Source organism: Brevibacillus sp. AY1, from assembly GCF_029870785.1.
GTDB classification, from domain to species: domain Bacteria; phylum Bacillota; class Bacilli; order Brevibacillales; family Brevibacillaceae; genus Brevibacillus; species Brevibacillus invocatus.
In genome coordinates this window covers 57672-115342 of the sequence record NZ_JAFLPN010000011.1, presented here as the reverse complement: position 1 = coordinate 115342, position 57671 = coordinate 57672, and the positions used below count along the sequence as shown (strand labels likewise).

At 49.4% G+C, this 57671-nt stretch carries 50 protein-coding genes, 1 pseudogene and 1 riboswitch (2 of these 52 cut by a window edge); of the genes and pseudogenes, 13 read left to right on the top strand and 38 right to left on the bottom strand.

Annotated elements, in window-relative coordinates; all coding sequences use genetic code 11:
- Positions 1-149 carry the beginning of an SNF2-related protein gene (locus JZI27_RS11725; RefSeq protein WP_280207614.1) on the bottom strand. It extends 2737 nt beyond the left edge of the window, so the window shows 149 of its 2886 coding nt (coding positions 1-149); it begins with the start codon at positions 147-149; its stop codon lies beyond the left edge, outside the window.
- A 165-nt stretch (positions 150-314) separates the two neighbouring features.
- Here JZI27_RS11725 and JZI27_RS11720 point away from each other — a divergent pair, with 165 nt between their 5' ends.
- On the top strand, positions 315-3332 hold the full coding sequence (locus tag JZI27_RS11720) for a TrlF family AAA-like ATPase (protein ID WP_280207613.1): 3018 nt from the start codon (positions 315-317) through the stop codon (positions 3330-3332).
- Between the two features lie 31 nt (positions 3333-3363).
- Here JZI27_RS11720 and JZI27_RS11715 read toward each other — a convergent pair whose 3' ends face one another.
- The 17 genes from JZI27_RS11715 to JZI27_RS11635 form a co-directional block, all read right to left on the bottom strand.
- On the bottom strand, positions 3364-3714 hold the full coding sequence (locus tag JZI27_RS11715) for a hypothetical protein (protein ID WP_024985358.1): 351 nt from the start codon (positions 3712-3714) through the stop codon (positions 3364-3366).
- Between the two features lie 382 nt (positions 3715-4096).
- Positions 4097-4270 carry a helix-turn-helix domain-containing protein gene (locus JZI27_RS11710; protein WP_081787824.1) on the bottom strand — a complete coding sequence of 58 codons (174 nt, stop codon included), beginning with the start codon at positions 4268-4270 and terminating at the stop codon, positions 4097-4099.
- Between the two features lie 158 nt (positions 4271-4428).
- Positions 4429-6066, bottom strand: coding sequence for an amidohydrolase (locus JZI27_RS11705; RefSeq protein WP_280207612.1), 1638 nt, complete (start codon positions 6064-6066; stop codon positions 4429-4431).
- Positions 6067-6089: 23 nt separating this feature from the next.
- Entirely contained in the window at positions 6090-6992 is a 903-nt protein-coding gene (locus JZI27_RS11700; RefSeq protein ID WP_245996989.1) for an APC family permease, read from the bottom strand.
- Positions 6916-7248 carry a hypothetical protein gene (locus JZI27_RS11695; protein WP_251243011.1) on the bottom strand — a complete coding sequence of 111 codons (333 nt, stop codon included), beginning with the start codon at positions 7246-7248 and terminating at the stop codon, positions 6916-6918. The genes JZI27_RS11700 and JZI27_RS11695 overlap by 77 nt, the downstream gene beginning before the upstream one ends.
- Before the next feature lie 98 nt (positions 7249-7346).
- A complete protein-coding gene (locus JZI27_RS11690) occupies positions 7347-7943 on the bottom strand; it encodes a TetR/AcrR family transcriptional regulator (protein ID WP_122909893.1) in 597 nt (198 codons plus the stop codon).
- A gap of 130 nt (positions 7944-8073) precedes the next feature.
- Positions 8074-8352, bottom strand: coding sequence for a hypothetical protein (locus tag JZI27_RS11685; RefSeq protein ID WP_280207611.1), 279 nt, complete (start codon positions 8350-8352; stop codon positions 8074-8076).
- A gap of 82 nt (positions 8353-8434) precedes the next feature.
- Positions 8435-9358, bottom strand: coding sequence for an ABC transporter permease (locus tag JZI27_RS11680; protein WP_251243013.1), 924 nt, complete (start codon positions 9356-9358; stop codon positions 8435-8437).
- 19 nt (positions 9359-9377) lie between these two features.
- Positions 9378-10232 (bottom strand): ABC transporter permease subunit, encoded by an 855-nt coding sequence (locus JZI27_RS11675; protein ID WP_280207626.1) that lies wholly within the window; start codon positions 10230-10232, stop codon positions 9378-9380.
- A gap of 208 nt (positions 10233-10440) precedes the next feature.
- Positions 10441-10899: a chemotaxis protein CheX gene (locus tag JZI27_RS11670; protein ID WP_280207610.1), complete on the bottom strand. Its 459-nt coding sequence runs from the start codon at positions 10897-10899 to the stop codon at positions 10441-10443.
- 39 nt (positions 10900-10938) lie between these two features.
- Positions 10939-11370: a hypothetical protein gene (locus JZI27_RS11665; protein ID WP_122909889.1), complete on the bottom strand. Its 432-nt coding sequence runs from the start codon at positions 11368-11370 to the stop codon at positions 10939-10941.
- A gap of 127 nt (positions 11371-11497) precedes the next feature.
- Entirely contained in the window at positions 11498-15259 is a 3762-nt protein-coding gene (locus JZI27_RS11660; protein WP_280207609.1) for a S8 family serine peptidase, read from the bottom strand.
- Between the two features lie 204 nt (positions 15260-15463).
- Positions 15464-16468, bottom strand: coding sequence for a proline racemase family protein (locus JZI27_RS11655; RefSeq protein ID WP_280207608.1), 1005 nt, complete (start codon positions 16466-16468; stop codon positions 15464-15466).
- A gap of 25 nt (positions 16469-16493) precedes the next feature.
- A complete protein-coding gene (locus tag JZI27_RS11650; RefSeq protein WP_280207607.1) occupies positions 16494-17933 on the bottom strand; it encodes an aldehyde dehydrogenase family protein in 1440 nt (479 codons plus the stop codon).
- A 15-nt stretch (positions 17934-17948) separates the two neighbouring features.
- The gene (locus tag JZI27_RS11645; RefSeq protein ID WP_280207606.1) at positions 17949-18833 is read right to left on the bottom strand and encodes a dihydrodipicolinate synthase family protein; all 885 of its coding nucleotides are present in this window, start codon (positions 18831-18833) and stop codon (positions 17949-17951) included.
- A gap of 31 nt (positions 18834-18864) precedes the next feature.
- Positions 18865-19890, bottom strand: a complete 1026-nt coding sequence (locus tag JZI27_RS11640; protein ID WP_122909884.1) for a 4-hydroxyproline epimerase — start codon at positions 19888-19890, stop codon at positions 18865-18867.
- Positions 19887-21086 (bottom strand): NAD(P)/FAD-dependent oxidoreductase, encoded by a 1200-nt coding sequence (locus JZI27_RS11635; RefSeq protein ID WP_280207605.1) that lies wholly within the window; start codon positions 21084-21086, stop codon positions 19887-19889. Before JZI27_RS11635 ends, JZI27_RS11640 begins: the two co-directional genes overlap by 4 nt.
- 179 nt (positions 21087-21265) lie before the next feature.
- On the opposite strand from JZI27_RS11635, the gene JZI27_RS11630 reads away from it, so the two are divergent.
- Entirely contained in the window at positions 21266-22972 is a 1707-nt protein-coding gene (locus tag JZI27_RS11630) for a sigma-54 interaction domain-containing protein (RefSeq protein ID WP_251243020.1), read from the top strand.
- 216 nt (positions 22973-23188) lie between these two features.
- Here the strand turns inward: JZI27_RS11630 and JZI27_RS11625 are convergent, their stop codons facing one another.
- Positions 23189-24856, bottom strand: a complete 1668-nt coding sequence (locus JZI27_RS11625) for a peptide ABC transporter substrate-binding protein (RefSeq protein WP_280207604.1) — start codon at positions 24854-24856, stop codon at positions 23189-23191.
- A gap of 223 nt (positions 24857-25079) precedes the next feature.
- Positions 25080-26147 (bottom strand): M24 family metallopeptidase, encoded by a 1068-nt coding sequence (locus tag JZI27_RS11620; protein ID WP_122909881.1) that lies wholly within the window; start codon positions 26145-26147, stop codon positions 25080-25082.
- A 146-nt stretch (positions 26148-26293) separates the two neighbouring features.
- On the opposite strand from JZI27_RS11620, the gene JZI27_RS11615 reads away from it, so the two are divergent.
- The 3 genes from JZI27_RS11615 to JZI27_RS11605 are packed head-to-tail and all read left to right on the top strand — an operon-like array spanning position 26294 to position 28098.
- Entirely contained in the window at positions 26294-26563 is a 270-nt protein-coding gene (locus tag JZI27_RS11615; protein ID WP_122909880.1) for a (2Fe-2S)-binding protein, read from the top strand.
- Complete coding sequence (locus JZI27_RS11610) at positions 26564-26911, top strand: (2Fe-2S)-binding protein (RefSeq protein ID WP_122909879.1); 348 nt, start codon at positions 26564-26566, stop codon at positions 26909-26911.
- Entirely contained in the window at positions 26896-28098 is a 1203-nt protein-coding gene (locus tag JZI27_RS11605; RefSeq protein ID WP_280207603.1) for an NAD(P)/FAD-dependent oxidoreductase, read from the top strand. The genes JZI27_RS11610 and JZI27_RS11605 overlap by 16 nt, the downstream gene beginning before the upstream one ends.
- 89 nt (positions 28099-28187) lie before the next feature.
- Here JZI27_RS11605 and sdhB read toward each other — a convergent pair whose 3' ends face one another.
- Genes sdhB through JZI27_RS11590 form a run of 3 tightly spaced genes read right to left on the bottom strand, consistent with a single transcriptional unit; the run spans position 28188 to position 31343 of the window.
- Complete coding sequence (sdhB, locus tag JZI27_RS11600; RefSeq protein ID WP_183185136.1) at positions 28188-28940, bottom strand: succinate dehydrogenase iron-sulfur subunit; 753 nt, start codon at positions 28938-28940, stop codon at positions 28188-28190.
- A gap of 15 nt (positions 28941-28955) precedes the next feature.
- Positions 28956-30713 (bottom strand): succinate dehydrogenase flavoprotein subunit, encoded by a 1758-nt coding sequence (gene sdhA / locus JZI27_RS11595; RefSeq protein WP_251243024.1) that lies wholly within the window; start codon positions 30711-30713, stop codon positions 28956-28958.
- A gap of 18 nt (positions 30714-30731) precedes the next feature.
- On the bottom strand, positions 30732-31343 hold the full coding sequence (locus JZI27_RS11590; protein ID WP_122909875.1) for a succinate dehydrogenase cytochrome b558 subunit: 612 nt from the start codon (positions 31341-31343) through the stop codon (positions 30732-30734).
- A gap of 325 nt (positions 31344-31668) precedes the next feature.
- On the opposite strand from JZI27_RS11590, the gene JZI27_RS11585 reads away from it, so the two are divergent.
- Positions 31669-32121 carry a DUF2507 domain-containing protein gene (locus JZI27_RS11585; protein ID WP_122909874.1) on the top strand — a complete coding sequence of 151 codons (453 nt, stop codon included), beginning with the start codon at positions 31669-31671 and terminating at the stop codon, positions 32119-32121.
- Positions 32122-32174: 53 nt separating this feature from the next.
- Here the strand turns inward: JZI27_RS11585 and JZI27_RS11580 are convergent, their stop codons facing one another.
- From JZI27_RS11580 to JZI27_RS11530, 11 genes are all read right to left on the bottom strand, one after another.
- Positions 32175-33416: an aspartate kinase gene (locus JZI27_RS11580; protein WP_280207602.1), complete on the bottom strand. Its 1242-nt coding sequence runs from the start codon at positions 33414-33416 to the stop codon at positions 32175-32177.
- A gap of 210 nt (positions 33417-33626) precedes the next feature.
- Positions 33627-33814, bottom strand: a riboswitch (Lysine riboswitch).
- 84 nt (positions 33815-33898) lie between these two features.
- Complete coding sequence (gene uvrC / locus JZI27_RS11575) at positions 33899-35680, bottom strand: excinuclease ABC subunit UvrC (protein WP_280207601.1); 1782 nt, start codon at positions 35678-35680, stop codon at positions 33899-33901.
- Between the two features lie 159 nt (positions 35681-35839).
- Positions 35840-36154, bottom strand: coding sequence for a thioredoxin (trxA, locus tag JZI27_RS11570; RefSeq protein ID WP_122909871.1), 315 nt, complete (start codon positions 36152-36154; stop codon positions 35840-35842).
- A 313-nt stretch (positions 36155-36467) separates the two neighbouring features.
- On the bottom strand, positions 36468-37427 hold the full coding sequence (locus tag JZI27_RS11565; protein WP_122909870.1) for an electron transfer flavoprotein subunit alpha/FixB family protein: 960 nt from the start codon (positions 37425-37427) through the stop codon (positions 36468-36470).
- A 20-nt stretch (positions 37428-37447) separates the two neighbouring features.
- Positions 37448-38215, bottom strand: coding sequence for an electron transfer flavoprotein subunit beta/FixA family protein (locus tag JZI27_RS11560; protein ID WP_122909869.1), 768 nt, complete (start codon positions 38213-38215; stop codon positions 37448-37450).
- 92 nt (positions 38216-38307) lie between these two features.
- The gene (locus JZI27_RS11555; protein ID WP_122909868.1) at positions 38308-39081 is read right to left on the bottom strand and encodes an enoyl-CoA hydratase; all 774 of its coding nucleotides are present in this window, start codon (positions 39079-39081) and stop codon (positions 38308-38310) included.
- Between the two features lie 114 nt (positions 39082-39195).
- Positions 39196-39783 carry a TetR/AcrR family transcriptional regulator gene (locus tag JZI27_RS11550; protein ID WP_122909867.1) on the bottom strand — a complete coding sequence of 196 codons (588 nt, stop codon included), beginning with the start codon at positions 39781-39783 and terminating at the stop codon, positions 39196-39198.
- Positions 39784-39944: 161 nt separating this feature from the next.
- Positions 39945-41645: a long-chain-fatty-acid--CoA ligase gene (locus JZI27_RS11545; RefSeq protein WP_122909866.1), complete on the bottom strand. Its 1701-nt coding sequence runs from the start codon at positions 41643-41645 to the stop codon at positions 39945-39947.
- Positions 41646-41815: 170 nt separating this feature from the next.
- Entirely contained in the window at positions 41816-42820 is a 1005-nt protein-coding gene (locus tag JZI27_RS11540) for an LCP family protein (RefSeq protein WP_122909865.1), read from the bottom strand.
- Positions 42821-43046: 226 nt separating this feature from the next.
- Entirely contained in the window at positions 43047-44222 is a 1176-nt protein-coding gene (locus JZI27_RS11535) for a thiolase family protein (RefSeq protein ID WP_122909864.1), read from the bottom strand.
- Positions 44223-44290: 68 nt separating this feature from the next.
- The gene (locus JZI27_RS11530; protein ID WP_122909863.1) at positions 44291-45226 is read right to left on the bottom strand and encodes a 50S ribosomal protein L11 methyltransferase; all 936 of its coding nucleotides are present in this window, start codon (positions 45224-45226) and stop codon (positions 44291-44293) included.
- Positions 45227-45564: 338 nt separating this feature from the next.
- Between JZI27_RS11530 and csaB the strand changes: the two genes are divergently transcribed.
- Entirely contained in the window at positions 45565-46668 is a 1104-nt protein-coding gene (csaB, locus tag JZI27_RS11525) for a polysaccharide pyruvyl transferase CsaB (RefSeq protein ID WP_122909862.1), read from the top strand.
- Between the two features lie 40 nt (positions 46669-46708).
- The gene (locus JZI27_RS11520; protein ID WP_122909861.1) at positions 46709-47560 is read left to right on the top strand and encodes a class I SAM-dependent methyltransferase; all 852 of its coding nucleotides are present in this window, start codon (positions 46709-46711) and stop codon (positions 47558-47560) included.
- Positions 47561-47646: 86 nt separating this feature from the next.
- On the opposite strand, the pseudogene JZI27_RS11515 reads toward JZI27_RS11520, so the two are convergent.
- A pseudogene (locus JZI27_RS11515) lies at positions 47647-47745 on the bottom strand (VOC family protein); the annotation flags it as partial.
- A gap of 282 nt (positions 47746-48027) precedes the next feature.
- Between JZI27_RS11515 and JZI27_RS11510 the strand changes: the two are divergent.
- Positions 48028-48408, top strand: coding sequence for a hypothetical protein (locus JZI27_RS11510; RefSeq protein WP_280207600.1), 381 nt, complete (start codon positions 48028-48030; stop codon positions 48406-48408).
- 48 nt (positions 48409-48456) lie between these two features.
- Here the strand turns inward: JZI27_RS11510 and JZI27_RS11505 are convergent, their stop codons facing one another.
- Positions 48457-50094, bottom strand: a complete 1638-nt coding sequence (locus JZI27_RS11505) for a putative polysaccharide biosynthesis protein (RefSeq protein WP_122909859.1) — start codon at positions 50092-50094, stop codon at positions 48457-48459.
- A gap of 184 nt (positions 50095-50278) precedes the next feature.
- On the opposite strand from JZI27_RS11505, the gene JZI27_RS11500 reads away from it, so the two are divergent.
- Positions 50279-51655, top strand: a complete 1377-nt coding sequence (locus JZI27_RS11500; protein WP_280207599.1) for a phenylacetate--CoA ligase family protein — start codon at positions 50279-50281, stop codon at positions 51653-51655.
- Here the strand turns inward: JZI27_RS11500 and murJ are convergent.
- Positions 51630-53156, bottom strand: coding sequence for a murein biosynthesis integral membrane protein MurJ (gene murJ / locus JZI27_RS11495; protein ID WP_280207598.1), 1527 nt, complete (start codon positions 53154-53156; stop codon positions 51630-51632). The two genes, JZI27_RS11500 and murJ, sit on opposite strands and share 26 nt — an antisense overlap.
- Positions 53157-53324: 168 nt before the next feature.
- On the opposite strand from murJ, the gene JZI27_RS11490 reads away from it, so the two are divergent.
- From JZI27_RS11490 to JZI27_RS11480, 3 genes are read left to right on the top strand one after another with little or no spacing between them, the layout of a single operon-like run.
- Complete coding sequence (locus JZI27_RS11490) at positions 53325-54587, top strand: O-antigen ligase family protein (protein ID WP_251243032.1); 1263 nt, start codon at positions 53325-53327, stop codon at positions 54585-54587.
- Between the two features lie 4 nt (positions 54588-54591).
- Positions 54592-56217: a hypothetical protein gene (locus JZI27_RS11485; protein WP_280207597.1), complete on the top strand. Its 1626-nt coding sequence runs from the start codon at positions 54592-54594 to the stop codon at positions 56215-56217.
- The gene (locus JZI27_RS11480; RefSeq protein WP_280207596.1) at positions 56210-57025 is read left to right on the top strand and encodes a hypothetical protein; all 816 of its coding nucleotides are present in this window, start codon (positions 56210-56212) and stop codon (positions 57023-57025) included. The genes JZI27_RS11485 and JZI27_RS11480 overlap by 8 nt, the downstream gene beginning before the upstream one ends.
- Before the next feature lie 46 nt (positions 57026-57071).
- Here the strand turns inward: JZI27_RS11480 and JZI27_RS11475 are convergent, their stop codons facing one another.
- Positions 57072-57671: the final stretch of an MFS transporter gene (locus JZI27_RS11475; RefSeq protein WP_251243035.1), read on the bottom strand. It continues 651 nt past the right edge of the window; 600 of the gene's 1251 nt are visible here — the last part of the coding sequence; its start codon lies off the right edge, out of view; its stop codon occupies positions 57072-57074.

Sequence of the window (57671 nt, the reverse complement as noted above, 5' to 3'; positions counted from 1 at the left end):
CGAAAGGCAAACAATGCCGCTTCAACTTGATGAGGATTAAGATCAACTGTTGCATTAATCAAAGACTGGCTTAAACGACTTACTGTATTAGAAGCACTCTGCTTGGTTAGCTCGTATGCAAAATATTGACTGTGAAATGCTGTACTCATTTCAAGCGTCTCCCTGATTTCCTATTCTAATAGCCCTAGGGGACTTATTCGACAAGATAGGTCTGTTTTCCTTGTTTTAAGCGGACAAGTGTCGTTTCTAGGAGGAAAATGTAACCAGCTGTAGAACTTTACTACAGTAAGTGTTAGTTTAAGGAGGAATCTTAAATGAATTATAAGAAAGGATCAATGTGGGCAAAGTGGGATTTACACGTCCATACTCCGAGTTCAATAATAAACCATTATTCTGGATCCAACCAAGATGAGATATGGGAGAATTACATACAGGAATTGGAAAATTTACCTTCTGAGATTAAAGTTCTTGGAATCAACGATTACATCTTTATAGATGGTTATCGCAAAGTAAAACAATATAAGGATAATGGTCGATTATCTAACATCGATTTACTGCTGCCTGTTGTGGAATTACGGCTTAACAAGTTTGGAGGAACGAAAAACAAACTCAGTCGTGTAAATTTCCATATCATCTTTTCTGATCAAGTCGAACCTGACATAATTGAACAGTGCTTTCTAAATGCATTGACTAGAAACTATGAACTCTCGCCTCAGGCAAGAGATAAGCAAATACAGTGGAACTCTGTTGTTAATAGAAATACGCTCACTCAGTTAGGACAAATGATTAAATCTACCGTTCCAGAGGAGCAACTAATTCACTATAAAAGTGACCTCGAAGAAGGCTTTAATAATCTAAATTTAGATAAGGATAAAATCCTTGAAACTCTACAACAACATCATTTTCAAGGGAAATACATCACTGCTGTCGGTAAAACAGAATGGGCTGATATTAAGTGGAATGAGGGATCCATAGCTGATAAAAAAGACATTATTAATGGGGTCGATTTAGTCTTTGTATCCTCGTATTCCGCAGATGACTATTATAAAGCAGTCACTTCGCTAAATGAAGCAGGAGTAAATGATCGATTACTTGATTGCAGTGACGCACATTACAATTCTTCTTCATCTGAAAAAGATAGGTTAGGGAATTGCTTCACATGGCTTAAAGCAGATACAACATTCCAAGGATTGAAACAAGTACTAAACGAATGGAAAGAGCGAGTCTATGTTGGTGATATGCCACCTAAGCTTCTATCAGTTAATAATAAAAAAGGGAAATTTATCAAAACGATTTCTGTAAACAAAAAAAGTAATATTACTGGCTGGTTTGATAACGAGATTATTCATCTAAATCATGATTTAGTTGCGGTAATTGGGAACAAAGGAAACGGAAAAAGTGCCTTAGCAGATATCATCGGTTTAGCAGGAGGAACGAAAAATACCAGTGAGTTTTCTTTTTTAACAAAAGGACGATTCAGACAAGGGAATTTAGCAAAGAATTTTGAAGCCGTAATTGAATGGGAAAATGAGGTAGTAGAAAAAATCCCGCTTGATGAAAATCCAAAAGAACATGCAATCGAGAAGGTCAAATACCTGCCACAACGATATTTGGAAACATTATGTAATGTTGAAGATGATAAATTTGAAAACGAATTGAAAAAGGTGATTTTTTCCCACGTGGAAGAAAAGGATAAGCATCAGAAATCTTCACTTAACGAATTAATTCGTTATAAAAGTGAAACAATAAAAGATTCTATTAGATTATATTCTGAGCAATTGCTCCATATCAATGAACAATTAATCGAGCTTGAGAAAAAAGCAACTTCCAATCATATTTCAGCTGTTCAGGAACTACTGAAGAACAAAGAGCAGGAACTTGAAGCTCATTTAAAACAGCAACCCATGGAAATTCAGCCCCCTAATACTACTTCAAGTCAAAGTGGGGAATTAGCTGAATTATCTAAAAATATTGATGAAAGTAAGAATTTACTTCAAACATTGAATGAGACAATTGAAGCTAAGAAAACAGAACACACTGATATTAAAAATAAGATTTCATTGGCTCAACGGCTTGAAGAGAAAATCAAAAATTTTGAGATGCAATATTCCTATTTTTTGAGCAACTGCTCCGATGAAGTTGATTCGCTAGGATTGAAAATTGAAGATATTGTTACTCTTAATGTCGATTTCACTTCATTAAGAAAAATTCAAGCTGACTTAGGCAACAAGGATAATCAACTAATGAATGAACTAGACATTGATAACGGCAATAGCAGCAGTGTATTTATACAAAAACAAAAACTGGAGTCAATAATAAAGGAAAGTCAAAATAAATTAGACGAACCTACCCAGAAATATCATTTTTACAAAAAACTGCTTTCAGAGTGGGAACAAAAGAAGGCCGATACAATAGCTGAAATCACAAAATTAAAGGCGAATATTTCATCACTTCAAAATGAAATTCCTAATGATATTAAGAATCTTAAACATTTAAGAGTTGAGAAAACTAAGGAAATTTTTAATGAAATAACTAAAATATCAAAAATATACTCGACTTTATATAAACCTGTTCAAGAATTTATCGATAACCACTCACTTACTGAATCGGATTTTGAATTAAAATTCGAAGTGTCGATTGATGGAAGCGCAGTTTTAGAAGGGATACTGGAAAAAATAAATCAGGGTGTAAGAGGAAAGTTTTATGGTTCTGAAGAAGGAAGAAAATTACTGCAATCGTTAATTGAGGACACTAATTTTAATAGTATTGATTCCACTATTACTTTTATTGAAAAGATAATGTCAAATCTAAGTACTAACCCTAATCAACCAGACCTTTTAAACATCGAAACACAATTAAAGAAAAACTCTAATGTATTGGATTTCTATCAATATTTATTCTCGCTCAATTATTTAAGACCGTTTTACAGTTTAAAACTTGGTGATAAAGAAATTACAAAATTATCTCCAGGTGAAAAGGGAGCATTACTTTTGGTTTTCTATTTATTGGTTGACAATGATGATATCCCTTTAATTATTGATCAACCAGAAGAAAATTTGGATAATCAATCAGTTTTTAAAATGCTTGTTCCATGCATAAAAGAAGCAAAAAAAAGAAGACAGATTATAATGGTAACCCATAACCCAAACTTGGCTGTAGTATGCGATGCGGAACAAATCATTCATGCACAAATAGACAAGACTAATAACAACTGCATCAGTTATAAATCTGGTGCAATCGAAAATTTAGAAATGAATAAATGCATTCTTGATATTCTTGAGGGAACAGAACCTGCCTTTTCGAACAGAAAATCTAAGTATTTATTGTTTTAAAAAATGCGATAGGCGAGGATTAATCTCCTCCCTATCGCAGATAATAATTTCCAATAACTATATATTTTTCCTTTATCAACAAGTGCAGGGACTTCTTCTCTTGATTATGAATATTAATTCCGAAGTACCCCCCCTTCTTATTATCATAACTTACACAATAAGTTTTTTCTCCATTAGACAATAGATCCGCCTCATACACTTCGTTTTTTTGACTATCCATTAATTCGGTTGATTGTATTACATGAACATCTTCGATATCATATACATTCTCTAAATTTCCCCTGAAATGAACCGATATTTTCTTATTTCTGAAGTCAATTAACGATATGGGATAAAGCTTCTTATCAAATTCATCGATTATTTTGAGCTTAAACTCTCTCACCAAAATCCCCCCATAATTCAAGGTATTCAACTACTCCCAGTGTGATGATAGTTGTTATTATCGTGAATATAGGGAAATAAAATCAAGTTCGTTATTGACTTAAGTCTGCTTCCTGTTCCTTCAGGTGATGATGTAACCATGCGATTCAATAATGGTGGTGATAATATCCACTGAAATATTAAATTGTCCAATATTTTGGAGCCATGTCTTTAAACAAAATCAAGTCTGAACCATTTGGCAAACCGAATAGTTCATTCTTCACGTCCACTCAAATATCATTCCCCACGACAACAGAATTCCCCCTAAAAAGGCTTCTACATGCTCAGTACTAACATACCCTTTATAATCTAATAACCCAATTAAATTAAGGCTTTCAGGCGTTTTAAAATGGGTGTATTTCAAACCACATCACATTACTTATGTGATTGCGCACAGTCTTTTCGCTTATGAAGAGTTGTCCGGCAATCTCCTTGGTTGTCTTATCCTGGACCAAGAGTTCAAACACTTCTCTTTCGCGATTCGTTAACAACGGCTTGGTTTGGTCGCTACCCTTCAATCGTGCCACCCCTCCTTGTGGGCTCTACAGGAACAAGGTTGAGGGATTACAGAGTCACCTTATCCTATGTTGGGGGGTGGGTGATGGTGCCGGAATTTCAAGCATTTTAGGCTTTTGCCATACATCCTATTCCAAAAATGGGCAATGGGTTCCGCATGTTACTCCGCGAAACTCTCCTTTTTATAGACGATTTGTCCATTCACCATCGTCAAGCAGACCTGCGTCTCCAAAATTTCCTCGACAGGCACCGCAAAGAGGTTGCGATCCAGGACGATAAGATCCGCCAGCTTTCCCGGTTCCAATGTACCCAGCTCATGCTCGCGGAACGATCCGTAGGCAGATCCCCAAGTATAGGCACGCAAAGCTTCTGCAAGAGTTACGCGCTCTTTCGGATGCCAGACCTGATCGACCTGACCGCTGCTGTCGATGCGGGTGACTGCGCGGAAGATTTCGAGCATGGGTTCAAGCGAGGCAATGGGGAAGTCCGAGCCCAAAGCCAGCACCGCTCCCGTTCTCTGCAAGGTTTGAAGTGCAAATACGTAATGGTCGCGCTCCTTCCCGATCCGCGAGGTGTACACTCCCCTCTCCGACTGAGCGAGATGCTCCGGCTGCATGGACGCAATGACCCCCAGCTTGGCAAAGCGATGCACGTCATAGGGATGCAGAACCTCGATATGCTCGACGCAATGGCGTGAATCCCGCTTCCCATTGACCCGCTGCGCCTCCTCAAATGCATCCAGAGCAAGCCGAATCGCTCCGTCTCCGATGGCGTGAAAGCGAATCTGAAACCCTTCCCGATCTGCTTCCACGACCCATTCCTTGATCACCTCAGGAGGGTATGTCGTGCTGCCTTGTGTTGCCGGGTTATCTGAATAGGGCTCGAGCAGGTAAGCCGTATACCCGGTGATGACCCCGTCGATGAACTGTTTCAGACCCGTAAATTGTAAAAATGGCGACTGGTACTGTGCCCGCAGCTGTTTGGCCCGATCCAAATCTCCATCCAAAGCTGGGAGCAGATGAATGCGAACCGACAGCTCTCCGCTCTCCTCGCACTCGCGAAACAGCTCGTAGTTGACGAGCTTTCGGTTCAACTCCAGCCCATACAAATCATTGACAGAGGTTACTCCCAGCTGCCCTGCCTGCTTCAAAAACGAGTGAAGCAGCTCCTTCTGCTTGTCGATGGAAAAATCGAACGCGAGCTCTCCGCAAGGCATGATGGCGCCCTCGTACAAGATGCCCGTCGGCTCCCCGTCTTCATCCTTTTCAATCATTCCGTATTCCGGATTCTCCGTATTGCGATCGATCTGCACCAGCTCCAGCGCCTTGCTGTTTACCCATGCGTAGTGGCCCTCTGCATGAAATAGCAGCACAGGCCGATCCGAAACTACTTCATCCAGGTCCCGTCGATTTGGCAAACGCTGCTCTGTCCAATAGCCAGAATCCCAGGCAAAGCCAAGTATCCATGGATCTTCCGGCCGCTCTTGCGCGAACGCTCTGACCTGTTCGACCGCTTCCGCGCAAGAACGAGCTGCGACCAGATTGATGCTGTTCATGGCTACACTACCCATCATGAGGTGAAGGTGAAAGTCGTGAAAGCCCGCCATCACCAGCTGATCCTGCACATCGATGATTTGTGTCGCATCGTTTTTCCAGACCTCGACCTCTTCCTTTGTCCCGACTGCTGCAATCCTGTTTTCACAAATGGCGATGGCTGCTTGCACGGGATGATCCTCCAAGCCTGTAAACACCGCATTACTGAAGATGATCGTATCTGCGAATCGTCTCGCTGAACACATCGTAACATCCACTCCTTAGCCCTTTAGTTGAATGATTCAGCTTCCTCAAAATGAAGGGAAGGCGGAGGCTGCCGGAACAGCTTCGTCAGGTAGAGCAAATACCCCAGCCCCACCAAAAACCAGCAGCCGCCGAGAATCAGGGCTGTAGCCCCGAGGTTCATCCAAAAAACACCTGTGAAGAGGGCACCTACTAACGGCAAAAGCAGGTACAGGATAATCCCTTTTCCCGAACGTTGTTGATGCCGAATATAAAAGTGGAAGATGACGGCGATATTGACAAATACGAACGCCAGCAACGCGCCAAAGTTGATCAGAGCCGTCGCGGTCAGCATATCCAAAAAATTGGCCATCATGGCGACCACCGCGATCACGATGATATTCCATACTGGCGTGCGAAAACGTGGCGACAAGTATCCAAAAAAGCCTTTTGGCAGCACGCCTTCCCGTCCCATCGCATACAAGATACGTGCTCCACTAGCACCCGAAGCAACAGCAGAAGCCACCGCCGCCAAGACGACGACTGCGAGGAAGAACGCGGACAACAGATTTCCACCGATTTGCATGAATAGCTCCATCCCGGCAGAATCAGGACTGCTAAAAGCCTGGAAATTTGGCTGTACCAGCTGGGCGAAGTAGGTAACGATGACAAACAGCGTCCCCCCAAGTAGTGTGATCAGCATGACGGCTTTTGGCATGGTTTTCTCCGGCTCGATCGTCTCTTCCGCCAAAGTCGTCACTGCGTCAAAGCCAAGAAATGAAAAACAGAGAAGTGGCAAAATAGCTAGGAGTGATGGAAAGGAAACCTGTGGATCAAAAAACGGCTGCGAGGATAGAAGCGTCCCTGCTCCCTCACCATTCAACAGATCTCGCATGCTGATGGCAACGAAAAGCACGCAGACGAGTACTTGCAGTAACACGAGTACCATATTCAGATTTGCCGCTAAAGGAATAAGCACCACCAGCAGCCGGGTACACTTTTACCAGCTGCCCGTAGCTGTAGGCAGTGACCAACATAATGCACAGGGCAAATACATAGCCGGTAGGCACCATCCCATTGGTTTCAGAAAGCGCGATTCCATAGGTGGCAAAGACCGTGATCGGTGCCATGAAGGCCATTCCAAACAAAACCGTATGGCGAAGAGAGAGGCTTCGCTTTAAAGAAGGCTGTTGTGGTTGTCCCACATGAATCGTTCCCCTTTCCAACTAACGAATGTTCGTTAGGCAAATTATAAGCAAGCTCTCTCTTATGTGTCAAAGAAAATTTGGAATATTCTACTTTTTCATATTCCTTCACATCGCTCCGCCTGCAGTCCTCGCCAAAAATGCTCCCAAATGCTTGTGATTCTCGCTTCCATTTGCTTTGGTTCGTAGACGTGAATTTGCATCAGAATGCCATCCATCATGCAGTAATAGGCAGCAATCAGCTGCTCCACCGGTCTCTTGCAGACAACCCCTTCCTCGATTCCCTGTTCCAATACTTCCGTCAGCACAGCAGACAACGCATCCTCCGAATGAAAAAATCCGTCCATGATCGATTCCTGCAAAAAAGGCGGAGGAAGAATCAAGGTCTGCTTTAAAAACAAGGTTCTTGCCTCATTCTCCAAGTAGAACTGACAGCTTCTCAGAAAGATCTTGTGCAGCGTTTCCTTTACGGATGTCCCCCTTCGCTCTGCAGCCAAGCGTTTTACATGCTCGACGATCTGCCAGTTTACCTCATGAAAAATGGTCACAAACAGCTCTTCCTTGCCTTTAAAGTGGGAAAACAGTGATGGTGTCTTAATTCCGACCTGCTCGGCAATCTGAGCCAACGTTGTTCCCGAGTAGCCATGCTTGCTAAACAGCTCCAATGCGGCTTGCTTGATCTTCTCTTTTGTCATAGATTCACCGTATATATCCCTTCCTGTTCTTCAATAGCTGTTTCTACAAGTAAGCGTAAACTCCTTCGTTCATGCGGTGAGTGATAGAAAAACCCTCCTCCGTCACCGAAGGAGGGGGCGCTTATCTTAGCTATTCCTTGAACTGGAAAGAGCTTTTGATGCTCTCAACATCTATAAACATCTCCAGATACTCCTGCTTGCTGGCTTCGTCATCCGGTATGTATTGCACATCTGTTGGTGTAGCCCACGAGAAGATAGTGTCATTCTTTTCACCAAGCTTGGTGAGATGTATGATTTGGCTTAACGCTTCGCCCCGGTCTACTCGCTCAAGATCCTGGCTGCTGGTACATGCTGTTATGAACACCAGTGCCAAAATCATCAGCAAACCATAGCGGAGAACAGAATTCATGCAGATTTGCTCCTCTCTATTGCTAACCTGCATGATTGGACGGTAGAAATCAGGTAGTCGTTTCCAATTCCAGTGCACGGCTTTAGATGAATGGCGTACGGTTGTAGCTTTGCTCGAATTTATCACGCAGTCCCTTTGCGAGGAGCGTAAACGAACCGATTGCCAAAATAAAGGCAATAAGGGGTGACAGGAATATCCAGATGGCATTGCCGTAGACAAAGGATCGATAGGAACCAAGCAGTCCCGCCCACTCATTGGTAATGGACTTGTAAATTACCGGATCCAGCGTCATGTAAGTACCGCCAACAAAAAGATCAAACATGCCGAGCAGGCCCATCAGTGTCATGATCGCGATCATCTCCGTCACCAGTATGATGACCAGCTGCTCCTTTAGATGCGGAAGGATGTGACGAAAAATGATTTGTTCACGGCCAGCCCCAAGAGACACTGCTGCAAGCACATACTGCGTTTCCTTGATCTGCTCGGTTTTCTGGCGAATGGATGCTGCCACACTCGGTACACCCAGGATCGCGACGGTGAAGATAAACATCGTTACCAGACCAGACGTAGAGAGTTCAGAGTTGATATTCACCCCTACCAGCAGGAAATAGACGGGAATGAAGATCGGCATGTAGCTCCACGCGTTTTCAATAGACAGCCACCACGCTTGCGGCTTGTCTTGTATCCCGATATACAGACCCAGAATGGTACCGAGAACTAGACGAATGAAGGAAATCGCAATCGTTACGAACACCGTATAGGGTGCCCCGTACAACAACAAGGTGAGTAAGTCAGCGCCCCATTTGTCCGTCCCTAGCCAATGCGCTTCGGATGGCGGCAGTGGAGGATACGTGATGACTGTTTTTCCGTCGACGACCGTACTGCTCAGTCTTTCCTGAAAATCCACTTCATAAGGAGCGATATGTGGACCTACCAGACCCAGGATGATGAGCAGGGCTACCAGAATACTTCCTATCCACAATGACCAACTGAATCGTTTTTGCATACATGCCCCTCACTCTTGCCTATTTATAGACCACTACTCGTTCAAACAGGTACAGAATCACCCGAATTAACAGATATACCAGCAAGGAAAGAAAGATAATACCCATGAGACCCATGACTGCTGAATTGAACTGATAAGCGGAGCTTTTGCTGAAAATAAAGCGGGTTAGCCCGACCACATTCAGCAAATACTCGACAATAAAAAGGTTAGCTACGGTGATCGCGATGGTCTTTTTCAAATCTGCGAGCAAAAACGGCTTGATATTTTTATACACGTGATGAATCAAGACATGCCAAATGCTCATTCCTTTGGCCAAAGCCGTTTTAATGTAATCCTCGCCGCCAATCTGGACGTACTTGAGACTGATCACCTTGAGCAGAAAGATCGTCGGTCCGATGGAGAGAAGCAAGATCGGAAACCACGAATTGGCTGCATCGCTGGTTGGTGACAGTGTAATAATTCGTATGCTGGTCAGCTTGTAAAAACTGACGGCCGCTAAGATTGATAGAAAAATCAGAATAAAGTCAGGAATCGTAGAAACGAGGTCTAGCAGCCTTTGAAACTTGCGTACGAACCCAAAACGCTGCAAAAACAAGCCGAACATTAAACCAGCCAAAACGGCAATCAATACGCTTGTAAACAGCAATTCAAATGTGCTGATCGCGAAAGGCAGGATATCTGCTGCAATGCTTCGCTCGTAATCTCCTAAATAATAGGTGCCTAGTGATCCGCCTGCAATCTGTTGAATCAGATAGACGCTGTGAGACACTACTTTTTCCGGGGCAAAGACGACCTCTTCCTTGACCGTGGTCAACATGATCGGACCGCCACAAATGACGATGACGAGGAAGAATACCCCTAAAATCTGCTTCACATATGCCAACCCTTCATACCCCCTTGCTCATTCCAACAATACACTATATAAAAAAAATCATCCAGACAACAAAAAATATTTTATCTTTTTTTATTATTCTATTAAATGCTTACTGCCAGCTTCATGTACTCGGCTTTTTCCTTCCCTATTGAAAGAAAAAAGGGTGTCGCCGAAAGCAGTCTAGCTACCTTCAGGAACACCCTCCGCTTTATTCCGCCACAACCAGTTGAATCTCCATTCTTCCCATGTCCTGCAAATCCAGAGGAGCAGTCAGGGCCGTTCCCGTCATTTGCTGCAGATCAGCCTGAAGCAGAAAATGAGGAGGCGTGATATCAATGACAATTCCTTGATTGGACAATATCGTACTGGCATTGCCCGAGATCATGTTTCCCAACTCCGAAATCGCACTTTTCCCCATATCGTCCATTTCCTGAATCGGATAACCCCCCATCATGGCAGAAACGATACGGAGCGCCAGATCATCCTGTATGCCAAAAAACACTTCGCCCTGCACATGTCCGGTCATCCCGATCCGAAGCCAGGTATGTCCTTCCCGAAACGTCCATTCCTGCATCTCCAGTTCTCCTCGGGCTATGCTCACTTGGCATACCTGCTGGATCACGAAGGAAGCAGATTCCAAAAAAGGATGTAAGTACTGCACTTTCATTAGGTCCTCTTCCTTTCCCGGGCAATTATGCCTTTGTACCTAATCATAAAGTCGATTTTTGCCTGAATCAATAGCTTCGCGAAAAATGGCAGGGACAGAAGTCCGTATGCACGGAATGCCCGGAAACCATTCCTCCACTTTCGACCCAGTTCGAAAGGTATAAATACACTTGCTCGTTCTCAAGTCCAAAACCTCTACCCCGATTTCGTGACGGCTGAGCTGCCACATGGGAGGTGTCAACGTTTCGAAGGCAAACACAGTATCCCCGAAAGCGTAGCATTCCTCCAAGCAACGCCGAGAGGAATACTCATCGTCGGCTTCGAGCAAGTGAATCGGTTCAATCCCAAACTGTTGAATCAAGTGAATGCGATCCAGCCTCTGCTCCTGCTTTTTTTTGCTGACTGTGCGCCGCGGCGACAGGACCGGATATTCCCTCTTCACATATTCCCAATTAATGCCGTGAAAAAACATGTTTTTTCCTCCAATCGTCAAAAACTTGGCAACTACCGGGTATTCCTCGATGAGAAAGGACGTTTTTCACAGAAAAAAGCCCAGCCTTTGCGTCTTACCGCCGCTACACTGGGCATGAAATCAATTTTCACTTCTTTTTGCCAACGACGATCATCTCAGCGTGTGCTTCCCGTCCCAGCGCATCCGTTGCGATCACCGACAATTTCTGCTTGCCTTCCTCGACGTGATCCAGCAGTAAGCGGAATTCTCCACGATCGTTAATATCAGCCTGCATGCGGCGATCGTTGTACACCATTTGCAGTTGAATCGCTCCTGACCCTACGACTTTCCCTTCGATCGGAAGCGTCTCTCCTTCTACACCCTCGACCTGTTTTTGCGGCAGGCTTAGTGTGGGGGCTGGAATAGAGCGTGCCTGGTAAGTAAAGCGCTGTTCGCCGTGATTGAGAACAACAGAACCCGTAGTGGCGTCCACATAGCCGTAGACGACCAGTTCACTCCGATTGCCAGCTCCATCCTTGCCTTCGATGAGGATTCTGTTTTCTCCCTGCTTCAAGGATAGGGTATGCGTCATGTATTTTTGTACCGGCTTTTCCAACTGATCCTCTTCGAAGCTGGAAATGATCTGTCCATTGACGCTCACCTGTCCCTTGTAGCTTTGATCGCGATACATGAACCGGATTGGAATCATCATGCGTTTGGTTCCGGGGTCAAAGGTCATATCCTCAGCACCATCATTTTGGAACTGCAAGAGGGGTGGCGTCATATCGACGACCACACGCTGCGTAAACTGCCGCTTGTTTCCGTACATATCCTGTGCCTGAAAAGCCACGTAGTGAATCCCTTCCGTCAGTCGCAGTACGGTCTGAAACGAACCGTCTACCTCGACTTTGACCGGATTCTTATTGATCGACAGCCGTACTCTGTCCATCATGTCTTCACCCGTGACCTTCCCGCTGATGGCCAGATCAGGCTGGTTCGTGATCTTCAGGTAACTGAACAGGTCATCAGGAAATTCCACGAATGGCGGAGTCGTATCGCTTTGTCCATTTACATGCACGACGCTGATGTTTCCTGCGTAATCAGAGGCGACGACACTCATCTTTTTATCCGGTTGATTGACACTCGTGCTCGTCACCTCCGGAGAGTAAGGTCCCCCTACCTTTTTCCCGTTCACGTAAAGCAAATAGCTCTGGACATCCTTGTCCTTACTGCTCCACTGCACGCGATTACCCGTTACCGAGGCGGAGATAACCGGAGCTTTCGTATCGACACGGACAGGCATCGTCAACGTTTGCCAGTTGGCATTTCGCCCATCGATCTTTGCTTTGATCACAAACTGGTACATCCCGTCCGGAACCTTTTCGTAGACGCCCTTTTCCGGTGAAAAGCTCTTGCCGTCCCAGCTCCATTCTTCCCGTTCCGTAAAGTAATACGGCGTACCCAGCTTGGATTGATCGTACTTGCTTACTTTTTCGTCCCGTATCAGCGAACGGATGAGCTTTCCCTGTTGATCGGTGACTTCCACAGTAACCTGGCGAGCATTTCGCAAAAAAGTGATCGACGGCGCTGCTACATCGTAATGGCCGTCACCATTTGGTGAAAAGGCGATTTTATCCGGATCGATCTTTGGCAATCCGTCTTCTGATACACCCGATACCCCCAGATAATCCCGGTATTTCCACTTGTCATTTCCCTTGTCATGATGCCAAGTTGTCTTTACGCCGGTCCGTTTCTCCTGGCTACCTGCCTTCCACATCGGCTCATCCATGATACGAGGTGCGTCCCAATTGCCATAGAAGCCCATGTAAGGCACGCGCAAATCAGGCAGCTCCTTGTCTACGGATTCGAACAGGACAAACCCTTCGGCAAACTGATTGGCATCCGTTCCCTTTGGAATTTGCAGGGTCAGCTTTACCTCAGCACGTTGTCCAGGAACTACAGTTACTTGTTGCGCGGAAATCTGCAGCTTGGCCCCTGCAAGTGGTGCTGCCGTCAGCATATTGATCCCGTCTTTTTTCAGATCCGTTAATACGCCGAACTCATCCTTGAGCTGGTAGGAAACCGGTTTTTGACCAAATTTATTGTCCACAAACAAGGAAAAAGTCGTCGATTCCCCGATTTCTCCCAAGGAAACGCCAGCCTTCCCTTTCTGATCGACCACGATGACAGGGGTTTTAATCGCTTTAGCCACCTGCATCATCCCTGCTCCCTGTACGCGAGGCGTGTAAGGTTTCTTCTCTGCCTTTCCTCGATCAGAGGCGGGGGTGGCTTCCTGCGGTTCGAGAATCGGCATGGCTGTATTCATCGCCGCCGCCTTCAATGTTTCCACGAGTGGCCTTCCTTGCAGCTTGCGGCCCTGCTTTTGATAGGCCTGCTTCATCAATGCCATGCCTCCTGCGACGTGTGGAGTTGCCATCGACGTGCCGCTTTTGACCGCATAGTCCGCATCCCGTACCGTGGATAGAATGCCGCCGCCTGGCGCTGAAATTTCCGGTTTAAATTGTAGATCGGGAGTTGGCCCCCAGGATGAAAAGGCCGAGAGGGTACCACCGTCCGGATAAGGCATCGGGTTTTGCGCATACTCCCCGTCGAAGGTAAGGGTTACTTTCTTCCCCTTTTTCAAAGCCTGAGCCATCTGTTCACCCATCTGCTTGAGAATGGCGACCGCAGGAATGACCTTGAGATGGTCAGCGCTGATAATGATCGGGCCGGGCTCATTGTTGTAAATCACTGCCCCGACTGCACCTGCCTCTTTGGCAAGACGCAGCTTTTCATCAAAGGAGATGTCTCCTCGCTCTAGCAGTACGAGTTTCCCTTTCACCGAGACGTTGTAGTCTTCTTTCTTACCTTTGCCCATGTAGACCATCTGATAGGGCGTAGGTAAAGTCGTCACCGGGTTCAATGCGGCACCGTTCCCAGCCTGCCCGTGGAGATAGACGACTCTCTCAATCCCGGATACCCCTTGAATCCGAAAGCTGTGCCCCGCAAGTGTAGTCGCATTGACCGAGGCAACCGATAAAGCATCAGGAGCCAGCCCAGGTGAGCCAATCATGGCCACGTCAGGATTTTGTGCGCGTACCTTGTCACTCCCGAAATACGCGTCATTGCCTGCAGCGGCTACCACGATCACCCCGTTGTCCACCGCTTTTTTGATCGCATATTGCTCTGTATTCGTCTCGTCGACGTAGCCCGCAGACGACCCTAGACTTAGATTGATAACATCTGCTTTTTTGGCAATGGAATCGCTGATTGCAAATAAAATGGACTCGCTTAGACCAGGCACTTCACCCTGGTAGTTGGAAAAGACCTTCTGACTCATCAGTTGCGCTTCAGGTGCTACGCCTGTCACTTTGCCGTTGGCGGCGATGATGCCCGCTACATGTACGCCGTGCTGGGACTCCCCTACGTCTTCCGTAATTTGATTGCGATCCGCCCAGTTGTAGCCAGCTAATACTTTTTTTGTCGATCCAGACTTTTGCTGCGCCAAACGCTTGTCTTTGGGTGGAGGAAAATCCGGATGCTTCGGATTAATTCCAGTATCGATGACCGAAACCAGCGTACCTTCCCCTTTTACACCCGCTTCCTCCCATGCTTTTGTCGCTTCGATCATATCCAGGGTCGTATTGGATGCTTGAGGCATCTGCTCCCCCAAGATGCGATTCTCCGTATGAATCCACTCGTCCGCCCGAAACGTGTGATGACCTTTTGTTGTTGCAGACGAGCTCGGAGCTGTATGTAAGGTGCTTTTTGCACCGTACAGATCTTGAATCACCTGCTCATATAAAGGGAACGATTCCCCTGATGTTTCTGCTACCGCCTGCCATGAGTCCACCGCTGATGTCGGAAGCAAAACGAACGCCAACCCGATGCTGATAATCTGTTTTTTCATTGTTTGCCCCCTTTAGGAAAAGGATTCCTCTCTTTCAGTTTTCACTGGGAGGCACTGTCGTATTCTCCTTTCCGCTATTTCGTGCGATTTTTGGACACCCTGCAAAAACGCCTGAGCCGGCCACTGCTGGCGATCTCCGCGGGGAAAGAGTCATTTTTCAAAAAAAAAAACGGCTGAATTCTGGATTCAGCCGCAGATCTATATTTATCGGAGCAAAAAACCTTTCGCTAACGGATCGACAGGGTCCACGACAAATTGGTGCAGACCGGTTATGAAGGCCTTGCCCTCGATCACGGGAATCACGGCCTCGAAGTCTCCCACCTGCAGCGTCTCCTTTACGTGGCCGATGAATTGGCTGCCCACAATTCCTTCATGGACAAATCTTTCTCCTTGCCCTAGCTGGCCTCTTGCAAACAAGACAGCAAGCCTCGCTGCCGTCCCTGTCCCGCATGGAGAGCGGTCCACCTGTTTGTCGGCGAAGATGGTCACATTGCGAAGATGGGAGCCGGGCATTCTCGGTTCGTCAGAAATGATCACGCCGTAAATGCCAGTCAGCTCGGCCTCCAACGGATGAACCACATGCATCTTCTCCTCGATCTGATGCTTGATCCTGCTCCCCCACGCTTGGAGCTTCGACAGCTGTTCGATTTCCACCCGTACCCCTAGATCCTTGGCTTGCACGACCGCGTAAAAGGCACCGCCATAGGCAATATCGACATCAAAGGTACGCCCCTCGCAGGTAATCGGCACATCCTGAGCAAAGACAAAGGATGGAACATTTTCAAAGGAGACGGACTTCACCTGCGCCCCTTCCACATTCGCGCGCACCATGATTCTACCCGCTGGACTGTCAATGACGATGCTTTGCTCCGCATTCTCCAGCTGTAGGATTCCTGTTTCGACAGCTGCCGTGACAACGGCGATGATCCCGTGACCGCACATGGTGCTGTAGCCCTCATTGTGCATGAACAAGACACCAAAGGCAGCATCCGGGCTTACGGGTGGGGTCATGACGCAGCCGTACATGCCGTGATGTCCTCTCGGCTCAAACATCAAAATGCGCCGGATGTCATCGAGATGCTCGCGAAAGTAGCTTCTTCTCTCCAGGATGGTCTCGCCCTGAAGCGGAGGTAACCCTCCCGTAATGATCCTAAGTGGCTCTCCCCCGGCATGGGCGTCGATCGTTGTGAACAAGCGGTTGATATTCATGGCTTCCTCCCTCCAGACCGTATCTTTACCATGCGTATTTGATCGCGCAGGTCTTGATCTCGCTATAGAACTGAAGGGCAGCCTGGCCCTGTTCCCGTGTATGCGAGCTGGACTGTTTCATTCCTCCAAATGGCGCCTGGTATTCGACTCCCGCCGTTTCCTGATTGACCCGGACCATGCCTGCTTGGGCCAGATCGAGGAAACGGTGTGCGCTGGAAAGATTTCGGGTGAACAAAGAGGCACTTAGTCCGTAGACGGTTTGATTGCACAAGGATATCGCCTCGTCAAAATCTTCTGCCTGAAGCAAGACGGTCAACGGACCGAACACCTCCTCTTGGACGAGGGGATGACTGGCTGCTACACCCTCCACGATCAATGGACGAATGTAATACCCTTGACTGGACAGCGGCGTGTCAGGACTACTGGCTATGATTTTCGCCTGCTCCTGTGCCAAGGAAACGTACCGATTGACCTTCTCGTACTGGTCAAATGACGCGACCGGTCCCAAATAGACATCCGGATCACTCGCTTCTCCTACCCGGCAATCCTCGATGGCGATTTGCAAACGCTCCACCAGCTCTTGGTAAATCGATTTTTCGACGATGATTCGGCTGGTAGCCGTGCATTTCTGACCCGCTGACCGAAACGCCCCGCTAAGCAAGATGGGAACGGTCCTGTCCAAGTCTGCATCTGCGAGGACCACCGCTGCATTTTTCCCGCCCATCTCCGTCTGGTATTTGCTATTGCGTCCCGCGCAGGCGATTGCAATCTGTCTGCCTGTGGCAGATGATCCCGTAAAGCTCACCGCGTCAACAGCAGCCTCTTCTACCAGGGCAGTGCCGATCTCTTTTCCTTTTCCAATCACGACGTTCAGGACTCCTGCAGGCAGCCTGGTCTCGGCAAACATCTGGGCCAGCCTTGTCGCTGTCAGCGAACTATTCTCTGCTGGCTTCCAGATGACCGCGTTGCCACAAATCAGCGCAGGAGCTATTTTCCAGATCGGAATAGCTACCGGGAAATTCCAGGGAGTGATCACGGCGACGACACCGAGCGGCACGCGCTTGCTGTATTGCAGAACATGTGAATCAGAAGCTGGAATCAGACTGCCATCGGATCGCATGCCTTCTCCTGCATAGTAGCGAAGCAAATTAACCCCCCGAGCCACTTCCCCCCGCATTTCTCCGATTTGCTTGCCCATCTCCTGACTCGCCAATCGGGCCAGCTCATCTGTACGAGCTTCGAGCACAGATGCCATCTGGAACAAAATCTCACCACGAGCAGCTCCGGTCTGCATCGCCCAAAACGGCTGCGCCAAACGGGCTGCCTGCTCAGCGGCAAAGATGTGGGAGGGATCGGAATATCGTACAACCCCCACCTCCTCCGAGAGACGCGACGGATTTTTGACTGACACTTCTAATCCAGATGGAGTTATCCACTCGCCGCCTATCCAGTTTTTGCTCTGCATGCTAGCCATTCCTCCTTATCGCCCACTCACGGTACCCATGCAATAGTCGAAAGCCTTTTTGATTCCCGCGTACTGTTCTTCTGGCAATGGCAGGCGTGGTGGGCGAGTCGGTCCAACAGGAAAGCCTGCCAGCTCCATCATGTACTTGATGGATTGTACGAGCTGCGGGTTGGCATCGTAATGGAACAAAGGTAGCTGCCGGCGGTAGAGGGCTTGAGCCTCCTGCAATTTCCCTTGGCGTGCCAGACGGAACAGCTCGACGCCTTCCTTGGGCAGCGCATTCGGGACACCCGCGATCCACCCTGTGGCTCCGATCAGCCCCCCTTCCATCACGAGATTGTCCACTCCTACCATCACTTCCAGATCGGTCGTCGCCAGTATTTCCTGTATGCGGCGAATGTCTCCGGAAAATTCCTTCACACCAACGATGTTGTCCAGCTTGGAAAGACGAGCCAAAATATCAGGCTTCAGATCAATTTTATAATCATGCGGGTTATTGTACGCGATGATGGGCAGACCCACCGTGTTCAGCGCTTCGTAATGGGCAAACACCTCATGCAACAGCGGCGTGTAATTGATCGGAGGCAACGCCATCACACCTGCCGCACCCGCATCCTTGGAAAACTGTACCCATTCGACAGCCTGACGGGTCGACGGGGCTGCTGAGCCGACGACTACGGGCACTCGGCCATTTGATGCAGCGATGACGGTCTGGATGACCTTTGCCCGCTCCTCTGCGGTCATAGTCGCATATTCTCCGAGCGAGCCTGAAGGGACGAGGCCGTCTACGCCTTCTTGAATCAGCCAGTCGCACAATTCTGCCAATCGCTTGTAATCCACCTCGTAATCGCTGGTAAACGGGGTAACAAGTGCTACATAGACGCCTTCAAAACGTGCCATGCTTTCATTCTCCTCTCAAATTGTTCTCGTTTTAATGATCCGTAGCAGGCGGAATAAGCAAAAAGCCTGTCGCCAGCTCGTCATCCGGATTGTAAAAGATCGTATGCTTGCCCATCAGCCATGCAGATCCGGTTATCTGGGTCACGACGGCAGGCAATCCACCCTCTTCTGTCACCGAAATCACCTTCCCCGTAAAAAGAGAGCCCACTATGCTTTCATGGACGAAGGACTCCCCAATGCCAATCTCCCCTTTGGCAAAAAGGGTAGCCAGCTTTGCCGATGTGCCGGTGCCGCACGGTGAGCGGTCAATGCCGCCAGGAGGGACGACGACCGTGTTCTTCACGTGTGCCTGTGGATGGGTGGGCGCGGAATAAAACTCCACATGTGTCAGTCCTCGGATAAATGGCTTTTCAGGATGAACGACCTCGATGGCTTGGTTGATAGCCTTGCGGATTTTGACAGCGGTTTCGACAATCGCGGATGCATGGGCTGGAATCAGCTCAAGCCCCAGCTTTTGCGCATCGGTAATCGCATAAAAGTTTCCTCCGTACGCAATATCACAGCTGACAGCACCCAGCCCCTCTACGAGTACAGTCACATCGGATCGGTATAAAAATGCGGGGATGTTCCGGAATGAAACCGACTTGGCACTGCCTCCTTCAACCTGGATCTCAACCTCGACCAACCCGGCTGGCGTATCGAGCTTGACGTACGTAATCGGCTCGTTCACAGGAATCATTCCTGTCTCTACCAGCGTGGTGCACAGACCGATCGTATCGTGGCCGCACATGGGCAAGTACCCGCCTGTCTCGATGTAGATGACTCCCACGTCCGCGTCCGGATGGCAGGGCTCTACCAGTAAAGCACCTGACATGACATCATGCCCCCGCGGCTCATACATGAGAAGCTGCCGAATCCAGTCATACTCTTTTTTCATGTGCAGCATCTTTTCTGCCATCGTCTGCCCTGTCAGCTTGGGCAGGCCGCTGATGACCGTGCGCGTAGGATTTCCGCCAGTATGTGTATCGACCGTCGAAAACACCCTTCTGGCCTTCATGGATGCAACACCCCTTTCTTCGCAAATCGATCGTGCCGCAACGGTTCTGTCGGAATGATCGTCTCGCTTTTACCCAGCAGCATTTCCGACACCAGCTTCCCTGTTACAGCCGCCAAGCTGATGCCGTCCCCTTCATGTCCAGCTGCGATAAAATAACCCGGCACCTCCTCAACATGCGAGATAATGGGCAGATGATCTTCTGTCCAAGGACGCAATCCGCAATATGTGCGGATGATGCCAAAATCCGCAATTTTGGGGTAAAAACGCAATGCTCTTCGCGCCATGCACCGTACCACGTCCATATCTACTCGCGTATCAAAGCCTACGAACTGGCGGCTAGAGCCGATCAGGAAATTTTGACTTTCCGTCGGCTCAAACACCAGCGCTACCCCGTATTTCTCCGTCTCCTCATCCACCTGACGCTGTCCACCGAACTTGGAAATCAGGTAGCCGAATTCCATGACCTTGCGCAAACCTACAGGCATTTGACGAGAGGCGACGATCAAGTGACCTTTGCGAGGGAGAATAGGGATCGTCACGCCTACCATTTGACCGATGACAGGTGCCCACACACCTGCGGCATTGACGACTTGCTTCGCGGTCCATTGACCTTGGGTTGTCGTGATGTGGAACGCTCCCGAAGCCTGATCGCGCCGCAATGCTTTCACCTCAGTCCGGTGCAGTATCCGTGCACCATGCTTTTTCGCCCCATCAAACAACGCGAACGTGAGCATGTAGGGATTTACCGTCGAGTCCGTAGCGCACTCCAATCCACCTAGCAAATCGTCGGCAAAGTACGGAGATTCCTGGCGAATATCGGATCTGTCCAGCATGCGAAACGGCAGCCCTGCTTCCTTTTGTCGTCTCACCCACTCCTCAGCCGCTGCCATCTCCACATCCGATTCGCAGACAAGAATGCTTCCCGGCGCCCGGTACTCGAAGGGTTGCTCCAGTTCTCGACTCAGCTCATCCACGAGCATCTGGCTTTTCAAAGACATCTGGCTGTCGAACCCAGGGTCTTTGTCAATCGCCAAGATGTTGCCATCACAGCGGGATGAAGTCCCTGAAGCCAGCTCTCCTTTTTCTAGCACCACGACATCGAGTCCAGCGCGAGTGGCGTAATAAGCAATTGCAGCCCCGATGATTCCCCCTCCGATCACAGCGATCTCGGCATGGGTTTCCGTTTGTTTTGACATGTCTGCCTCTCCTCAAATCGCTTTGTATGAACCTCGCTCTACTACCGTTTGCAATCGTTATGCCAAATAAAAAACACGGATCTTGCAAACTGAGTTGTCTAAATTATTTTACAATTACACCAACATGTGTATAATATCTAAGAATCTGGTACCTTTTCTCGACACTCCTGATGAAAGGAATGGTTCGGTTGAGACACAAACTCCCCTCATTGACAGAGCTGATGAAGTCCAACCTTCGCTGCTGTCTTCACGATGATCCCTTCATCGAGCCCGAAGCCGATCTACTCGTCGCGATACGAGATGAGTCCGGCTGGTATTCCGCCCATTCGGCACAGCTTCCCGCAAATGCTCCCTGCGACTGTTCCCTACCGCCGTGGGAGCCAACTCCGGTTTTAACACCTGAAGCTCCTCTGACTCAGGCTATCCCTCTTATGGACAAGCATGCTTACATCTTGATAGCGGGTGAAGGCAATAAACCTGTTGGCTTTCTCGATCGTGGTACACTTTTGCAAACCGTTTTTCAAACCTATGAAATCTTGGAAGCGTATTTTGATACGATGATTAAAACGATGGATGCCTCTATCTCCGTTATCGATGAACAGGCACGGGTCATGGTCTGGACAGAAGGGGCAGAACGCATTTTTTCCCTGAAAAACAAAGACATCGTCGGGCGTCCGATTACGGATTTTTTTCCTGTCGACATGCTGGAAACACTGAAATCTCTCAAGACTGGGCAGACTGTGTATCGCCATCAACATCAGCCTCGGGAGGATCGGGTCGTTCTGATCAATACCAATCCGATCTACCTGCACGATACCATCATCGGGGCCGTTGCTGCCGAGACGGACATCACCAGTCAGGTACGACTCAATCAGGAGCTGCTCAATGCCAACAAAAAAGTGAATCATCTCCAGCAGGAAATGGCCAAGTGGAGCCAGAGCCCCGATCCCTTTGCCCAGATCAAGGGAACGAGTACGGCGATTGACAAGATCAAGACGATGATCCAAAAGCTGAAAGAAACGCAGGTGACTGTTCTCATTCTGGGGGAGAGCGGTGTGGGAAAAGAGTTGTTCGCCAAAGCCGTGCATGATGTTCGGGAAGGCGTCCATTCCCCCTTCATCGCGATCAACTGTGGTGCGATCTCCCCAACCCTGTTTGAAAGCGAACTGTTCGGCTACGAAAAAGGGGCCTTTTCTGGTGCAGATCAAAAAGGGAAAAAAGGGATGATCGAGCTGGCCAGAGGAGGGACCTTGTTCCTCGATGAGATCGGAGAAATGCCGCTCGACATGCAGGTTAAGCTCCTTCGCGTGCTACAAGAGAAAAAGTACTATCCGGTGGGTGGCACCAAGCAGATCGAAGCCGACTTTCGCGTGGTTGCAGCGACCAATAAGAACCTCGAAGAACTAGTGAGGCAAGGAAAATTTCGCGAGGATTTGTACTACCGTCTCCATGTCGTGACACTGAAAATCCCTCCTCTGCGTGAACGGATTGAGGATACGATCGAGTTGGCCCACTTCTTTCTCTACGAATTTTCCTTGCGATACAACCGTCCTGTCCACGCTATCTCACAAAATGTCATGCAATGCCTGCTGCAATACAACTGGCCAGGCAACATCCGGGAGCTGCGAAACGCGATGGAGAGACTGATCGTGTTTGCAACAGACGGGAGCATCAAGGAAGAGGATCTTCCCTACTCCCTGCAAGGGCATGCGAGAAGTTCGCAGACCGAATTGCCTGCCGATCTGATCTCGCTGCAGCAGGAGCTGGAGGCTCATGAGCGACGAGTGATTCTACGAGCCATCGAGCTGGAAAACGGCAATAAGCAAGCTGCCGCCAAAAGACTTGGCATTTCCCGCGCGACGCTGTACAACAAGCTGAACAGATAGCAGCATTCCGATATGGAAAAAAAGCAACCTTTTCGATCAAGGTTGCTTTTTTCTTGGTTTGCGACAGAAAAACAAACGAAGGCGCCTGCAGGACCTCCTGCAAAGATGCTTGGATCTCGGGGGCAGAATCTCGGACAAAATGCGAATCATCTCCAGCGTCGATTCCTCCTTTATCCTTGCTAGGACAGCTACCCTCCACTCTCTACAGCTACTTCGCTACTCGATGTAGGTCCATTTCCAATCGATCGCCCCCAAACCATCTTGAAAAACACCTTTCACCTTTTCATTTTTCACCCACGTATGTGTATAAAAGTAGATCGGCATGATCGGCATTTCATCCATCATGATCTGCTCGGCTTCCCGTAGTATTGCTTTTCGTTTTTCCGGATCACCTTCTGTCGCCGATTGATTCAACAGCTCCTTGAACTTTGGATTCTCCCAGCGTGTATCGTTGTTTCCGCCATTCTTCTCCTTGAACAGCTCCAGGAAGTTGATCGGGTCGTTGAAATCACCGGACCAGCCGAGTCGACCGACCTGATAATTCCCTTCGTGCATGGTTTCGAGGTAGACCTTCCACTCCTGATTTTCGAGCTTTACCTCGACACCGAGATTTTTTCGCCACTGGTCTTGAATGGCCTCGGCGATTTTTTTATGGCTCTCCGATGTATTGTAGGAAAGCGTGATCGGAGGGAGTGTCGTCAGACCGAGCTCTGTCATTCCTTCACTCATCAGCTTTTTCGCCGTTTCCAAATCATTGTCCTTGAAGTAACCATCTGGGTTTAGCGCCATCGTCGGAGGGACTGCTGACATGGCAGGCTGCTGGTTGGCTTGCAGGACGTTGTCAATCAAAGACTGGCGGTTGATGGCGTACGCAAACGCTTTACGGATTTTCACATGATTGAATGGCGGCTTTTCTGTATTGAATTTATACCAATAGGTTGCACCTACCGGCTTTACTTGCAGGGTTCCGCTCTCTTTCAAAGCAGGCATCGCATCTGTAGGCAAGGAGCTGAGCGGTGATCCCGCCCAATCAATTTCGCCGTTTTCAAACATGGAAAGCTCGGTGTTTTCGTCCTCCACCATGGAAAAGTTGATTTTATCCAGCTTGACGTTGTCGAGATCCCAATAATGCTCGTTTTTGATGAGCACCAGCTTGTTCTTATGCTCCCATGCCTCCATTTTAAAAGGGCCGTTCCCGAGATGGGTATTCGCTTCTGCTGCCCAGTTGGGATTGGCTTCCACGACCTTTTTATTGACCGGGAAGTACGTCTGAAACGCTGTCAGCTCCAGAAAGAATGGGGTTGGGTTTTCCAGCTCGACCTGCAGAGTTTTGTCATCCAAGGCTTTCACACCGACATCCTCCAGCTTGCCTTCACCCTTGTTGGCCTTCTCCGCACCCTTGATGTAATAGAGCTGATACGCATAGTTGGATGCTGTCTTGGGATCGAGTGCGCGCTTCCAGGCGTATTCAAAGTCATGTGCGGTTACCGGCTCGCCATTGCTCCATTTCGATTCACGGAGTACAAAGGTGTATGTCTTCAAATCACTGGACACATCGATTTTCTCAGCGACGGCTTCTACCGGCTTGCCTTTTGGTCCGATCCTCGTAAGTCCGTCAAATAGCGCCTTGGTCACAGCAGCTGAAGTCGTATCCTCTGCAATGCCTGGATCAGCGGTCGGTGGTTCGGAGTGCAGATTGAAGCGCAGGACTTGTTCCACCACCGGTTTACTCGCCTCTGCCGGTTGGGAGCTGTTGCTCTGAGGCTGGGTTTGCCCTTGTGTTTGATCTGCCGGCTTCGATGCTTCCTGACCACCTGCACAGCCACCCAAAGCTGATCCCATAATGGTGAGACTGCTTAATAAAACAAGAGTGCTTTTTCTCATCCAATCAACCCCTCACTTTCACATGGAAATTATTCGTATTTTCTGAAAATGCAAGCTGTATTCCAGTGGCAATTCGAGGGGGAGACGGGCTGTACAGTAAGTTATGTACATCGTTTTATACACTCTACCCCATACAGTGTCTGATGTATTAGACAATCAATTTCTTCCTATCTGAAAAAGAAAAACCCTCAGCTGATCCATTCAGCCAAGAGTTTCAACTACTCTATAAAATGATCAATTCCCGGGGCGCATGGGTGAGAACCTGGTTGCCCTCCTGTGTGACCACGATATCATCCTCAATGCGAACACCGCCCAAATCCGGTATGTAGATACCAGGCTCTACGGTCAGAACCATGCCGGGCTGAATCGTGATTGCGCATTGTCTGGACATGAACGGCTCCTCGTGAATATCCAATCCGATACCATGCCCCATTCCGTGCCCAAAATTCTCTCCATAGCCTCTTTGCGTGATAGTATCGCGGGCAAACGCATCCGCTTCCTTTCCGGTGATGCCTGGACGAATACCCGCGACAGCGAGATTTCTCGCCTCAAGTACGATATCATAGATCGCTTTCAGCTTCTCGTCTGGCTCTCCGACAGCGACGGTTCGTGTGATATCGGATCGATATCCTTGGTACAGGGCGCCAAAATCCAGCGTCACCATGTCTCCCTGCGTGATCGTTTTCGTACCCGCCACGCCATGCGGCAATGCCGAGCGATGACCAGACGCTACAATGGTGTCGAACGCCGATCCGTTTGCCCCCTCTTTTCGCATGAACATTTCCAATTCATTAGACACATCCAGCTCCCGAATACCCGGACGCAATATCGTTGTAATATAGGCGAATGCTGCGTCAGCAATTTGGGCGGCTGTTTGGATTTTCGCAAGCTCATCTTTGCTTTTGATCATGCGCAGATGCTCTACCAATCCCGAAGTAGCAACCAAATCCGCGCTCGCCACCTCCACGTATTTTCGGTGCAGCGAATAGGTCACATTCTCCGCCTCAAAACCTAAAGCCGTAATCCCCATTGCCTTGGCATGGCGAGCTACCTCACTGAACACTGCATCCTTTTTCGGCAAATGAACGATCTCGAAGCCATCCGCTTGTTCTGTGGCTTGTACGGTATAACGAAAATCAGTCAACAGCTTCGCCTGATTTTTGGAGATCAATACGACTCCATACGTACCGGTAAACTGGGTCAAATAACGCCGATTTTGCCCGTTCGTGACGAGCAAACCGTCTATCCCGCTTGTATCGAACTTTTGCCGCAGTCTATCCAATTTCTCCATCTCAGTCATCCCTTCTATATGTGCCATTCCTCTTTCTAATTAGCTAATTAGCAATCCATATGCCAAACTCCTTTTCCCGATGCACGCCTCTACTGGCATGACATTTGCAAATTTCCAATTTCATCGAAGAAAAGGAGGACATCGTGATGGAATCGCATCGTGTCATCGTTTGCCGCTGTGAGGAAGTATCACTCGCCGACCTGATCGAGACGGCTTCCAGCTATTCTTGCACAGCCCGGGAACTGAAATTGCGGACGCGGGCAGGCATGGGCTGCTGCGGAGGTCGCACCTGCCGGAATATGCTCGACCAGGTCATCGAAGCCGTGACTGGTCAAAAGCCTGACCATGCCGTATCCCTAGGCTACCAGCCACCGGTCCGCCCTATGTCGTTTCAATTGCTCGGAGGTAGAAAATAAATGAATGCACGCATCATGAAGCATCCAATCCTTGGGGAACGCGATCCTGGTAAAACCATGCAATTTACGTTCAATGGATGTGCTTATTCAGCTCTGGAAGGCGAAACGGTCGCCGCCGCCCTATTGGCTTCCGGTATTCGGACACTGCGTGTGCACGAGGAAAAAGGAACTCCACGCGGTATGTATTGCAACATTGGCCACTGCTATGAATGTCGTGTGACGATCAACGGCATTCCTACCGTACGCGCATGCATGACGCTAGTGGAGGAATCCATGATCGTGGAAGCTGGTACTGTTTTGCCTACTCCCCTCCAGAAAGGAGGGCATCACGGATGCTTGATTCCTTGATCATCGGCGCAGGACCAGCCGGGTTGGCCGCAGCTGTCGCAAGTGCCCGACAAGGTCTTAGAGTCCGCGTAGTGGATGAATTTTATCAACCGGGCGGCAGGTTGCTCGGACAGCTGCATCAGGAACCAGATGGCACATGGTGGAATGGTTTGGCTGAAGCTGCTCGTTTACAGCAGGAAGCAGTTGAAGCTGGCGCTGAAATTCGCTGTGGCGTTTCCGTCTTTCATGTCACCCGCCAGGATACCAGCTGGATCGTCTCAACCTCTGAAGGAGTCATGGAGGCCTCGATGCTTTTAATCGCTACGGGTGCCTCTGAAACACCTGTCCCCATCCCTGGGTGGACACTGCCTGGCGTCATGTCGATCGGAGCAGCCCAGGTCATGACCAACGTGCAGCGAGTTCGCGTCGGAACGCGGGGAGTGATCATCGGCATCAACATTCTCTCTGTGGCCATTGCCAGAGAATTGCTGCTGGCAGAGGTCAAGGTCGATCGAATGATTCTCCCTGCCCACTCGGTCATTTCGGGTGATGCTAGTCATCCTGTAGCTGTGATGCAATCCATGCTGCGCATCGCTCATTTGGCCCCATCCCCTCTTATTCGCATGGGAAGCAAATGGATGAAAAGCACATGGATGCAGCGGCTTGGAACCGCTCTATATCCTTCCCGTGGGTTTTCGATGTGGGGTATCCCGATCCAGCTGCGAACGGCGGCACTTGCGATCATAGGGGTAAATCAAGTAGAGGGAGTCCGTATCGCCCACATCACACCCGACGGTCAGCCTGTTTCCGGGACGGAGCAGATCATCCCTGCTGATTTCGTCTGCATCGCTGGTGAACTGAGCCCGCTTGCTGAATTGGCTGCTGTCGCCGGATGTCCATTTTCCTATGTGCCTTCTTTGGGAGGACACATCCCGATTCACAATGAACGGATGCAGACTCCTCTAAATGGACTCTACGTGGCGGGAAATAGTACTGGAATTGAAAGTGCGAAGGTAGCGATGGCACAAGGAACTGCTGCAGGACTGTCAATGGCGTTTTCACATGGCTCCTTGCGAGATTCTAGTCTACTATCGGATGCAATCACTCAGGTCGAAATCGTTCGGCAAAACGCCACCATTCAATTTCATCCTGACATACGTGCTGGACGGATGAGGGTTGGACAAATGGCTGCTGAAATTACACGATAAGCTGCTTTCATAAAAGCTTCTATTTACATTTAAAACAAAAAGCGTGCATCTGCTTGAACAGATGCACGCTTTCTTCATGCCTACAGATCTTACGAGAAGAAGAACTTCTTCAGACCGTACTTGGTTGTTTCCTTATTCATGTGAGCGATAGAAGTCGTGAGTGGAATTCCTTTAGGACAAGCTTGTACGCAGTTTTGGGAGTTACCGCAATCTGCGATACCGCCATCATCCATCAGTGCTTCCAGACGCTCATGCTTGTTCATAGCACCAGTAGGATGCTGGTTGAACAGGCGAACCTGGGAGATTGCGAATGGACCGATGAACTCGGATTTGCTGTTCACATTCGGACAAGCTTCCAGGCAGACACCGCAAGTCATGCACTTGGAAAGTTCGTACGCCCATTGACGCTCAACTTCCGGCATGCGAGGTCCAGGACCCAGGTCATGCGTACCATCGATTGGCACCCACGCTTTTACGCGTTTCAGTGCATCGAACATACGGCTGCGGTCAATAGACAGGTCACGCTGTACAGGGAAAGTACTCATTGGTTCCAGACGAACTGGTTGTTCCAGCTTGTCGATCAAAGCAGAACACGCTTGACGTGGTTTTCCGTTAATCACCATCGAGCACGCACCGCAAACTTCTTCCAAGCAGTTGGATTCCCAGTTTACTGGTGCTGTTTTTTGTCCTTGGGCATTCACAGGATTGCGTTGAATCTCCATCAGCGCCCCGATCACGTTCATGTTCGGACGGTAAGGAATTTTGAATTCTTCCTTGTACGGAGTGCTGTCAGGGCTGTCCTGGCGAGTAATAATCAGGTGAATCAACTTTTCGGCCATGATCAGTTTCCTCCTCTCTTACTTCTTCTTGTCAGACGTATAGTCACGCTTACGTGGTTCAATCAGCGAAACGTCGATGTCTTCATAGTAGATCTCTGGTGCGGTTGTCGCAGGGTCGTATTTCGCCATTGTCGTTTTCATGAAACGCTCGTCATCGCGTTCAGGAAAATCTGGTTTGTAGTGCGCACCACGGCTCTCGTCACGCTTCAGAGCACCAATGGTGATGGCACGTGCCAGAACCAGCATGTTCCACAGATGGCGTGTGAAGGAAGCACCGGAGTTGCTCCATATGTTCGTATCGTTGATGTTGATGTTTTTGTAACGCTCCATCAATTCTACGATCTTGTCGTCTGTTTTTTGCAGACGATCGTTGTAACGAACAACGGTCACGTTATCCGTCATCCACTCACCCAGCTCCTTGTGGATCAGGTAAGCATTCTCGGTACCGTTCATTTTCAGGATGTTGTCGTACTTCTCTTGCTCTTTCTTGGTGAAGCCATCATAGAGCGCAGAGGAGAGATCATCCGAAGATTGTTCCAGACCGTTCATGTACTCGATTGCTTTTGGACCTGCTACCATACCGCCGTAGATAGCGGAGAGCAAGGAGTTCGCACCCAGACGGTTGGCACCGTGCTGCGAGTAATCGCACTCACCGGCAGCAAACAAGCCAGGGATATTGGTCATTTGGTTGTAGTCTACCCACATGCCGCCCATTGAGTAGTGAACAGCCGGGAAGATTTTCATTGGAACTTTACGTGGGTCATCCCCAACGAATTTTTCGTAAATCTCGATAATACCGCCCAATTTAACATCCAGCTCTTTTGGATCTTTGTGGGACAGGTCGAGATAGACCATGTTTTCCCCGTTGATACCCAGCTTCATGTCTACGCAGACGTGGAAAATCTCACGCGTTGCGATGTCGCGAGGTACGAGGTTTCCGTATGCCGGATATTTTTCTTCGAGGAAGTACCAAGGCTTACCATCTTTATAGGTCCAAATACGTCCACCTTCACCACGCGCAGACTCGGACATCAGACGAAGCTTGTCGTCACCCGGGATTGCGGTAGGGTGAATTTGGATCATTTCACCATTTGCATAAATAACACCTTGCTGGTAAGCGATCGAAGCAGCTGTACCGGTGTTGATAATGGAGTTGGTCGATTTACCGAAGATGATACCAGGGCCACCTGTTGCCAGGATGACTGCATCCGCACGGAAGGATTCAATTTCACCGGAACGCAGGTTTTGAGCAGTAATACCGCGACAGGTTCCAGAATCATCGAGTACCGCACCGAGGAAATCCCAATATTCATACTTGGTTACAAGACCTTCCGCTTCATAGCGGCGTACTTGTTCGTCCAAAGCGTAGAGCAATTGTTGTCCGGTCGTTGCACCAGCAAACGCCGTACGGTGATGCTTGGTTCCCCCAAAACGACGGAAGTCCAAAAGACCTTCAGGTGTACGGTTGAACATAACGCCCATACGGTCCAGCATGTAGATGATTCCAGGTGCTGCGTCTGCCATTGCTTTTACAGGCGGTTGGTTCGCCAAGAAGTCGCCACCGTACACGGTATCATCAAAGTGTTCCCAGGTGGAGTCGCCTTCTCCTTTTGTATTAACCGCACCGTTGATACCGCCCTGTGCGCAAACGGAGTGAGAGCGCTTTACTGGAACCAGAGAGAACAGTTGGACGGGAACGCCTTTTTCTGCTGCTTTGATGGTAGCCATCAAGCCGGCCAGACCACCACCGACAATGATCAGTTTACCTTTTGCCATGACTTTGTCCTCCTATCCCTATGAAATAAACGCCGACATCGCGCGCAAGCCGATGAACGTTACGATTACGAATACTGCCATTGTAAAGTATGTTGCAATCCGTTGGGAACGAGGTCCAACGGTGATTCCCCAGTGTACGAGGAACGACCAGATTCCGTTCGAGAAGTGGAAGGTCGTGCTTACAATCCCGATCGCGTAGAACACGATCATAGCAGGATTGCTAAGTATGTCAGCCATCATGTCAAAATTCACTTCTGCTCCCAGCGCTTTTTGGATGCGCGTTTCCCACACGTGCCAAACGATGAAGATAAGCGTAATGATACCTGTCAACCGTTGCCACAGGAACAATTGGTTCCGGAGGTAGCCGAAGTTCCCTACATTTTGTTTCGCTTGGAAAGCAATGTAAAGACCGTAGACCGCATGGAACAGGATCGGGATGTAAATGAGAACAAATTCAAGAACCAGAAGAAACGGAACGTTTTCAATGAGGCCTACAGCCGTATTGAATTCTTCTGGTCCACGGGTTGCTTGATAGTTTGCCGTCAGGTGGAACAGCAAGAACAGCCCGATGGGAAACAAACCTAAGAGAGAGTGAAGCTTGTGACTGAGAAAGCTATGGCCTTTCGCCATACAATGGTCCCCCTTTCAATGTATCTAACGCTCTTTTACTAGATCCTTCTCTCATATCCTAACCCATTGCCTTATCCGTTAGACATGACGGGACGCCCGTCACACTCTTTGTCCTGAATTGACAAAATGTGTCGGAATACGAAAAAAAGAATGGCAAAACATTGACCAAAACAATTGTACTCCTGTCTGTTGGGAGCGTCAAGACAATGAATAGACTAAATCCATTGATAGAACAAACGATTTGAAATCCTGTCCTTTTTCTCTATGAATGTGTCATGAACCACGCATGACCCTCATAATCTAGTACAGACAGGAGGGAAGTAGAGTGAAAGAAACCGATCAACTGGCAGCCTTGTTTCCTGCTCCGTCCATCGCCCACGCGGAAAGGATGAACATGCCCTATCTTGGCTATCTTTTGCTGCGCGAAACTTTGACCCAAACCCTTCTTGGAGAAAGCGAAAGTCCGATTCTCTACTGGATGGGAAAGAACATGGGACGAAAGATTCCGATCCAATCGGCCAATGGAATCATCCTGCCCTTCATTAGACTGGGACTGGGGCAGCTCGACCTGCTGGAGGAATCTCCGCAATATATCAGCTACAGCCTCACCCACACGATCTACCCTCATCTGTCCACAGAACGTCTCAGCCGCTCCCTCTCATTGGAATGCGGAGTGATCGCCGGAGCAATCGAGCAATGGCTGGGCAAGGAGACAGTGGTACAAATGGAAGTCGAGGAGCAGGGGAGCAAAAGCTTGGTCATTCGCGCGTGCTTCTAGCTGCTTATGACTTGAAAAAACCCCCTCTTCCACAATAAAGAGGGGGGAGGTTTCTACAAGCCGTATACGACAGCCGTTTGTTCGACATCCAGTCCGTATGCCGTATGTAAGCTGCGCACGGCCAGGTCAGTCAAATCTGCAGGTATGACACAAGATACCTTGATATCGGAAGTAGATACCATCTTGATCGTAATTTGCTGTTCGGCAAGCACGCGGAACATTTCTGCAGCAACGCCGGGATTGTTCACCATTCCAGCGCCTACGATCGATACTTTGGTCAAGCCTTCCTCGTGATCTATCTTATCAAAGCCAAGCATTTCCCGATTCTTAGCCAGCGTATCCAGCGCATGCTTCAAATCGCCGGACGCCACCGTAAAGGATATATTGGTCACATCCGCATCATAGGAGCTTTGGATAATGATGTCTACGTTAACCTGATGATCAGCCAGCGTATTGAAGAGGCGAGAGAGCGTTCCAACCTTCGCCGGCATGCCAACTACCGTGATCTTCGCCACCTCTTCATCATGCGCTACACCACTAACTACTCTTCCTGTTTCCATTTGGGGAGCCTCCTCTACGAACGTTCCTTCTTCCGATGTAAAGCTGGAGCGGACGACCAGTTTTACCTTGTACTTTTTGGCTGCCTCGACCGAACGAGGGTGGAGGACACCAGCCCCCAGATTCGCCAGCTCAAGCATCTCGTCATAGGAGATGCGATCCAGCTTGCGTGCAGCGGGAACTACACGCGGATCAGCCGTGTAGACCCCCGATACATCTGTAAAGATCTCGCATCTGTCAGCCTTTAGGCTTGCCGCCAAAGTCACGGCAGAGGTATCCGATCCGCCACGTCCCAGGGTGGTAATTTCGCCTTCGTCGCTGATACCTTGAAAACCTGCTACGATGACGACGCGACCACGGCTCAATTCCGCACGAATGCGCGTCGGGTCAATTTCCTTGATCCTAGCACGGCTGTGAATGGCTTCCGTCGTGATCCCGGCTTGCCAGCCAGTCAACGAAATAGCGTCGTAGCCTTTTTGGTGCAAGGCCATAGAGAGCAGGGCAATCGATACCTGTTCCCCTGTGCTCAGGAGCATATCCATTTCTCTTTCTGAGGGATAGGGCGTAATCTCCTTGGCCATATCGACCAGCACGTCCGTCGATTTGCCCATCGCGGACAATATGATCACCATGTCGTGACCTTCTTCTTTATTTGCGATAATCCGATCAGCAACTCGCAAAATTCGCTCAATGGTACCTACAGAAGTACCACCATATTTCTGCACGATCAATCCCACGGCACTTCTCTCCTTTTTCTCGTATCCATATCCATATCGTTCTCTATTTTTTATCTGTGTTTTCTATATAAAATGTACAAAAAAGACACCAACAAGGAATCTCACCTGTCGCTGTCTATGATTTCGACATACCGGCTCCTCCTTCCCAATACACGCGGACAGTAAAGGATGACCATCGGAATATATCCCGTCATCACTCACACTGACACACCGTGAGATAGCTCTCCATCCAGCAACCGGACATTGCCTGGATGACAGTCCTGTGTTTATTCAACACAAGCCCAGCATGAAAAGCAGCGGGTCGCTCTTCACACTTCGGCGAATTCCCCTTTCCCATACCCTTCACAGACACCCGATCTCAGGGAGGTACTCTTGGTTTTCGCGCCTCTACCTCACTCCTTTGGGGAAGTGAGGCCAACTATTCTGTTTGAATGGGATTATATCATGGAGCTTGTAGCAGTTCAATTCCTTTTTATTCTGGATTATGTTTCCAGCTTTCTCAGATGAGCAATGATCTCTCGTGCCAGCTTATCTCCGAACCCTAATTGGCGGAAGTCTTCGACGCTAGCCTCGCGCATTTTTTTCAACGAGCCAAAATGCGTAAATAACTGTTTGCGTCTCTTTTCGCCAATGCCCGGAATCTCGTCCAGCTGGGAGGACAGCATCGTCTTGGAACGCGATTGCCGGTGAAAGGTAATCGCAAACCGGTGCACCTCATCCTGGATTCGCTGCAGCAAGTAAAATTCATAGCTGTCCCGTCTAAGCTCCACCGTTTCAGGCGGATCACCATACATCAGCTCGGCTGTTCGGTGCTTGTCATCCTTCGCCAAGCCACAAACAGGAATGTACAGACCCAATTCGTTTTCCAGCACATCCATCGCTGCGCTAATTTGACCTTTTCCCCCATCGATCACGATCAGATCAGGCATTTCCTGGTTTTCCTTGAGCAGGCGCGTGTATCGGCGGCGGATCACTTCACGCATGGATCCGTAATCATCGGGGCCTTCGACGGTCTTGATCTTGAACTTGCGATATTCCTTCTTGTCCGGGCGGCCATTCGTAAACACAACCATCGCGGAAACAGGCTCTGTCCCTTGAATATTCGAGTTGTCAAACGCTTCGATCCGATGTGGGGTCCCGATCCCGAGAATATGCCCCAGATTGTGAACAGCTTGGATAGTCCGGGCATCGTCTTTGGACATCAGCGCAAATTTTTCCTGTAGAGCTATACGTGCGTTTTCACTCGCCATCTGCACCAGCTCGCGTTTTTTACCGCGCTTGGGAGCATGGACTTTCACACCTAGCCACTCTGCCAGAAGATCGGGATCGCTGGTCTCGGGCAATAATATCTCCTTGGGCAGAACATTTTGCTTGTCATAGTAAAATTGGCTCACATATGACATAAAATCTTCTGCCTCATCGCCATAATAGGGGAACGAGGTCGTCTGACGCTCAATCATTTTCCCTTTCCTCATATAGAAGATCTGAATGCACATCCAGCCTTTATCCACTGCATAGCCGATAATATCGCGATCGACCGTATCAGCCATCGTGATCTTCTGTTTTTCCATCACGGCTTCGATGCTCTTGATCTGGTCGCGGTATTCCTTCGCCCGCTCAAAATCCATGTTCTCCGATGCGTGAAGCATTTTTTCCGTCAGCTGCTTTTTCATCTCTTCATGTCCGCCGTCAAGAAAACGGCTGATCTCGTCGACCAGACGCTGATTTTCCTCTTGAGAAACGTCGTACACACAGGGCGCCAGACACTGCCCCAGATGATAATAGAGACATACCTGCTTCGGCATCGTTTTGCACTTGCGCAAAGGATACAGGCGATCCAGCAATTTTTTGACTTCCCCTGCATCCCCAGCGTTGGGATAGGGTCCAAAGTAACGCGCCTTGTCCTTTAATACCTTGCGCGTAATCTCCAAACGAGGTTGCTTTTCATTCGTGATCTTGATGTATGGGTACGTTTTATCGTCCTTAAGCATCACATTGTAACGAGGATTGTGCTGTTTGATCAGATTGCACTCCAGAATCAAGGCCTCAATCGCGGAGGAGACGACAATATATTCAAAATCTGTAATTTCACTCACTAAAAGCTGCGTCTTGCCATCATGGCTTCCTGTAAAATAGGAACGAACGCGGTTCTTCAGCACTTTGGCCTTCCCCACGTAGATGATTTCTCCCACAGCGTTTTTCATCAGGTAGCAGCCTGGCTTTTCAGGCAAGACCCCTAACTTGTCTTTCAAGGAGCTGTTCAAAGCTGCTCCCTCCTTCCAGATACGTTCCATGCATCATCGTATCATGTTTGCCAACTGATGAAAATCATTAGGCGTTCGGAATCACCCGGAAAAGAAAAGCAGCACTTGCACATCCATGCAAATGCTGCTTCTGCCTTCCGTTATGGCCGATCGGTCACCTTACAGGTGCTTGCCTACTGTCGCCATCAGTGCTTCTTTTGGTTGGAAGCCGATTACTTTATCGACAGGTTGACCATCCTTGAACACGATCAGTGTAGGGATAGACATAACGCCAAAACGACCTGCAGATTCTGGGTTGTCATCGACGTTTACCTTTACGATTTTGAGCTTGGAGCCCACTTCGCTGTCGATTTGCTCCAGCACCGGTGCAATCATTTTGCAAGGGCCGCACCAAGGTGCCCAAAAGTCAACAAGGACAGTTCCTTGCTCGATTTCTTGGGAAAAGTTTTGATCAGATGCATTTACGATAGCCATGAAAGTTACCTCCTTGATCTCTTCCTACGGAAAAAAGTACCTCACACATTTAGTATATCATCCCTGCATCAATATGACTACGGCGCCAGACACTTTCCGCACTCTTCCGTTAGTGTGTCCTGCCAAGCGTTATTCTAACGGTCCATCACCGATTCTTTCGTTCTTTACTGCCCCGTTTGCTTTAAACGATGGATGTCCCTCTCGTGATCATATGATTACCGTCACGACGTTCAATGCGATCAAAGCGGCGGTAGGAATCCGCGGACAAAAAAACGCCCCGAGCTTCGGGACGTTATGTTCCTTCTCTATTTGTTTAAACAAGAACCTTTTTGAACTCTGCTGTAAGCAATGGCACGACTTCAAACAAGTCGCCGACGATTCCATAATCTGCAATCTGGAAAATCGGTGCTTCCGGATCCTTGTTGATCGCCACAATAATTTTCGAGCTGGACATACCAGCCAAGTGTTGAATGGCGCCAGAAATACCGCAAGCGATGTACAAATCAGGTGTTACTACCTTTCCGGTCTGACCGATTTGCATGGAGTAATCGCAGTAATCCGCGTCGCATGCACCGCGAGACGCGCCGACTGCAGCACCCAGAACTTCAGCCAGTTCATACAACGGCTGGAAGCCTTCTGCGCTTTTCACTCCGCGACCGCCGGAGATGATAACCTTCGCTTCAGACAAATCGACTTTGCCGCTTGTTTTGCTCACAACTTCTTTTACAATTGTACGCAAATCCTTGATTTCCAAATCAACCGGAACAACCGAAGCCGTTTTCGAAGCGTCTGCCTCTCCCACTGCGATATTGTTCGGACGGATGGTGATGAACACCTTTCCATCATTGAACTTGCGTTTTTGGAAGGCTTTCCCTGCGTAAATCGGGCGAACAAAAACAGGTCCTGCCTCCACCCCTGTTACGTCAGAAACCAGTCCGAACCCGAGACGAGCTGCAACACGAGGAGCAACGTCACGTCCGATTGCTGTATGACCCAAGACAACAGCATCTGGAGACACGAATTCGATCAATTGTGTAACTGCTTGCGCATATGCATCAGGTGTGTACTGCGCCAATGCCTCGTGCTCAGCCGTGTAGACTGAAGCTGCTCCATGCTGGCCGAGAATCGCCGCGTGAGCTGCTGCACCTGCCCCAAAAACGCCTGCGACCACTTCGCCACCTTCTGCAATGATCTGTGCTGCAGCAAGGGCTTCCAGCGATACATTACGCAGCTGTCCGTCGCGAACCTCTGCCAATACAAGTACTTTTTTCATGGAAATCCTCTCCCTCTCTCTTAGATCACTTTCGCTTCGTTGCGCAACAGTTGCACCAATTCAGACGCCTGTGCAGCCAGATCACCGGACAAGATGCGCCCAGCCTGTTTTGTTGGCGGCAAAATTTGATCTACAATCTCAGTCTTCGCTTTTACCTCATCGGCAGACAGACCGAGATCATCAGCAGAGAGACGGTCCAGAGGCTTTTTCTTTGCTTTCATGATCCCTGGCAGGGAAGGGTAACGCGGCTCGTTCAAGCCTTGTTGAGCTGTGATCAATACAGGAAGGCTGGTTTCCACAACCTCCAGATCACCTTCCACATCCCGCTCGACACGTACGGAAGTGCCATCAATCTCCAGTTTTACTGCAGTTGAAACGTGGTTGATGCCCAGCTCCTCAGCAAGACGAGGTCCACCTTGTCCGGCACCTGTATCTACAGCCATTTGGCCGCCAAGAATGATGTCAAAGCCTTCTTTTTTTGCAACCGCTGCAAGAACCTTCGCTGTTGTGAACTCGTCACCAAACAGGGACTCGTCATCCACCAGAACTGCCTTGTCAGCTCCCATGGCCAGCGCGGTACGCAGTGCGCTTTCAGCACGATCCGGCCCGATGCTTACCACTGTCACCTCGCCACCATGCTCTTCCTTCAGCTTGATCGCTTCTTCAACAGCATACTCATCGTATGGATTAATGATAAATTCAACACCGTCTTCAGAAATGTTTCCACCTTGAATCACAATTTTCTCTTCTGTGTCAAATGTCTGTTTCAACACAACTAAAATGTTCATTCAAATAACCCCTCCTTAGTCGAGATGCTACCTTGAAATGGTTAATGAGGCAAGCCATTTCTCTTCTTCATATATATCGTTAACGATGGGATTTAACGATCGGAAAATTGCGGTTTCCGCTTTTCCAGAAAAGCGCCTACGCCTTCTTTGACGTCTTCTGTTGCAAAAGCCTTACCGAAGAGCTCCGCTTCCTTGTCCATCCCTTCTGTATGGGAGAGTGTGCTGGATGAGTGGATCGCCTCCAAGGCAAATCTCACTGTCACTGCACTTTTTTGCGAGATGGCTGCAGCAAGCTTTTTCGCTTCGGAAAGCAATTGCTCAGCTGGATAAACGCCTTCGACCAAGCCGATGCGTAGCGCTTCCTCGCCGCCGATCATCTCCGAGGTCAGAATCAGCTGCGTCGCCTTTCCACGGCCTACAAGGCGAGGGAGACGCTGTGTACCTCCGTAGCCTGGAATCAAGCCCAGATTTAGCTCAGGCAAGCCAAGCTTCGCCTCCACTGCAGCCAATCGGATGTGGCAAGCCATCGCCAATTCCAGTCCCCCTCCGAGACATGCGCCATTAATAGCGGCAATGATCGGTTTTGGGAACGTTTCCAGACGGCTGAACAATCCTTGTCCCAATTTGGCTGCTTGCTTAGCATCTGCCACATCCATCTGGGTAAATTCCTTGATATCAGCTCCAGCAATGAAAAACCGCCCTTCTCCTGTCAGCACAATTGCCTTGATAGAAGAATCAGCTTCCCATTGCCCCAGAAGCTCCTGCAGCTCTTCCAGGACAGACTTACTTAGCGCATTGGCCGGCGGATTGCTGATGGTAACAACCGCAACACGATCCTCCAGCTGCACATTCCAATGTGCACTCATCTCTCACCCTCCACTCTATCAAAAATGAAGGAACAACCATCCTTTCCGAACGGTCGCTCAGTTTCGCACTTTCATTTTAACAAAGGAACGATTGTAACAAAAGCTTTTCTTTCACTACTTTCCCTTCAAACCATTTAGGAAGAGGTTATGAATGGGATCGACATGGGAGACAAGATCGTATTTGCACTGTTTCATGACCCATGATGTCGTCACTGCATCGAGCGTTCCAAAAATCATTTTTCTCGCCAGGCGCACTTCGATGTCGGGCCGGAAAATACCAGCATCCATTCCTTCCCGAATCACCTCGTCAATCAGGTCAAAATACTGCTTCATGACGTTGCCTATTCCTTCGCTGATCTCAGGATTGGACTGGCGTAGCTCGATCTGTGTCACCATCGCCAAATCCTGATCCCGAGAAAGCTGACTGAAATGCGTGTGAACGAGAGCATACAGCTTTTGTTCCGCCGACTTCGCTTCCAAGATGCGTTCCCTGCACGTTTCAATAAAATGACCCATCTTTTCGTTAAACAAGGAGATAAGAATATCATCTTTGTTTTCAAAGTAGAGATAGATCGTGCCGTCCGCTACTTTCGCCTCTTTGGCAATCTTGGATACCTGAGCATTGTGATAGCCCTGCCGAGCGATGACGCGAACTGCAGCATCAATAATGGCTTGATACTTTTCCCCCGTTTTCTTTGCCATATGTACCTCCACGTTTACTCACACAGATGAAAAATGAATGACTATTCATTCACAATCAGTGTATTATATCCCATCGTCTGCTGTCAATCCCGTACATCGTAGATACCCCTGCTTATTGGGAAAAGCCCGTCTCTACGAAGAGAAACGGGCTACCTTCAAACTTAGCTTGTTTTGATCTGCTCCTGTTCTTCCCTGCGCTTTTTATCTTCCTCCTGCAGCTGGCGTCTCAGCACCTTGCCTACCATGGTCTTGGGCAGTTCAGTACGGAACTCGTACTGTCGGGGAATTTTGTACGCAGCCAGCCTTTCACGGCAATGCTTCTCTAGCTCTTGCTCGTCGGCCTGCATGTTTTGTTTGAAAACCACGAATGCCTTGACCGTCTCGCCGCGATACGGGTCGGGAACACCAATGACGGCTGCTTCCTGCACCGCCGGATGCTCGAACAGTACCTCTTCAACTTCACGCGGATAGATGTTGAAGCCTCCTGCGATGATCATATCCTTTTTGCGATCTACGATATAGAAATACCCGTGTTCGTCCATATATCCCATATCGCCGGTCAGCAGCCAGCCGTCCTTGAGCACAGCGGCAGTATCCTCCGGGCGATTCCAGTAGCCAACCATCACTTGCGGCCCTTTTACGGCCAGTTCGCCAATCTCGCCAACAGGAACTTCCTCTCCTGTGCTGAGGTCCATGATACGACTATCCGTATCCGGCCAAGGCAAACCGATGCTGCCTGAGATGCGCTTGCCCCAGATCGGATTGGAATGGGTAACCGGTGAAGCTTCGGTCAAACCATACCCCTCGACCAGTTTGCCGCCTGTCAGCTCCTCGAACTTGTTCTGAACCTCGACTGGCAATGGTGCAGAGCCGCTCACGCAAGCCTCGATGGAGGAAAGATCGTATTTCTGCAAATCTGGATGATTGATCAGCCCGATATACATCGTTGGCGCACCTGGAAACAGGGTGGGCTTGGTCTTGTTGATCACATCCAAAATCAGCTTCACGTCGAATTTGGGTACCAAAATGATTTCGCCTGCAATGGAAATTCCTTTGTTCATAACCGTCGTCATTCCGTATACGTGAAAGAGCGGAAGTACACCGAGAATGCGCTCGCTTCCCATCTTCAGCTTATACATGACAGCCCGGCATTGGACGGCATTGGCGATCAAATTGGCATGTGTCAGCATGACGCCTTTCGCTACGCCTGTGGTGCCACCTGTATATTGCAGCAGGGCGATGTCGTGCTCGGGATCAATCTCAGCTTTCACCGGAATGATAGCGCTTTCTTTCACTACAGAAAGAAAAGGCTCAACATCGCTGCCATATGTGACTTGCGGATTGTGCCCGTCTTTTTTTTGTACCAGCGGATACAGCATTTTTTTGATAAAGGGCAGGTAGTCGCCGATACTGGTAATAATGAGTCTTTTCAATGGTGTGGATGATCGTACAGAAGTGACGCGTTTGTAAAGCAGGTCCAGTGTAATGATCGTCTCTGTCCCTGAGTCATTGAGCTGATGGATGATTTCCCGCTCTGTATAGAGGGGATTGGTCATGACGACAGTAGCGCCGGCAAAAAGAGCTCCGTAGTAGCTGATCACAGCTTGCGGAATATTCGGCAGCATGATCGCTACACGATCCCCTTTTTTCACGCCTCGCTTGATGAGTCCATTGGCAAACTGATAAGAAAAATGCAAAAGCTCCCGATACGTCATTCGCTTTCCCATAAAATAAATCGCGTAATGGTCTGGATACGTAGCTGCTGATTGTTCCAGAAAATGCGTCAGTGGAACACGGGGGTATTCCAATGAAGCTGCAGTTTCGGGTGGGTAATTGGCAATCCAAGGCTTGGCATTTGACATGGGTATTCCCTCCATCGCTTAATGGCCTTGCCGTCCCGTATGATCAGCATTCATAACCTCTTCCCTACTCTTATTCTATTCTAAAAATAGTTAATTTTCCAACAAAATGTTACAACATGAAGTTTTCTTTCCAAAAACAAAAGAAGACGCCATTCGAAGCGTCTTCTTTTTTACGATGACGAAGACAAAACCGCTTGAATCTGCTGGCGGATTCTTTGCCGCTCTGTACTAGGCACCAAATGATACCAGCCCAGCACGCCATCCTGCCAGATCCGCTCATCTCTTCCTGTCAAGGTATCCGTCTGGAACAGGTTGTGGTTGTCACCCGGATTGCCATACGCGAGCAGCAAAGCGGCAATCTCTCCTTCTGTCAGGTCCATCTTGACGTGTTGACCCATAATTTGCATCAAGGCATGTATTTTCGACAAAGTTTCGGGAGAGGCTGCTTTGACCGCAATGGCTTGCATGATTTCCTGCTGTCTTGCGATGCGCTGGTAGTCGCTATCTTCTTTGCCCAGATCGCTTTTGCGGTAGCGTGCGTAGTCGAGAGCTTGCTCTCCATTTAGGGTCTGCATACCCGGCTGCAGATCGATATAAGTATCGTCGCTCGGATCGCTGTACTTCATTCTTTTCTTTACATCAATCGGAATTCCGCCGAGTTCATCCACGATCTTCCGAAAGCCATCGAAATCAACGGAAACGTAGCGATCAATCTCGATGCCAAGAAACGATTCGAGAGATTGCTTCACGAGCTTGGGACCGCCAAATGCCATGGCATGATTGACCTTGTCATGTCCTTTGCCGGGAATGTCCAGGTAGCTGTCACGAGGAATGGAGATGAGATAGGCGGACTGCTTGCCAGGGTTGATCGCTGCCAGCATGATCGTGTCGGAACGTGCTCGCTCGCCGTCTCTGCTGTCTATTCCCAGGATCAAAGCGACAAAAGGCTTCATGGGCGGAGATACGGAGGTCAGATCAATCACAGGCTCAGGCTCAGAGGGCGCTTTGGCAGTCTGCTGGACTTGACCATCTATCGGTACGTACCACTGTCGAACGAGCTGTCTGTACTCAATCGCAGCATAGCCTACCACTACCAGCATTGAGATGATGCAAATAGATACGAGATGAAAGGCAATGCGTTTTCCATACCGCTTGGCAAAAGACAGGAACTTCATACTTAGACCTCCCCCGTATAAAGAAACCTCTATCGCGCAGACTGTTGAACACGCATTAGAGGCAGGCTATTCTTGCTATATCGGGATGCGTTTGTCTGTAAGCTCTTTCTTTTCCGATACAGGAAATGAAAGTCCCCGTCAGTCTGTGGACAATGACAGGGACTTGTTTCCATTTTTAACAGGAGAGGCCTTGTTTAAACCTGAGCGCCAAGCGATTTTGTATGCGTTATGTGCGTTCTACGATCAGTGCCATGCCCATGCCGCCGCCCACGCACAGCGTAGCCAGGCCACGCTTTAGCTGGCGTCGCTTCATCTCATGCAGCAAGGTTACGACAATCCGGCAGCCCGTCGATCCCACCGGATGTCCGAGAGCGATCCCACTGCCGTTCACATTTGTGATTTCACGTGGCAAACCAAGCAGCTTTTCCACCGCCAAATACTGCGCAGCAAATGCTTCATTTACTTCGATCAGATCGATGTCGGCAAGCGTAAGACCTGCTTTTGACAACGCCTTATGAACTGCCGGAACCGGACCGTAGCCCATCAGATCAGGCTCGACACCCGCCACTGCCCACGAGACAATCCTGCCCAAAGGCGCAATGCCCAGCTCCCGTGCTTTGCTTTCCTTCATCAACAATGCGGCAGAAGCGCCGTCATTCAAGCCAGAGGAATTTCCCGGTGTCACAGTGCCATTTTCCCGGAAGCCTGGTCTGAGCTTGGCGAGGCCCTCCAGAGTCACGGCGCGGCGCGGGTGCTCATCAGTGTTGACCCATGAGATCTCCCCTCTTTTTTTCACAGGAACAGGAATGATCTCTTCAGCAAAAGTGCCAGAGTCGATGGCCTTGATTGCGTTTTGCTGGCTGCGCAAGGCGATCTCGTCCTGCTCTTCGCGTGATATGCCATAGCGATCAACCAGACGCTCTGCTGTCTCACCCATAAGAATCTGGTGGTGTGGGTCCGTGAGCAACTCCCACATCGCATCTGTCATTTCCCCATGCGTGAGTCTTTTTCCCCAGCGCGCGTTTTTCAGGACATACGGGGCATTGCTCATGCTCTCCACGCCGCCAGCCATGACGATTTCGTTGTCACCCAGCAAGATTTGTGAAGCTGCACTCACGATCGCCTGCATGCCTGATGCGCATTGGCGCTGGACTGTATAACCCGTAACCTCTTGTCCCAGACCTGCATCGATCGCAACCACCCGTGCGATGTTGGGTTCATCTGTACGCTGAATACAATTGCCAAGGACGATTTCTTCAACCAACTTAGGTTCTACCCCAGCCTTATCCAACACGCCGTTGACAGCCGTCTGCGCCAGCTTGCGAGCGCTTACATCTTTTAGAACACCGCCGAACGTACCAATCGGTGTCCGTCCGGCAGCAGCAATGACCACATGCTCCATTCCGCTTCCCCTCCAAAATTGTTTTTTTCTATCGTACCATTCGCCAGTTACAACGATGATTACCTGCTCTATTTTTTGGTGACTCCACTTTCTTTCATCAGGAGTGTCACCCATTCCTCGCTCTGACGCTCCCCCAGTGTTTGGAAGCCTGCCTGCTCGTACGTCGAACGGACCATCTCCCGGTTCCATTCCACCATCCCGGATAGCAGGAGGTAGCCGTCCGGAGCGATTCGTTCTTTGACTATCGGCAGCATCGCCACGTCTTCGTCCCCACCGATGTTCAGCAAAATCAAATCTGCCTGTTGCGGTAATTCTCGACGAACCGTATCCTCCAATGCATCTCCGACGATGATTTTCAGCGCGTGAGCTGGAAGTTGGTTGTTGGCGGCGTTTACTTCCATCTGATATTCGCTCTGCGGATTGATATCGACTGCATAGACGGGCTGACTCGCTCCATTGATTGCGCAGTACAAGGAAAGAATGCCCGATCCAGCTCCAATGTCGAGGACAACCTTGTCTTTCACAGTGATTTCCTGCAAGAAAAGTAAAATATCCTGGGTTGTACCATGATAGCCAGTCCCAAAAGCTGCACCAGGATCCATCCAAAGGATGTGCTTGGCTTCCTTCAGTGCTTCCGGCTCCGTCCAGGTCGGAGCGATCCACCAATCACCTACTTGCACTTCGCGAAACTCGTCCTTCCAGGATTCATTCTCTTCTGCCACTTGCGCCACTTCCAGAATGGAAATCGCCCCTGGCCAGCGCTGTATGTACACTCGTAAAAGCTGCTGATGCTCTTCCTCCTGCTGCACCATCGGTTCGAACACATAGACCGTGACCGCATCTTCTGTATTTTGTGCGAAATCGTAGCCGTTATCAGTAGTCAGCACCTCAAAGGGGGGCTCTACCCAGCCCAATGTGTACGGACTATCCAGCAGCTCGGCAACAAAAATGTCCTCCGTGTCCTGTCTTACTTTCAGTGTGTATTTCAACCATTTTTGTTCCACTTCACTCTTCTCCTTTTTACCTTGTCTATATGGAATGACACATAACCCGCTTCCTCGTTCACAACTGCCAATAGCTAGATAGTAGGCTGCATGGTATGATACTAGAATGGATTATTTACCTGCAAGGAGGTTTATCATGTTTGACGAATTTTTTTATCGGCGTCGCAAAAACAAAGGAATGTACATCCTGATGATCATCTTCGCGATCTTGGGTATCGGGATGTTTGCGATGGGCGTTTTCTTTTTCCTGTAGGGTTGCTTTACTTCCCATTGTTTACTCGATTATACTTGAGAATGTGTTTTTCCTGTACGTTTGATATAGAAAGAAGGTTCACTCCATGTCGCGAATTCTCATCTCCGGGTACTATGGCTTCAACAATGCCGGAGACGATGTGGTCCTTTACGGCATCATCAGCTCGCTCAAGCGGGAACAACCGAATATTTCCCTAGCTGTTCTCTCCAATCAGCCTGAGCGCACCGCTGAGCTATTCGGCATTGAAGCCTATGACCGTTGGAGCCTGGGTACCATCGTCCGCGAGCTGAAGCGAAGCGACATGCTGGTGATGGGCGGGGGAACACTGATGCAGGACGTAACCAGTCCACGAAGTGTCCTCTACTATCTGGGTATTGTCCTGATAGCAAAGCTCCTGGGCAAGCCTGTCGTCTTCTACGCACAAGGGTTTGGACCGATCCTGAAGTCGCTTAGCCGCTCCATGATCAAACGCGTCGTCAATCGGGTGGATGTGATTACTGTGCGCGATCACGAATCAGGAGAAGACTTCAAGGCCTGCGGTGTAAAACGTGCACCGATCCACATCACGGCAGATCCCGCTTTGACCATTTCCGCTGATGATATAACGGACAAGCGTGGAAAAGAGTTGTTACAAGGCTTGTTTGCCGACTCGACCAAACCATTGGTCGCCATCTCTGTACGGGACTGGAAGCAGGAGCAGCAGTTTAAACAAAGCATGGCGCTGGCAGCTGACTGGTTTATCGACCAGGGCTGGAATGTCTTGTTTCTGCCGATGCACGTCCCCAGTGATCTGGCTCCGTCCAAGCAGATCATGGAGCAGATGAAACAGCAGGGAGCTCGTCTTCTCGATACTCCCGTTACGTTCCATGATATCATGTCCGTGCTGAAACAATGTGACTACGTCGTCGGTATGCGATTGCACTCGCTCATTCTTGCATGCATGCTGCGCATCCCATTTACCGGAATATCCTACGATCCTAAAATCGATCGTTTTGTCGAACGCGCCGGAATGCCCAATGCCGGCCATATAACCCAACTGGACTCAGCCTCGCTACTAACCCTTCTTTCCGAACGGCTAAACATGCTGGATCAGGAGAAAGAAGTGATTGCGCGTCAGGCACAGCTTCTCGAAAAAGAGGCTGCGAAAAGCAGTGAGCTGGTCCTGCAGGCCCTGAGCAAAAAAGGTTGAGGGTATCTGATGAAAATCTAGAAGAAAGGTGGGCCGGATCATGTCTCTTTCCTCTCAGATGTTAATTGGCTTGAATCGTTTGTTTCCTCTCCCCGTTCACCCATTTAACCTGGCGAACGACGGGCAGATGAGCTATACCGAGTGGCAGTTCCAGAAAGGGGACCAGACGATTCAATTTTTCCTCCCCTTTCATTCCCAGGAACAGATGTTCACGGGTAAAACCGTCCTCGACATTGGTTGTGGAGGCGGCGGCAAGACCTGCTACTACGCAACCTTCCGTCCTGAAAAAATGATCGGGATCGATATCGTCCCCCACTATGCTGAGGAAGGAAATGCGTTTGCCAAGGAAAAAGGACTTGCTGACGTCGTTTCCTTCATGACGGGGGATGCGGCAAACATGACCTTTGCCGACAACACCTTCGACACGATCATCATGAATGACGCGATGGAGCACGTCGGAGAGCCGGAAAAAACGCTCGAAGAATGCTTCCGTGTACTAAAGCCAGGTGGACATCTCTACATCAATTTTCCACCTTACTATCACCCGTACGGTGCGCATCTATCTGATGCCATCGGGATTCCTTGGGTGCATGCCCTCTTTTCAGACCAGGCCTTGATCCGTGCATACAAAGAATTGGTTCGGGATCTGCCGGATGGCGCTGACCGCATTTCGTTTCGCTTCAGCACACAGCCTGATGGACGAGAGACGATCTCTTACATCAATCAGATGACCATCAAGCGCTTCCGTAGGATCCAACAAGGCGTTACTCAGCCTGCCGTCTACCAGCAGGAAATTCCGTTGCGCAATCAGCTGAAGGTATTGGCCGAGATGCCCGGATTGCGGGAATTTTTCGTCAAGATGGTAGTCTGTGTGTACCGGAAGGATAAATAGACTTTCAAGTGCATGAAAAAAGGATGCCCTAACAGCCATTCAGCTGTTTATGGGGCATCCTTTTTATTTGTCGTGATCCAGCATGTCTAGCTGTCGACAAGATTTAATTGCCAGGAAACGCCGTACCGATCCTGCACCCAAGCAAACTTTGAGCTGAAAGGATAGGCACCTAGAGGCATTAAGACGATGGATTTGCGTATTGGTATACACCCATTCATTTGACGGATGAAGAATTTCAGGAGCTCGTCCAATCTGTTAATCAGATTATTGAAAAAGCGATCCATAATGAGCCGACAACGGATCGTACCTCTCGAATCTTTGCAGGTATGTTTATTCCGCAAAAATCTTAATTGCATTTCAACAGCCTCATGAACCAGTTTCACGGATTTTAAACGAAGATATCCTTTCATTCACCTTTACTACACCGTTTTCGAATAGAGTGATTTACAAATAGGAGGCGATTATAGATGAGTGTTCAAGTTGTGCAGGGTGATCAAGATTTATTCTTGCATATTTCAGGCTGGACCGCAGTTGCCACTTTGAGAAGGAAGATAGCCATTCCCTACAGTACGGTCGAAGAAGTTCAAGTGGGAAATTTTCAGTTTCCCTGGACTGCTATAAAAAGAACGGGCATCACTTCGCTCGGCTATAAAGCTGGCCATTTCCTTATTGATGAAAAGAAATATTTCTTATCCTTTCATGATGACAATCGAGCAGTAATCCTGAGTTTGAAAGATAATGAATTTGACCATATTGTAATGGAAAGTGAAAATTCAGGAACCGGTATGCAATACTCTTGGGTGTTCATACTATCTGTTCCTGTTAATAAAGCCCAACTTCTCATTTGACTTACTGAGAAGTTGGGCTTCTGTTTTTTGCGTATTGGATATCCTTCTTTACTGTGACTTGGAGGACGCCTGTTTTTTCCGAATCATATTCATAAACGTTCGCAGCTTGTTGCCGCCGGGCAACCAATCCAGCTCCTTGTCATCGATAAGTGGTATCAACAACAGCAGTCCAAGATAGACAATCATTCCGACTGCAACGCCAGCTACGGTTTCCGCTGCCCCCAGCAGGCGCAGCTTGTCATTCCAGCCTAGCAAATATCCGACTCCTTCCGTCGTACCCCACGCCAATACCAGCATCAGATTGGCGACAAGGAGCGGGTAGAGCGTGTCAAAGCGCCAGTGAATGGGTACGTAGACAAGACGACTGATCGTGCGCATATTCAGGATGCAGACGAATGCCGTCGCACACAGCCAGGAGAGCGAAAGACCTTCCATCCCAAACCACGATGTGAACAGCAGCGTCGCAGCAATTTTGACGAGTACCCCGTACATCAGGTGGCGTGCCGGAATTTTTTCTTTGCCCACTCCTTGCAGGATTCCATTGGTCGCAAGCAATAGCGACAGCGGGATTGCAGTGACACCCAGAATCGCCATCGCGCGCGTGCCTTCTGCATCCCCATACAACGCCAGATTGGCACCCTCTGCTACCGCGGTCAGACCGAGGCCAGCTGGCAAGCCGATCAGCCAGGCAAAGCGGAGGGACAGCTTTGTCAGAGTCGTGACCCGCTCTTCATCCCCTTGCCTCTTTGCTTCTGCAATGGCTGGCACGATGGAAAGAGCAATCGAGGACCCGAAGAGGCTTGCCATCTGTAGTAAAGGGCCACCACGGCTGTAAATGCCAAACCAGGTATCCGCCGTCAGACCATCTACATGCCAGATGTAACGGAAGATGTTAATTGCTAGGAAAGAATCCGTCAAGCTGAAGATCGGAATCACCAGCGCGCTCAGGCATATCGGCCAAGCGATTCGCCACATCGTCGAAAAGAAGGCTCGATCATACCACCAGTCCAGACGATTCCACTGTCCGCCGGCAAAAACGGAGTTTTTCCGGTTGTGCAGCCACATGAGAAAAGCCAGGAAACCCAGACTTAAAAACGTGCTGATCATTGTACCGAAGTTGACGCCGGTAATCACCGTGTCCGTATCTTCTCCCAAACGGACCAGGTAAAGAGAGGCTATGAGGATAAAAGCTACCCGCAAAGTCTGTTCGACAATCTGGGACAGCCCGACATACATCATTTTCTGATGTCCGTAAAAGAAGCCTCGAATCACCGCAATGAGCGGCACAAACAATAAGGATAAGGATATTGCACGGATCGGTTCGATCAGATGCGGGTTTCCCATCAGCTTGGCAATCAGGGGTGAGCTGGCGTATAAAATCGCGAACAGGACAATCCCGATCCCGCCCATCATGACCATGCTTCGTGCCAGAATTTGTCCGACAGCGCCCTTCTTGCCTTCTGCCAAAGCTTCAGCAATCACTCTGGACAGCGCTACAGGCACACCTGCCGTTGCCAGCACGAGGAAGGTCAGGTAGAGCGGATAAACTTCCTGATAGAGTCCAAGACCACTGTCACCGACTATCTCCTGCAGAGGAATCCGATAAAACATCCCGATAATTTTAGATAAAACTCCTGCTATAGCGAGTATCAACGCGCCAGCAAGGAAATGGCTTTTTTTCAACATGGGTAACTCCTTTGTTCACGTCCCGGACTTGGGGGTCTCCCAACTGGCATGAATCCACTCTCTATCCTACTATCATTTTCCCGTTCCAGCAAACAGGTATAACGATGCAATTCGGCAGGAATACTGGTGAAAAACAGATTCCAACGACTTCTTTGAATCGTCTGCCTGACAAGGTGGAATGGTCGTGCCTGCAACCGGTTTTTGGATTCGCCGTATACAGTGGCCACTGATGGAAACATTCAAGGAGAACCGTACACGTCAATACATGTCTGAAATGCTGCTAGCACAAAGCTTGGAGAAGGAAGCGTTGCTTGAAAGTCAAAGAAAGAAGCTAGCGAGTTTGCTCGATCACGCCGTCCGCCACGTTCCGGCTTACACGGAATTCGCAGCGGAATGGGAAACGAATCGCGACCTGCCCGAGCGTTTTTTGCAGCGTCTCCCCATCCTGGACAAGACGCGCTTTCGGATGAATCCCGATCCTTACCTCTCTCGACATGCAAACCCGGCCAAGCTCATTGGCAACAGGACGGGCGGTTCTACCGGTGAGCCCACACGCTTTTATCTGGATCGCCCTGCTGTCAAGCGGTATGAAGCAGCTCGTTGGCTAGGGCTCTCTTGGCATGGAATCAACATCGGAGATCCATGCGTCATGATCTGGGGCTCACCTCTGGAATTGAATCAGCAGCAACAAAGCCGTCACCGCTGGAAGGAACGCTGGCTGAAGAATCGGCTGATTTTGTCTGCCTACGACATGGATGAGAAACAGCTGGACACATATAGGAAGCTGATACAACGCTTTCGGCCAACCTACTTGTACGGATACGCCTCGGCACTGTACACGCTTGCCAGTATGCTGAAACAGCGCGGTCTTGTTCTCGGTATCCCTTTAAAAGCCGTCGTCTCCACAGCCGAAAGCTTGTACGAACATCAACGCAAAACGATGGAGGAAGCGTTTTTAGCTCCTGTCATCAACGAATACGGTGCTCGTGACGGCGGGATGATCGCCTACCAGTGCCGCAAGGGTCATATGCATATCTTTAGCGAGAATTGCTATTTGGAGGTTGTAGATCCGACTACAGGACTGCCGCTCTATCCTGGTGAGGCAGGGGCAGTCCTCGTAACGGACCTGCACAACACGGTCATGCCTCGCCTGCGCTACCAGCTGGGAGATGTTGTAGCCCTTTCCACCCAAACCTGCGATTGCGGCATCAACTACCCCTTGCTGAAGCAGATAGACGGCAGAGAAGACGACATGTTCATTTCCCAACAGGGAGGGCTCGTGCACGGCCACTACTTTAACCACATCGTGCGAAACATGGACAGCTTTCGGACGTTTCAGATCGTGCAGCATGAGCCCAATCATCTGAGCCTGAAGCTGGTCAAGGAGCCCAGCTCCTATCAGCCTGCTGATGAGACTCGGCTTTTAGCCGGCATTCACGACGCTTTAGGTGATGTCAGCATACAGGTCGCTTACGTCGATCATATTCCGCCGAGTGCTTCAGGAAAAACGCGATACGCCATTCGGGAGTGCCCGCTTACGACTGCCCACGGGATGGAGTGACACGCTTCAAAACCTTTTGCAGCAATTCCGCTACGAGCGGTTCACGCATCAGGACCAGAGATGCACTGTATAGCAGCATTCCGATGCCGATGCCAAGGATCAGGTACAGCCAGAGTGCAAGCTGAGAAAGCATGGGATCTAGCAGCAGTATCCCTGCCGCCATAATCCCGCACGACAGAATGGTCCTTGCCATCGTCCATAAAAAACTGGACTTCACAGGGGTTCCAACAGCCCGCCAAAGCAATAGAAATAGCAGAAGCGCCTGACTGAAGGCGGATACGGCTTGTGCCAGTGCGATGCCTCCATGTTCAAGGGACGGGATCAACAGCCAGTTTGCAGCCACGTACACCCCGATCCCGACCACCCCGATGGTGACGGGTGTACGCGTGTTTTCCAGCGCATAGAAGGCACGGGTCAGCAAGTCTCTCGCAGCCAGCGCATAGAGTCCCAGTGCATAGAAGGGCAAGGCCCAAGCGGTCAAAGCTACGGATTGTTCGTCGAATGCTCCTCGCTCAAACGCAAGGCGAATGATGGGTTCTGCGTACAACGAAAGTCCGACTGTAACCGGAATTAATAGGATAAACAGATAGGCGAGGCCTTTTTGCAGAATGTGCTTCATCTCCCCCATCTCTCCCCTCTTCACGTGGGTAGCGAGCAAAGGAAAGAGCGGCAGGGTAAACGCACCTACAAAAATCGCCATCGGCATTTGAACGATCTGATTGGCGTTGGCTAATGCTGAGATCACCCCGGTACCGACGGATTCTGCGAAGCCGCGCTCCAAAAAGGTGGTTGCCTGTGCCACGACAGCACCGATCAAGATCGGTATCACTCTCTCCCCCATTCCAGCAAGTGCTTCATCTTTTTTATAGGAAAAAGAGAGGCGATGCTGATAGCCAAAACGGCGCAGTGTCGGGAGCATGGTGGTCATGGCTGCCAGATAGCCGAGCGATGTCGCAATCGCCAGACCCGTTGGACCGTAGAGCGGGACCAAAACATACATGCTGCCAATCACGATAGCGCCGTTGGCAACGGTTCCCAATGTCGGGGTAAAGAAATGCTGATGGACATTGCACATACTGGACCACAAACCGGTCAAACCGATGAAGACTGCAGACGGCCACATCCACTGCAGCATCTCTGCGGTCAGGTCGAGCTTGGCCCCCGTCAAGCCGAACATCCCAGCTATTTCATGGGCAAACACTACCCCAAGTAGAGCGACCGTACCAAAAACACCCAAAATGATGCCCAGCATTTTGTGATAAAGCACATCCGTGCGTTGTTCCATTTCCATCAAACCGCGCATCGTCGGGATCAGGACCGCATTAATCGCTCCGGGAATGACGAGAAAGAGCGTCAAGGGAATGGTCGCCGCGATGTTGAAGGCGTCTGCCTCCATCCCTGTCCCATACAAATTGGACACGTATACGCTTCGAAAAAAACCTAGGAGTCTTCCAACCAGCGTCAGTACGACGATCATGGAAGCGGTTTTGAGCAAACTCATTTCACTAATCCCCTTAATTCGGTCTAGCACTTTTTTCTTGAAAATACCTTGCTATCATATCTCATTTCTACGGGTCCTACCAAGCACTTTCCCTTCCAGCTTGCTTGGAGGTTGTAAAATTCATTATAATGGGTTGGTTAATCCCTGCGTAGGAGGACTACAAATCAAATGAGAGATACCGTGTTGAAGTGGGGAGGACAATCAAACACTTGGTTGTACTTGCTATTGGCCTACCCCCTTATCGATTACCTGTTGCGGAACATTCTACCAATTCCAGTCGTTTCGTCTTTTTGGGATGAGGTTTTACTGATTGTCTTGTCGTTGTTTACCTTCTTCGCCTATCTGGAAGGAAAGCGTGCCATGCCAGGGATCAAGCATGTACTGGCTGCGTTATTCGTACTCGGGGTGGCGCTGATGGTGACGGATATGGCCAACTGGAAAGCCAGTGTGGAAGGCTTCCGGTCTATCTATCAGTATCTCATTGCCTTCTTTATGGGATTTTATCTGCTCAAATCCATTGAGCAACTGGAAAATCTCTTAAAAGGACTCGTCATCGTCGGCTTTTTGACCGGCTTGTACGGGGTGATGCAGGTCGTGCTTGGCGTAGAAACACCTGGCTCTTGGGTACAGGAAGGCGAAGCCATTACCACACGCGCTTTCTCCTTCGTCACAAGTCCCAACGTGCTCGGCAGCTACATGGCATTGATTGCACCGATCGCTACCGGACTGTTCCTCAAAACCACGAGCCGTAAGGAAAAGCTGATCTGGTCTGTCGTTACGCTGGTTACTTTGCTCGCGTTGCTGCTGACTGCATCCCGCGGTGCCTGGTTCGCTCTCGCGTTTTCGCTGTTCATCTGTTTCTACCTATGGAAAAGGCGGATCGCTCTGTATCTCGTACTCGCAGGAATTATTGCTGTCATTGGACTCTACAATGTACCTGATTCCGTTCCCATGCTAGGATCATTGAAAAATCGTGTATTTGGAATTTTTACGCCGGAGTACCTGGCGTCGAGTATGCAAGCAGGACGCCTGGACCGTTGGGGCGACGCTTATGACAAAATGCGCATCGAGCCGCTTTTTGGTGTGGGACTGGGCCATCATGGCGGTGCGGTAGGATATCGCCATTTCGGGACTATCTACTCCGACAGTTATTTCTTTAAAAGCTTGGCCGAATTTGGTCTGATCGGAATTACCCTGCTGCTTATTTTTGTCACGATGATGCTGAGAAACGGAGTCAGAGCTGTAAAAGCGTGGCGCAACTCCCCCCACTTTTTCTTACTCTTAGGTTTGTTCGGAGGGCTATTCGCTGTCGCTTTGCACAATTTCGTAGAAAACATTTTCGAGGTGCCGTTCATGGCTCTCTACTTCTGGCTGTTTGGTGGTATTTTCAGTGCGCTGCTTGCCGATCAAACACAATCAAAAAGGGGGTGAATCCATGCGCAGCAATTCAATCGTACAGAGCCTGGGGTGGGCCGTATACGCCATCGCCCTGTTTCTGATCTACCATCTGCTCGTCAAGCCGGCATTCCTTGATCTGACCTGGATCGCCTTGCTTGTCTTTCTACCATTGCTGGCTGGATTCTACTTCTTGATCCATCCTAGCGAACGTCGCCAGGTTCTGGTTTTCACCATCGGCTTTCTGCTGCTAGACCGTGCGCTAACACGCGTAGATGTCAAAACAACAGCTGCTATCCTGATCGGCGGAGCGATCGCCGTGATCGTGATTGGCCTGCTTGTCAAATGGTACGGACGCCTCAACTGGAAAGCAGTAGGTGCCTTGGTCATCATCGCCCTGCTTGCCAATGTCACGTTCAACCGCTATACCTTAACGGCCTTAAGCCATTTCACTGTGACGGAAGAGACGGAGCGCCTTTACAACGGTGAATGGGTAGACTACTTCCCGATCACACTCTACGATGTCGATGGAGATGGCAAACAGGAGATTGTCACCTACGGCAATGCAATGGAACTGCCTTTGCCGGAGACCGTGGAAAAACCGGAGACAGAAGAAGAAAAGAAAGCCTTGGCTGAAAAGCTGCTTCACCTTCAGCCTGAGCCTGTGTCCCTGTACGTCATGCGCTGGCAGGATGGCCAACTGGTTCGGATGGACAACAAGGAACTTTCGCCAGAAACCCTGGCACTCATCCGTGAGCAGATGCCGACGGACTATCCGGGCTTTCCTTACTATACGATGAAGGATGATCAGCTCGTTCCCAACGTCCAGCGTCAGAACTACGCAGAAGCCATGCTGCAAGTCGGTACAGCTCCATACCGCGCTTTCCTTTTGGATATGGAGAACATCGCCAACAAGCTGGCAGAGAACAAGGGTAGCATGGACTTGCGCCAGGAGCTAGGGCGCAACTACAAGGATTTGCACATCATCGATGGAGTCCTTACTGGAACCTATGATGGCAAGCCTTTTAGCGGCCCTACTGACGCTACCAAGCTACTGACGACCATGATGCTGCCCGACGGACGGGAAGGCCTGATGATCATGGGCCAACACATTAGCGTCATGACCGTGGAAGCGGACGGTTCACTTAAGGAAGCCTACGTCCTCACCCGTAAGGAAGCGGAGCTGGCCACTGCCGAATTTATCCCGGCCGATATCGATCATGACCAAGTGGATGAGCTGCTTTTGGCAGGCAAACCTTCCTACATTTTAAAACCGACTCCTGAAGGAACGTGGGATATCCTCTGGAAAAGCGCGGACGGCGATGATAGCTTCCGTTTCTCCAATTACGCTGCTGTAGGAAATGGCAAGGCTGAAATTATCGCCAAAGCGAAAAGCTGGGTCAGTACGACAGACAGCCGTTATTTAAGTGGATTTGACTATACGCCGGCAGGCTTGAAGGAAAACTGGCGCATTTACCTGCCACTCATCAACGTGCAAATCGGCGATATCGATGGCGACCAGCAAAACGAGATTATCGGAACCATTTACAACACACACCGCATCCTGGTGTTCAAACAGCACGATATTCCTGTCATTCCAATCACGATTGCCATTTTTATCGGGTTGGTGGCCTATGGAATCGTAAGGAGGGTTCGCCATGCGTAAGCAATCAAAAATCTTTTCCTTGCTTGCTTCCGTCTGCATCGCTGCCCTGCTTGGCGGTTGCACCTACGAATCAGGTACGAAGTCATTCGCGACCACCAATTTCAACAATACTCCCTCTCAAAATACAGAGGGGCTGAATGAATCAGGAGCAGAATGGCTGCAGTACGCGCTGGAAAAGGCGAAAACCGACCCCGACGCACAAAAGTACTGGTACAAGGGACATGTCAAAAACATGATTCTCTCCCGATCTGTCACCAGCATGTTTAACGGAGCGGTCGTCAATGACAAGGGCTACAACGTCGATGCGCGCATCGCGGCTCAGCCCTATCAATACTACCGGATCGATGACAAGCACTTCATTCGCGCCAAGGACTACTGGGTGACGGCGAGAGACGAGCCGCTCGCTTTTGATGTACTGGCAGGATTTGATGACTGGCTGCCATTTATGGACAAAGCGGTTCAACTTCCCGATGACAAGGTTTACGGTACATTGAGCGCTGTATTTCAATTGAAAATGACCGGTGCCGAATGGCTGGCGAAAAGTCAGAGTCCCTTGTTTGAACCTCTGAAAAAGCAGCTGGGAGACCGCCCTGACCTGGAGTACATCCTGAATGAATCCACGATCAAGACAACCTTCTGGATTGGCAAGGAAGATCGCTTGATCCACCAGTACCAGACTTGGATCATTCTCCCTCTGCCAGAAGCAGGCACAATGGACCAGGAAGTCTTCTTCCAGCTCTACAAGTACGATGATCCTGGCATTCACATCAAGGACCCTGCAGAAGTAGAAAAATACCTGCTGCACTAACAAAAAAATAAGCTTGCCTGCTACACATAAGCAGGCAAGCACGTTATTACGACCTGACACTCACAGTCAGGTCTTTTTTCTCTCTACTTTGCAGCGTACTCGCCACACCCAGGAGTACCGTGAGAGCACCGGCAAGACCGAATACCCAGCCCAGACCGAGCCATTCCCCCAAGACAGCCCCGATAGAGGGCGCCGTCAGAATGGCGATGCCCTGCACCGCCATCGCTACAGCAGATACACGTCCGATCAGCTCGGGTGGCGTCTGCGTCTGAATGAGGTAAGCGTAAGGAACCGTCATGCCCACACCTACAGCACCCGCAAAGGCAAAGTTGATCACCCAGAAAATCGTATTTCCATATCCAATGCCATAGATCGCTCCTCCAGCTACGATAAGCAGCTGCAGACCGGACACGATTCTGCCAAAAGCCATAAACAGAATGGGATTCCTGCGCCACGCGGTGAATTGACCCACCAGCAAAGCTCCACACACAGAGCCGCAGCCAAGAGCAGCCGTAACCAATCCATAATCCATAACATCCAAACCCAGCAATTTGATTAAAGGGGGGAAAAAGCCGTCGTAGAGAAAGATGATGAACATCGACAGCCCTACGATCATCACTGCCGAACGCATCAGGCGGTTGCCAAA

What these genes read in the sequence shown, in the direction of transcription:
- JZI27_RS11720 (WP_280207613.1), top strand. Translation starts at nt 315, where the DNA reads ATGAATTATAAGAAAGGATCAATGTGGGCAAAGTGGGATTTACACGTC.
- JZI27_RS11705 (WP_280207612.1), bottom strand. Translation starts at nt 6,066, where the DNA reads ATGTGTTCAGCGAGACGATTCGCAGATACGATCATCTTCAGTAATGCG.
- JZI27_RS11700 (WP_245996989.1), bottom strand. Translation starts at nt 6,992, where the DNA reads ATGGTACTCGTGTTACTGCAAGTACTCGTCTGCGTGCTTTTCGTTGCC.
- JZI27_RS11690 (WP_122909893.1), bottom strand. Translation starts at nt 7,943, where the DNA reads ATGACAAAAGAGAAGATCAAGCAAGCCGCATTGGAGCTGTTTAGCAAG.
- JZI27_RS11685 (WP_280207611.1), bottom strand. Translation starts at nt 8,352, where the DNA reads ATGAATTCTGTTCTCCGCTATGGTTTGCTGATGATTTTGGCACTGGTG.
- JZI27_RS11680 (WP_251243013.1), bottom strand. Translation starts at nt 9,358, where the DNA reads ATGCAAAAACGATTCAGTTGGTCATTGTGGATAGGAAGTATTCTGGTA.
- JZI27_RS11670 (WP_280207610.1), bottom strand. Translation starts at nt 10,899, where the DNA reads ATGAAAGTGCAGTACTTACATCCTTTTTTGGAATCTGCTTCCTTCGTG.
- JZI27_RS11665 (WP_122909889.1), bottom strand. Translation starts at nt 11,370, where the DNA reads ATGTTTTTTCACGGCATTAATTGGGAATATGTGAAGAGGGAATATCCG.
- JZI27_RS11660 (WP_280207609.1), bottom strand. Translation starts at nt 15,259, where the DNA reads ATGAAAAAACAGATTATCAGCATCGGGTTGGCGTTCGTTTTGCTTCCG.
- JZI27_RS11655 (WP_280207608.1), bottom strand. Translation starts at nt 16,468, where the DNA reads ATGAATATCAACCGCTTGTTCACAACGATCGACGCCCATGCCGGGGGA.
- JZI27_RS11650 (WP_280207607.1), bottom strand. Translation starts at nt 17,933, where the DNA reads ATGCAGAGCAAAAACTGGATAGGCGGCGAGTGGATAACTCCATCTGGA.
- JZI27_RS11645 (WP_280207606.1), bottom strand. Translation starts at nt 18,833, where the DNA reads ATGGCACGTTTTGAAGGCGTCTATGTAGCACTTGTTACCCCGTTTACC.
- JZI27_RS11640 (WP_122909884.1), bottom strand. Translation starts at nt 19,890, where the DNA reads ATGAAGGCCAGAAGGGTGTTTTCGACGGTCGATACACATACTGGCGGA.
- JZI27_RS11635 (WP_280207605.1), bottom strand. Translation starts at nt 21,086, where the DNA reads ATGTCAAAACAAACGGAAACCCATGCCGAGATCGCTGTGATCGGAGGG.
- JZI27_RS11630 (WP_251243020.1), top strand. Translation starts at nt 21,266, where the DNA reads ATGGTTCGGTTGAGACACAAACTCCCCTCATTGACAGAGCTGATGAAG.
- JZI27_RS11625 (WP_280207604.1), bottom strand. Translation starts at nt 24,856, where the DNA reads ATGAGAAAAAGCACTCTTGTTTTATTAAGCAGTCTCACCATTATGGGA.
- JZI27_RS11620 (WP_122909881.1), bottom strand. Translation starts at nt 26,147, where the DNA reads ATGGAGAAATTGGATAGACTGCGGCAAAAGTTCGATACAAGCGGGATA.
- JZI27_RS11615 (WP_122909880.1), top strand. Translation starts at nt 26,294, where the DNA reads ATGGAATCGCATCGTGTCATCGTTTGCCGCTGTGAGGAAGTATCACTC.
- JZI27_RS11610 (WP_122909879.1), top strand. Translation starts at nt 26,564, where the DNA reads ATGAATGCACGCATCATGAAGCATCCAATCCTTGGGGAACGCGATCCT.
- JZI27_RS11605 (WP_280207603.1), top strand. Translation starts at nt 26,896, where the DNA reads ATGCTTGATTCCTTGATCATCGGCGCAGGACCAGCCGGGTTGGCCGCA.
- sdhA (WP_251243024.1), bottom strand. Translation starts at nt 30,713, where the DNA reads ATGGCAAAAGGTAAACTGATCATTGTCGGTGGTGGTCTGGCCGGCTTG.
- JZI27_RS11590 (WP_122909875.1), bottom strand. Translation starts at nt 31,343, where the DNA reads ATGGCGAAAGGCCATAGCTTTCTCAGTCACAAGCTTCACTCTCTCTTA.
- trxA (WP_122909871.1), bottom strand. Translation starts at nt 36,154, where the DNA reads ATGGCTATCGTAAATGCATCTGATCAAAACTTTTCCCAAGAAATCGAG.
- JZI27_RS11565 (WP_122909870.1), bottom strand. Translation starts at nt 37,427, where the DNA reads ATGAAAAAAGTACTTGTATTGGCAGAGGTTCGCGACGGACAGCTGCGT.
- JZI27_RS11560 (WP_122909869.1), bottom strand. Translation starts at nt 38,215, where the DNA reads ATGAACATTTTAGTTGTGTTGAAACAGACATTTGACACAGAAGAGAAA.
- JZI27_RS11555 (WP_122909868.1), bottom strand. Translation starts at nt 39,081, where the DNA reads ATGAGTGCACATTGGAATGTGCAGCTGGAGGATCGTGTTGCGGTTGTT.
- JZI27_RS11550 (WP_122909867.1), bottom strand. Translation starts at nt 39,783, where the DNA reads ATGGCAAAGAAAACGGGGGAAAAGTATCAAGCCATTATTGATGCTGCA.
- JZI27_RS11545 (WP_122909866.1), bottom strand. Translation starts at nt 41,645, where the DNA reads ATGTCAAATGCCAAGCCTTGGATTGCCAATTACCCACCCGAAACTGCA.
- JZI27_RS11540 (WP_122909865.1), bottom strand. Translation starts at nt 42,820, where the DNA reads ATGAAGTTCCTGTCTTTTGCCAAGCGGTATGGAAAACGCATTGCCTTT.
- JZI27_RS11535 (WP_122909864.1), bottom strand. Translation starts at nt 44,222, where the DNA reads ATGGAGCATGTGGTCATTGCTGCTGCCGGACGGACACCGATTGGTACG.
- csaB (WP_122909862.1), top strand. Translation starts at nt 45,565, where the DNA reads ATGTCGCGAATTCTCATCTCCGGGTACTATGGCTTCAACAATGCCGGA.
- JZI27_RS11520 (WP_122909861.1), top strand. Translation starts at nt 46,709, where the DNA reads ATGTCTCTTTCCTCTCAGATGTTAATTGGCTTGAATCGTTTGTTTCCT.
- JZI27_RS11510 (WP_280207600.1), top strand. Translation starts at nt 48,028, where the DNA reads ATGAGTGTTCAAGTTGTGCAGGGTGATCAAGATTTATTCTTGCATATT.
- JZI27_RS11505 (WP_122909859.1), bottom strand. Translation starts at nt 50,094, where the DNA reads ATGTTGAAAAAAAGCCATTTCCTTGCTGGCGCGTTGATACTCGCTATA.
- murJ (WP_280207598.1), bottom strand. Translation starts at nt 53,156, where the DNA reads ATGAGTTTGCTCAAAACCGCTTCCATGATCGTCGTACTGACGCTGGTT.
- JZI27_RS11490 (WP_251243032.1), top strand. Translation starts at nt 53,325, where the DNA reads ATGAGAGATACCGTGTTGAAGTGGGGAGGACAATCAAACACTTGGTTG.
- JZI27_RS11485 (WP_280207597.1), top strand. Translation starts at nt 54,592, where the DNA reads ATGCGCAGCAATTCAATCGTACAGAGCCTGGGGTGGGCCGTATACGCC.
- JZI27_RS11480 (WP_280207596.1), top strand. Translation starts at nt 56,210, where the DNA reads ATGCGTAAGCAATCAAAAATCTTTTCCTTGCTTGCTTCCGTCTGCATC.